The following is a 55993-nucleotide window of genomic DNA, read 5'->3' on the forward strand; positions in this document are numbered from 1 at the left end:
GGATCAAACAAGAACCGAGGGAAGTTTTGCCTCAAAAGGCCGCAAAAATATTGTCCGGATGGTCAAATTTTGCTCGAGCAGCAGAATCCGACCGGCTTCCCCTTCATATGTGTCCTGCTCATCCATCTGAACATCCCTTCCAGGCTGCCGGGCGGCTTGTTGGGTTCGCGGCCAAACCCACTGGCCGCAAGCATCAGAAAAACCAAGATTTTCCATAAGGTTTCTGCTATGGTTTGAGGCAGATAAAAAGGGAAGGGAGGAAACAATGCATACAACAAGACCGGAAAGCATCATCGAAGTCAGCTTCGACAGCGCCAATGGCCGCCGCGCGCTCGGTATCATGAGCATGCGCCAGGCATTGGATCTGCCCGACCTGCCAAGTTTTACCTATACGCATCCTGATCCGCAGAAAGCAGCTGCTGGCATCGTATTGAGCCGGCAGGAGCTGCAAAGATTCCTGACCTGCCATTGAGCAGGCGGCCTTGCACAACGCGCCTATCGCGCCCGGGCGCGATAGGCGGTTAGCCATGTCTATTTTCAGGCCGCTCTTCTTTCCATTATCGCCAATGGCAGCAGGACAACGGCATTCAGGCCGCCGCCTTCACGGTCTTCCAGACAGAGTGCGCCACCATGCGCATCGAGAATCTGGCGGACGATCGCCAAGCCGAGGCCGCTGCCACCGAGATCGCGATTGCGCGATTCCTCCAGCCGCACGAAGGGTTCAAGAACCTCTTTGCGTCGCTCCGCAGGAATGCCCGGTCCGCGATCACCAACGACGATGGCACCATGATCACCGCGCCGCTCGACGACGATATCGGCCTGACCGCCGTAGCGCAGCGCGTTGTCCATAAGATTGTCGAGTATCCGCACCAGAGCGGTCTCGGTCATCGTCACGGCGATCGGCTGCCCGATCGGCGCGAAGGCGACGAGACCCTGCCCGTCCTGCCGCTCGGCGAGGTGACTTCGAACAGCCGCATCGAGATCGACAATGGTCTTGCCGTCCGAGACGACGGTGCTGCGGGCGAAGCCGAGCGCATCCTCCACCAGCCGCTGCATGGCCTCGACATCAGCGATCGCCCGCTCGCGATGCGGCGTTTCCGGCATCATTTCCATGCGCAGGCGGAAGCGGGTGAGATAGGTTCTCAGATCGTGCGAAATCGCCCCGAGAATAAGAGTGCGGTTGCTGACGAGCGCAGCGATGCGCAATTGCATAGCGTTGATCGCCTTGATCAGCAGGCGCAGCTCGCAAGCGCCTCTTTCGGGAATACGAACCGGCTGCAAGTCATTGCCGATCGAGTTGACCGTTCGCGACAGGCGCGTCAGGGGCCGGGTTTCCCGCGCCACGGCGGCAATAGCGATGACGGCGACCAACATGCCGAGGATGCCGGCAATGAGGCCGACGGGAACGCCGTTCAATCGCACCGTCGGCGTGTCAGGCAGGTTGAAGACGGCGATCTTGCCGCCCGCAACGCCGATCGACACTTCCATGATCCTGTCCGGCGCACCAACGGAGAACCAGCCCTGTGGCTTTTCGGAGAGCGAGCGCATGTTGAAATAGCGATTGCCCAAGGCGATTGTCGCAAATTCGCGGGCCAGCTTGTCTGTAAGCGTCAGATTGGACGCCTCCTCTTTTCGGCCCGGAGCCGGCAGATCGGCCAGACGGATCGCCAGGCCATTGGCATTCAGCGCCCGAACGGCAATCGGCTGTGCTTCCGGGGGAACGGCATCGAGAAGACGGATCGCCGTCTTGACCTGCATGGCCGGCGATAGCTCCGGATTGAACGGGGTATTCGGCCTCAACTGTGCGGCGACGAAAGCCGCAAGCTGGATGATGAACAATGCCACGGCGACGATCATGATGATGCGGGCGACGAGACCGAGTTTCAGCATGGCTCAGACATCCTTCACGTCCATTGTGAGGAGATAGCCGGCATTGCGCACTGTGGTGATGATATGGGCGCCATCCGGCAGGCAGTGCCCGAGCTTGGTGCGCAGGCGGGAGACCGTGACATCGATGGTGCGATCGAAAGGATCGGCGCCACGGCCGCGCGTCCAGTCGAGCAATTGCTCACGCGAAAGCACGCGACGCGGCCTTTCGAGAAAGCAGACGAGCAGATCGAATTCGGCCGTTGTCAGGTGCACGACGCGCTCTCCGTCCATCTCGATCACCCGGCCATCAAGATCGACCGTCAGCCCCGCGAAGCTCTTGCGCCTTGACGGGGGACTGACATCTTCCGACCGTTCCGGCCCGGAGCGGCGAAGGATGGCGCGGATGCGCGCCAGGAGTTCGCGTGGATTGAAAGGCTTGCCGAGATAATCATCGGCTCCCATTTCGAGGCCGAGGATGCGATCTATATCTTCCGTTTTCGCCGTCAGCATGAGGATCGGCACCTTGCTGCGGGCGCGGATGCGGCGGCATGCCGACAGGCCATCCTCGCCCGGCAACATCAGATCGAGAATGATCAGATCCGGAAAACCCTTGGAGAGAATGCGATCCATCGCAGCGGCGCTATCGGCCGCCTGCACGGAGAAACCCTCACGGCTCAGGAACTCCTCCAGGAGCGCCCTAATCTCGCGGTCGTCCTCGACCAGAAGCAGCGATGCGGAAACCATGGCTCTTCCATGCGGGGCGAGAGGCGGTTTTGGCAACAGGGAAACGGCCGGCGTTACAAACTGTAACAAATTTCCCCTCTTTTGAAAAATCCCAGCAAAAGAAGCAGTGCAGTTTCCCTGCAACCGCGATCCCTCCGGAGCGAATGGCGGCAACCTCGTTGCCGTCTACCCGACCCCATCGCCCGCTCCGGTCCGCGACAGGGCTCGCACCACGAATGCGAGCCCTGTTTGCCTCTCCTTCCCTTCAACAAAGCGATTTGCGTCCGGTTCGTCGCCGTGCGAAAGGATTGTGCTCCACCGGCTGCCATGCCGGGCCACGACAACAGGCACATGAGGCAAGACGGGTGAGCCAACGGCAATCACCGCAAAGATCCGGCAAGGCGGCGAAAGGCAGGCAGGAGCCCGAAGGCAAGCGCGTGACCTTGCCGCGCGCGCTTTCCAAGCTCGGCTATTGCTCCCGCACCCAGGCGGAGGCGCTGATTGCGGCCGGCCGCGTGAGCGTCGACGGCCGCAAAGTGTCCGATCCCGCCACCTGGGTCGATCTGGAGCATTCGAAATTCGCGGTCGACGGCACGGAGATCGCTGCCGAGAAGAAGCTCTATTTCATGCTGAACAAGCCGCGCGGGCTGGTAACCACCCGCGACGACCCCGAGGGACGTCCGACGGTCTATGACTGCCTGAAGGAGATCGATGCCCGCCACCTTGCTCCCGTCGGGCGGCTGGACAAGGCGAGCGAGGGGTTGCTGCTCTTTACCAATGATACGGTGCTGGCGCAGGCCTTGCTCGATCCGGTCAGCCATGTCGGCAAGACCTATCATGTCCAGGTCGACCAGATCATGGATCACGAGCAGCTCGCGCGCATGGAGCGCGGCATCATCGACGACGGCGAACTGCTGACCGCCAGTTCCGTCCGCCTCCTGCGCAGCGGCGATCGCAACGGCTGGATCGAGGTGGAGCTCAAGGAGGGTCGCAACCGTCAGATCCGACGCATGCTGGAGGCGCTTGGTATCGAATGCCTGCGACTGGTGCGCGTCGCTTTCGGCGATATCGCGCTTGGAGATCTGCCCAAGGGGGCGGTTCGCGCCTTGAGCGAAGCCGAAATCCTCGAGCTGAACCGGCGCGCGGGAATGAAGATCAACAGATAGGGCAGACCGCCATGCAACCCCATGACTTCTGGCAGGAGCTGCATGCGCCTGACACTTTCGATCCTATAGAGGAACGCGCGGATTTCCATGTGGCCGAACTGCCGGATAGGCGCCAACTGCGCCTGCCGATCCGTGCGTTAGCTGACGGCGACCATGCGCTGGCATCGCTGATCGTCAATCAGGCAAGCTTTGCCGTGCAGGACGCGCTGGCGGAGGCGCTGGCCACACAGATCGCAGCTTATGATATCGATGTCGTCGCCGGCTTGCCGACCCTCGGCCTGACGTTGGCGGCAGCGGTGGCCCGCGCGCTCGGCCATGCGCGCTATGTGCCGCTCGGAACATCGCGCAAGTTCTGGTATCGTGACGAGCTGTCAGTCGCGCTTTCCTCCATCACAACGCCGAACCAGCAGAAGCGTCTTTATATAGACCCGCGCATGCTGCCCCTGCTGGAAGGAAAACGCGTGGCGCTCATCGATGACGTGATTTCCAGTGGCGCCTCGATCGCTGCCGGACTTTCGCTTTTGACGTCTTGCGACATCGAGCCTGTCGTGATCGGCGCGGCCATGCTGCAATCCGATCGCTGGCGGGATCGTGTCGACCAAAACGGCAAGCGATGGAGCGAGAGGATCGTCGGGGTGTTTTCGACACCGATCCTCGAACGGGGTGAAAACGGCTGCTGGCGCCGACCCGAATGACGCAGCCGAGGAACCGTGGAAACCAGAATACATATTATTGTATTTGAAAACCGTTCCGATTCCGGCTGCAATGCGTTAAGGGTCCGCTCAAGAAGCATCCGCCGGGCGGATGCACGAGCCTGTTGGTGGACGCGTTGCGAATTCTTTCCGAAGCCCATTTTCCGGAACTGCCCAATTACTATCGCGGCAAGGTGCGCGAGAACTACGACCTGCCCGATGGCAGCCGCATCATCATCAGCACCGACCGATTGAGCGCCTTCGACCGCATCCTCACCTGCATTCCTTATAAGGGCCAGGTGTTGACGCAGACGGCGCGCTACTGGTTCGAACAGACGCGCGACATCTGCCCGAACCATGTCATCGACTATCCGGATCCGAACGTCGTCGTCGGCAAGCGGCTGGATATCCTGCCTGTCGAAGTCGTCGTCCGCGGTTATCTCGCCGGCACGACGGGTACCTCGATCCTGACTCTCTACAAGAAGGGTCAGCGGGAGATGTACGGAATTACCTTGCCGGACGGTATGCGCGACAACCAGATCCTGCCCGAGCCGATCATCACCCCGACCAGCAAGGAATTCGACGGCGGTCATGACGAACCGCTGACGCCGACGCAGATCGTCGAGGGCAGACTTCTGACGCAAGCGCAATGGCAAACGCTGTCGAGCTATGCTCTGACTCTCTTTGCGCGCGGACAGGAGATCGCCCGCAAACGTGGACTGATCCTCGTCGATACCAAATATGAATTCGGCACCGACGAAAACGGCACCATCATCCTTGCCGACGAGATCCACACGCCCGACAGCAGCCGCTACTGGCTGGCCGACAGCTATCAGGAGAGATTCGAGAAGGGCTTACGCCCGGAAAGCTTTGACAAGGATTTTGTCCGCGCCTGGGTCACGGAGCGCTGCGATCCCTACAAGGATAAGATTCCGGAGATTCCGGGCGACCTCATCGAACAGACGTCCAAGGTCTATATCCGCGCTTACGAAGCGATTACAGGCACTGCTTTCGTGCCCGACGATCGCGGCGCGACACCGCGTGACCGGGTTCGCGCAAGCCTCGCCCGCTATTTCCCGCAATAGACCGTCTGAACGGTCGTTTAGCTGAATCGATACGCCGAAACTTCCCGGAAGTTGCGGCGGCGGTGAAGTTTTGCGCCATTCACATCCCTTGATTGCGGATGCGAGGGTATGTTTTTTGCAACACTTCAGATTTTTTTTACCGATAAGCTGATATTTCGCCCGATCCTACATATGTTCGCTGCCGAGAATTCGTAAAAGCCACTGTGCTATTGCTAAACTCGTTGCTAGATTGACGCCGACCGCTTCGGGTCATTGTTTGTATCGTGTAAGACTGGAGCGCCGGCATATGGGGTCATTCTGATCCCGACAAAAACACTGATCAGTAAATTGAATTGTGGGACAATGTGATGGTTTCCATTCGTACTGCCGCCCCCGCCCTGCTGCTTGTTTTGGCAGGTTGCGTCAGCGGCCCAGACCATAAGCCACCGGAAATGCCTCTCCCGGCCAAATTCTCGGAGGGTGGTACGAAGGCAAACGGCGATGTCGCCGGCTCGCAATGGTGGACCGCTTTCGGTGACACCAAGCTGAACGCCTTCGCCGCACAGGGACTTGCCCAGAACCTTACCATCCAGCAGGCGCTGGAACGCATCAACCAGGCGGAAGCTGCTGTCGTCACGGCAGGTGCAGGCGGTCTCCCGAGCCTCACCGTCACCGGCGACAACACGACGAGCGGCCAGAAGGGCGGCTCGAGGGTTTCCTCTTCGGGTGGACGGCGCAATACCACGACGGGCACCGCTTCGGCTTCCTGGCTGCTCGACCTCTGGGGTCAGTATCGCCGTGCAACGGAAAGCGCCAACGCCTCGCTCGATGCCGCCTATTCCACCGTCGACGTCCAACGCCTGACCTATCTGCAGGATCTCGCCAACAGCTACGTCAACGCCCGTTACTACCAGGCGCTCATTTCGATCGCTCAGGAAAACCTGAAATCCCGGCGCGACACGCTCTCGCTGACGAAGTTCCAGCTCGAAGCCGGTGCCGCATCGCGCCTCGACGTGGTTCAGGCCGAAGGCCTCGTCAACCAGACGCTGGCGTTGGTACCTGGTTATGAAATCAGCTATCGCCAGCAGGTGCATCATATCGCGACGTTGCTCAACGTGCCTTCGTCGACGATCATCGCACAGATGCAGGGCGGCGGCAGGCAGCCGGTGTTCCGCGGCAGCGTTCGCACCGGTGTTCCGGCTGACCTCATCCGCAACCGTCCGGACGTTCGCGTTGCAGAGCGCACCCTCGCAGCCTCGACGGCCCAGATCGGCGTGGCAGAAGCCAAGCTCTTCCCGTCGATCACGCTCAGCGGCTCGATTTCGCCGACCTATATCCATACGTCTTCGGCGAGCGGCGGCCTGACCACCTGGTCGTTCGGCCCGTCGCTGAACCTGCCGATCTTCGACGGCGGTGCCCTGCGCGCCGGCGTCAAGAGCGCGGAATCGACGAGCCGCGAGAACTATCTCGCCTGGCAGTCGACGGTGCGTTCGGCGATCGAAGATGTCGAAAACGCGCTGTCCGCCGTCACCCGCGATGCTCAGACGGTCTCTGCACTGCAGGCTCAGGTCAAGTCCTATCAGGAAGCCCTGCAGCTCTCGACCGCGAGCTATAAGGATGGTGCATCCTCGCTGCTCGACGTTCTCGATGCGCAACGCAACGTGACCAGCGCTCAGCAGAGCCTGGCGCAGGCCGTTCAGCAGAGCGCCATCGACTACATCTCGCTGAACGTCAACATCGGCGCCGGCTATGTGCCGGCCGGCAAGGCAACCGTGGCGCAGGCTCCGGCCAAGGTCGTCAAGGTTTCGGCCAAGAAGGCGAACTAACGATATCGCCTGTTTGGCAGGCGCACCGCTTAAATTGAAAAACCGCCGCAGGCACCTGCGGCGGTTTTTCTTTTGCCGCTTGAGCAATGCAGAAAATAAAAATGGCGCGCTCCACTTTCGCCAAGAGCACGCCATCGCCAAAAAAACAAAAAGGCCGGAATGATCCGGCCTTTCGCCATCCGCCTTCACATCAGTGCCAGTACATCCGTGGTCAAAGGCAAGGGCGGAACTGCAGCCAGATTGATCATGAAAGGTCAACGAAGAGTTAACGCTGCTTCCATGATATCGACGGACCAAACGGCTCGCTTTCCAGCGCGCCAGCGCCCATCGGCTGCATGACTGAACCGTATATCGGCGTCCAAGGTGGCAATTTCAAGGCCACTTTTTTAGTTTCTTCCGAAAAGCTTTTGAAACAGCCGGTAATGCCACATCGGTAACGTCGATGAAGGTAGGCAAGCCTTGTCAAAAGTCTCGCGGCTTTTCAGTTTCGAATTGAGGCCGTTCAAGCTGCATTCATGCAATTACGTCTACAACACATGCAAAGATTGAAGAGGCACCATGGAATCCTATCAGATTCCGTGCAGCGCCGGGCCTTTATCTTGCCGAAATTGGAAAGTCTTACCGAAGAGCGCCGGGGTAGGCGCACGACAGCGGAACAGGCACCAGGCAGCGTTTTCGCAGCGTGGGTGCGCAAAGGGAGAATAATCTATGAGGTTCAAGGTTCTTGCGGCGGGCATACTGGCAGCGCTCGTGGCGCTGCCAGCCATCGCGGAAGCGGCAGAAGGCTTTGCCACTGCAAACGTCAACATGCGGTCCGGTCCGAGCACCGCCTATCCGGCCGTGACGATGATCCCCGTCGGCGTGCCGCTCCAGATTAACGGCTGCCTCAATGAGACACCCTGGTGTGATGTCTCCTTCTATGGCGGCCGCGGCTGGGTAGCCGGCCGTTATATCCAGGCGACCTACCAGTCTCGCCGCATCTATGTCGGCCCGCAATATTATCGTCCGCTCGGCATCCCCACCGTAGTCTTCAACTTCGACGACTACTGGGGTCGCTATTATCGTGGCCGCGACTTCTATCGTGACCGCGACCGCTGGCGCCGCGGCCCGGGCTGGGTCGACCGCCGCCCCGACAGCGGCTGGGACCGCAATTCTCCGGGTTGGGATAACGGGCCGGATCGCAATTGGGACCGTCGTCCCGATCGCAACCGCGATTGGGATCGGGGTTCGGACTGGAACAACAGACCGGACCGCAACTGGGACAGGCAGCGAGACGACAATCGCGACTGGGGCAGACAGCGCCCGGACAACAACCAGGACTGGGGTAACCGGCCAGACCGCCAGCGCGACAACAACCGCCCGGACAATAATCGTCCGGACAACCGCCAGCGCCCAGAGCCACAGCAGGCTCAACCACAGCCGCAGCCGCAGCCGCAGCCGCAGCCGCAGAACAATCCGCGGCCGAATGCCGGTCAACCGGGACTCTACAGCCCCGATCACCGCGATCCATGCCCGGCGTCGGAGCCGAATTGCCGGATGTCCGTAAGAGGCTCGAACCGCTGACGGCCGTGCAACACTCCTAAAGCGCGTCGCGATCTTTCATATTTGCTTTTCGCGCTTTAGGTCTCTGATGTTGCGCATGTCGTTATCGCAAGAACGCTGCACAGTTCTGTGCGGCAAGCTACAAAAAGCCAAAAGGCCGGCGACTTTCAAAGTTGCCGGCCTTTTTTGTGAGATGCACCGCCTCCGAGAGGAATGCGCTCACCGCCTTGCGCGGGAGCTGCATCACCGGGGCGCCTTCATGGAACTACGCACGTCCAAAACTCTCAACTCCCGCCGCGCTTTCGCCGGCTCGCAAGACTTGGACGGTTAATCGGCCCGAATGGCGCCGACGCGCCTCAGTGCATCTTGAGATGCGCTTCCCGCGTCGCCGAGATGAACATTTCCCTTGCCTCTTCGGCGGACTTGCGGCCGTCAATGGCAGCCCGGCAAAGGCTTCTTGCCGCCACATAGAGCGGACCGCGCCGGTCGGGCCACAGATTGGCCATGCAATTGAGGGCCTCGGACGGGCCTGTGACGACCTGGAACGTATCCTGAGCAAAACCGATCTCGATTGGATTGCTCCATTTGATGTGTCGCATGAACACTCCTCCTCACGCGCTACCAATTGCTTGGAACCGCCCTGCAAGACGGCCACATGACAATACTATAACCTTGATCAGACCATTCGAAAATATGGAAGATTGCGTGCGCTGCGCGAAGTATCGACGCATCCGGCATCGCAGCCTCGCTACGCATGGAGGCGAGCGAGGCACTATCCTGAGATTTTCGAAGGACGGACATGGCTGCGGATAATCTAAGCCGAATGGACGATCTATTTTTCACGGGCGATCCGCCTCGCCTCATCTGGAGAGAAACCGGCACGGCGCGCAAGCCGTTCGAGGCCGAACATCCGGTCAATCTGGTCGACCAGCCATAATTCGAAACGTTTCCACATCGGCGTAGCCTCCTCCGCTGCGAACCCCGAGGTTGCAGCAGCCCACGATGAACATCGCGTCCGGCCCGCCAATTTCCTTCAACGAAACTGTGGCGGCCGCTGCGCGTTAGAGAGCAACTCCTGCTTGGTCGCAAAGTCACCAAACAGCTTTTTCAGCCGGGCTTCCTCGTCCTTGCAAATCCGGTGGCGCCGGGCAAAATCCTCGACACTCCAGACCTCGCGTAACTTGCTCTCGTCAACTTCCTCTATCTTCAGCAATGAACTCATGTGTTCGCCCTCTTTGTTTTTATGAGAGGATAATGCTCAGAGTAGCGAAAAGTTCCCTATGCACGCCTGCCGCCGCAGGAACGAACTGACCGGCGTTGCCGACCGAAATGTTCTTAATCCCTCCTTAAATCGCCGCATTTACAGTTCAGGCGGGACTTGATGTCTTCACGAGGGGTTCGTGGACGAATAGCGGGTTGCGCCACCTTGAAAGCCAATGGCGGTTTTCGGGCCATGCACCGCCCCAGCGACCGAGCAGGCTCAAAGATTTCTACCGCTCCCCTAAACACCCTGATAGAAGACATGGAACACGAGGGCACCGAGGTACGACCGGCCGGCAATGGCAGATAAGAAGAAATCACGCCAGAGGATAGAACCATCCTTTTCCAGCGGCCGAGAACGCAGCGATGACGGATTCGATGCCGGCGAACGCATCGTCGGCAACAGGCGTTCGGCCAAGGCATATTCATCTTCTTCCAAGACATACTACGAGGAGCCGGAGCCCGACGAAGAAGAGGATGAAGACGACGAGGATGAACCCGTGGTCGCAAAGCCTCGTCGCACCCGTAGCCGCCGCAAGCCCGCACGACGTGCGCGTCCGCGGCGCGGTTTCTTCGGCTTCATCCGATCGACGATCTATTGGGGCCTGGTGCTTTGCCTCTGGGCCGGCATTGGCCTTGCGGGTCTCGTCGCCTATTACGGCTCGCGCATGCCGAGCGCCAGCACCTGGTCGATCCCCGAGCGGCCGCCGAACGTCAAGATCAACGATCTCGACGGCAGCCTGATCGCCAATCGCGGCACGACGGGCGGTGAGGCAGTGGCGCTCAGCGACATGTCGCCCTATATCCCGGAAGCCATCATCGCCATCGAGGATCGGCGCTTCTATTCGCATTTCGGCTTCGATCCGATCGGCCTTGCGCGCGCCATGGTGACAAACGTCGTGACGGGCCATGCCGTCCAGGGCGGCTCGACGTTGACGCAGCAGCTCGCCAAGAACCTCTTCCTGTCGCCGGACCGCACGCTGGAACGCAAGGTGCAGGAAGTGCTGCTGGCGCTGTGGCTCGAGCACAAGTACACCAAGGACCAGATCCTGACGATGTACCTGAACCGCGTCTATTTCGGCTCCAACGCCTATGGCGTCGAGGCCGCCTCGCGGCGCTACTTCAATAAATCCGCCAAGGACGTCAATCTCGGCGAGGCCGCCATGCTTGCCGGTCTCGTCAAGGCGCCATCGCGACTGTCGCCGGCCCGTGATCCCGCCGCCGCAGAGGCGCGCGCCCAGCTGGTGCTGCAGGCCATGCACGACCAGGGCTTCATCAGCGAATCCGACATCAAGACCGCGATGTCGCAACCGCCGACCCGATCGAAGAGCTATTGGAGCGGCGCGGAGAACTACGTTGCCGACATGGTCATGGACCAGCTGCCGAAGCTGATTGGCGGCGACGTCAAGGAAGACCTGATCGTCGACACTACGCTCGACATGTCCTTGGAGGAAAAGGCCGAGAAGGCGCTGAGCGACGTCCTCGAGAAGGACGGCAAGAAGCTGAATGCCTCGCAGGCCTCGCTCGTTTCCGTCGACGCGACGGGCGCCATCCGCGCGCTTGTCGGCGGCCGCGACTATGCGCAGAGCCAGTTCAACCGTGCCGTGACGGCCAAGCGTCAGCCGGGCTCCGCCTTCAAGCCCTTCGTCTATACCGCAGCGCTGGAAGCCGGCCTGACGCCCAACTCGATCCGCAACGACATGCCGGTCAAGATCGGCAACTGGGCGCCAGAAAATTACGAGCAGCGCTATAGCGGCCCCGTGACGCTCGCGACCGCGGTGGCGAAATCGCTGAACACGGTTGCCGCTCAACTCGTTGCGGAAGTTGGCCCGGATCAGGTCATCAAGGTGGCACACAGGCTCGGCATCGAATCGGACCTGCAGGCCAATGCCTCGATTGCGCTCGGCACCTCCGAAGTATCGCTGCTGGAGCTCACCTCCGCCTATGCCACCTTCATGAACGGCGGCTTCAAGGTGGCGCCGCATGTCATCACCAAGGTGACGACCGCTTCCGGCAAGGTGCTCTACCAGGCCAATACCGACAATCCCGAGCGCGTGCTGAACCCGGATATCGTCACCAACATGAACGCCATGATGGCCGGCGTCATCGCCAACGGCACCGGCAAGACGGCGCGCATTCCCGGCTGGCAGGCAGCCGGCAAGTCGGGCACGACGCAATCCTTCCGCGATGCGTTGTTCGTCGGCTTCACCAGCCATCTGACGACGGGCGTCTGGTTCGGCAATGACGACGGCAAGTCGATGCGCAAGGTGACCGGCGGCGGACTGCCGGCGAAAGCCTGGAAGGAATTCATGGTCGCCGCCCACAAGGGCATCACGCCGACGCCGATCTTCGGCGGCGGTCAGATCATCGACAACGGCCTGCCGATGGCACAGACGGCGCCGAACGGCGACCAGCCGACGACGATCGGCAACATCATCTCAGGCGTCGCCGATGGCGGACAACCGGTGCAGCAGCCGACCTTGCAGCAGCGGCCGTCGCAGCAGCCGATCCAACCGCAGATCGTCAATCAGGCCTCCGTCAACGAAGATCCACAGGATCTGCCGCCGGCAAACCTTGCCGACGACACCAATCCCTACAGCTCCAACCCCTATGACAGCGATATACCGCCTGCCGATGTCGGCGATAGCGGCGCTCCGGTCGCCACCGCACGGCCGCACCGTTCCTCGCTGCTCGACGTAATCCTTGGCCGATAAAATCGCAATTTTTCACCTTGCCGCTTGCATGGCCGCGGCAAGGCTGCTCTGATACGCGGTCGCGTCAAATCCGCTGGTCCCCGGCGCATATGGGACCATGTGGAATTTGGGCGACAAACCATTTGTTTTGCTGGATTTCAGGCCATTTCCTGCCTTGCAGTCAGTAAAACCGCTACTTATATACGCGGCATCACCGCAGTCATGGCTGCGCAATCCTCAAGACCATCCCGTAAGGGGCTGTCAATGGAATGCCTGGCAGGGGTTCCGACAGCTTGCTTCAAGGAGAGAATGACATGGCAAAAGTAATTGGTATCGACCTTGGAACGACAAATTCCTGCGTCGCCGTCATGGACGGCAAGGACGCGAAAGTGATCGAGAATGCCGAAGGCGCCCGGACCACCCCCTCCATGGTAGCCTTCACCGACGATGGTGAACGTCTCGTCGGCCAGCCGGCCAAGCGTCAGGCTGTCACCAACCCCACCAATACCCTCTTCGCTGTCAAGCGCCTGATCGGCCGCCGCTACGAAGATCCGACCGTCGAGAAGGACAAGCACCTTGTTCCTTTCACGATCGTCAAGGGCGATAATGGCGATGCCTGGGTCGAGGCGCAGGGCAAGGGCTATTCGCCCGCACAAGTTTCCGCAATGATCCTTCAGAAGATGAAGGAAACCGCCGAATCCTATCTTGGCGAAAAGGTCGAAAAGGCCGTCATCACCGTTCCCGCCTACTTCAACGACGCGCAGCGCCAGGCAACCAAGGATGCCGGCAAGATCGCCGGCCTTGAAGTTCTGCGCATCATCAACGAGCCGACGGCAGCAGCCCTTGCTTACGGCCTCGACAAGAAGGACGGCAAGACCATCGCCGTTTACGACCTTGGTGGCGGCACCTTCGATATCTCGATCCTCGAAATCGGCGACGGCGTCTTCGAAGTGAAGTCGACCAACGGCGACACCTTCCTTGGCGGTGAAGACTTCGACATGCGTCTCGTCGAATATCTCGTTGCCGAGTTCAAGAAGGACAACGGCATCGACCTCAAGGGCGACAAGCTTGCCCTGCAGCGCCTGAAGGAAGCTGCCGAAAAGGCCAAGATCGAACTTTCGTCCGCACAGCAGACCGAAATCAACCTGCCCTTCATCACGGCAGACGCCACCGGCCCGAAGCACCTGACGCTGAAGCTGACCCGCGCCAAGCTGGAAAGCCTGGTCGACGATCTCGTGCAGCGCACCATCGCTCCGTGCAAGGCAGCCCTCAAAGATGCCGGTGTCACCGCCGCTGAAATCGACGAAGTCGTTCTCGTCGGCGGCATGAGCCGCATGCCGAAGGTGCAGGAAGTCGTCAAGCAGCTGTTCGGCAAGGAGCCGCACAAGGGCGTCAACCCGGATGAAGTCGTCGCTCTCGGCGCTGCCATCCAGGCCGGTGTCCTGCAGGGCGACGTCAAGGACGTTCTGCTCCTCGACGTAACGCCGCTGTCTCTCGGCATCGAAACGCTGGGCGGCGTCTTCACCCGCCTGATCGAACGCAACACGACGATCCCGACGAAGAAGTCGCAGACCTTCTCGACCGCCGACGACAACCAGTCGGCCGTGACCATCCGCGTTTCGCAAGGCGAGCGCGAAATGGCTGCAGACAACAAGCTGCTCGGCCAGTTCGACCTCGTCGGCCTGCCGCCGGCACCGCGCGGCGTTCCGCAGATCGAAGTCACCTTCGATATCGACGCCAACGGCATCGTCCAGGTTTCGGCCAAGGACAAGGGTACCGGCAAGGAACAGCAGATCCGCATCCAGGCTTCCGGCGGTCTTTCCGACGCCGACATCGAAAAGATGGTCAAGGATGCAGAAGCGCACGCAGCCGAAGACAAGAAGCGTCGCGAAGGCGTTGAAGCCAAGAACCAGGCTGAAAGCCTGATCCACTCCAGCGAGAAGTCGCTGAAGGATTATGGCGACAAGGTCACGGAAGCCGATCGCACCGCGATTTCCGACGCGATCGCAGCCTTGAAGACGGCAACCGAAGCTTCCGAGCCGGATGCAGAAGACATCAAGGCCAAGACCCAGACGCTCATGGAAGTTTCCATGAAGCTCGGCCAGGCGATCTATGAATCGCAGCAGGCGGAAGCTGGTTCGGGTGATGCCTCGGCAGCAGCTGGCAAGGACGATGTCGTCGATGCCGACTACGAGGAAATCAAGGACGAAGACGACCGCAAGCGGTCTGCATAAGCGCGAACCGAAAGGTTCTCGCGGAAACTTAGATCCGGCTGCCTTCGGGCAGCCGGAAATCCATTTCCGGGGTTCTAATCCTTAATATGGCAAAAGCGGATTTTTACGAGACGTTGGGCGTCTCCAAGACGGCGGACGAGAAAGAGCTGAAAAGCGCCTTTCGCAAGCTGGCAATGCAATATCATCCGGACAAGAATCCGGACGACAGCAACGCCGAGCGGAAGTTCAAGGAAATCAACGAGGCCTACGAAACGCTCAAGGATCCGCAGAAGCGCGCAGCCTATGACCGCTACGGCCACGCCGCTTTCGAGCATGGCGGCATGGGTGGCGGTGGCGGCTTTGGCGCCGGTTTCGGCGGTGGCGGCTTCTCCGACATTTTCGAGGATATTTTCGGCGAGATGATGGGTGGCGGACGCTCGCGCGGACGCTCTTCCGGCGGTCGCGAACGCGGCGCCGATCTTCGCTACAATATGGAAATCTCGCTGGAGGAAGCCTTCAGCGGCAAGACCGCGCAGATCCGGGTTCCGACTTCGATCACCTGCGACGTCTGTTCCGGCTCGGGCGCCAAGCCCGGCACGCAGCCGAAGACCTGCGGCACCTGCCAGGGTTCCGGCCGTGTCCGCGCTGCCCAGGGCTTCTTCTCCGTCGAACGCACCTGCCCGACCTGTCATGGCCGCGGCCAGATCATTCCCGACCCCTGCACGAAATGTCACGGCCAGGGTCGCGTGACCGAGGAGCGTTCGCTCTCCGTCAACATTCCCTCAGGCATCGAGGATGGTACGCGCATCCGCCTGCAAGGCGAAGGCGAAGCCGGCCTGCGCGGTGGTCCTTCAGGCGACCTTTACATCTTCCTGTCCGTCAAGCCGCATGAATTCTTCCAGCGGGATGGCGCCGATCTCTACTGCGCCGTGCCGATCTCGATGACGACGGCGGCACTCGGCGGCACCTTCGATGTCGCAACACTCGACGGCACCAAGTCACGCGTCAGCGTTCCCGAGGGAACGCAGGTCGGCAAGCAGTTCCGCCTGAAGGGCAAGGGCATGCCGGTGCTGCGCTCCAGCCAGGTCGGCGATCTCTACATCCAGATTCAGATCGAGACGCCGCAGAAGCTGACCAAGCGCCAGCGTGAATTGCTGCAGGAATTCGAGCAGATCTCTTCGAAGGACAACAATCCCGAATCGACGGGCTTCTTCGCCCGCATGAAGGATTTCTTCGACACGTTCAGCGACTGATTCGCGAATCAAAAGTGTTTCACATGAATCCGGCCGATGATTCGGCCGGATTTTTTGTTTGGGCAGACGAATCAATCGTCCCCTTGCGAATCAGCCCCAGGTCAGCGGATCGAGCCTGAGATAGAAGGCAAGGCGCTCGCGATCCGGCTGTTCGATCTCAAGGGTCTCGAACAGGATCGAAAATGCCCTTTGCCCCTGCTCTGATGTCGACCAGCTCTCCTCGGCATTGGCAATCATCAGCGAGAGATCGACATAGCGATCCGCCTTGCCGACACGGCCGAGATCGATCAGACCGGCACATTGCAGGCTATGCGGATCGACCATGAAGTTCGGCATGCAGGCATCGCCATGGCAGAGAACTCCATCGACCACTTCTTGAGCGAGGCGCAGAGGCAAATCGCGCTCAACGCGATCAAACAGTTCGCGGGCCGATCTACCCCGATCCTCTGGCGGCAGGAAATCCGGGTTCACCGCATCCCGCGAGACCACGTCCGATGCTTTTGCGAACATGAGCGACAGGCTGCGATCGAAAGGGCATTGACCTGAAGGCAGGTCGTGAAGAGATTTGAGTTGCCGCGCCATCGATGGCCAGGCCTTCAGCAAGGCATCTCGATCCAGATCCGCAGCCGGCACGCCGGGGATAGCGGTCGTGACGAGGCACGCGCCCTCCTCGACTTCACGCCAATCGATCACCTCAGGAGTGGCAATGCCCCTGCCTTGCAACCAAAGCAGCCGGTTGCGTTCGCCGGCGAGATCCGCCGATCGGGCTGAAGAGGCGATTTTAGCATAGGCCAAGCCGTCCTCACGCCGATAGACGAGATCGCCCGATTCGCCTGTCTTCACACGCGTCCAATCGCGGCTGGTATGCGCGAGCAGTGCTTTTACAGATTCCAATGGATGGCCCCCTGCCCCAAAATCTCTCCGAGCATGGCGATATAGGTAGCGCCATGCGCCAATACCAACCGTTGCGGGAATTCAAATCCCGAGATGGCGAATCAGATTGATTCGCATAGATCCTGGCGATGATTCGCCCGGACTTTTGTTTGGAGAGCGAATCACCCACGCTCGTGGTTCGAGACGGCCCTGCGGGCCTCCCCACCATGAGGGCTATTCCTCTCGCCTTGTCTTAGCTTCCCCGGACCCGCGGCTCGCTCCACCCTCATCCTGAGCCCGTCGAAGGAAGAGGGTGGCCCCGACAGCGCTTCCTTCCGTTGTCCTCTCGAAATACCGGTAAAATCCTTGCACTTGGGCGATGTTCGGCATACCCCTCGCCCCATCGACGACGAATCCTAAGGACCGATGCCGAACAAGGTTTTCATCTCGCGCCTGAAGCTGACCGACTTCCGCAACTATGCGGCGGCGGCGCTGACGCTTGACGAGCGGCATGTAGTGCTGACCGGCGACAATGGTGCGGGCAAGACCAACCTCATGGAAGCGGTCTCGCTGCTGTCGCCAGGCCGCGGCTTGCGTCGCGCCGCCTATGCCGACGTCCCACGCGTCAATGCGCCAGGCGGATTTTCGATCTTCGCCGAACTTGAGGGCATGGAGGGCACGGTCGAAATCGGCACCGGCATCGACACCACCGATGAATCTGCCGCCCGTAGGCTCCGAATCAACGGCACGCCGGCCAAGACAGTCGATGAGCTGACCGACCATATGCGCGTTCTCTGGTTGACGCCGGCGATGGATGGCCTCTTCACAGGCGGCTCTTCCGAGCGTCGTCGCTTCCTCGACCGGCTGGTGCTGTCGCTCGATCCTGCCCACGGCCGCCGCGCCAGCGATTTCGAGCGCGCCATGCGCAGCCGCAACAAGCTTCTGTCCGAAAACCGGTTCGATCCATCCTGGCTCGGCGGTATCGAGGAGCAGATGGCAAGCCTCGGCATCGCCATGGCGATCGCGCGGCAGGAAATGCTCGGCCTTCTCTCGCGGCTGATCGCCGAAACGCGCGAGGCGACGCCGTTCCCCTCGGCAGCCCTTGAGCTTTCCGGTTTCCTCGACGGGCAATTCGACCGGCCGGCCGTCGATCTGGAAGATGCCTATGCCGACATGCTGCGCGAGGGGCGCTACCGTGATGCCGCGGCCGGCCGCACGCTGGATGGACCACACCGGGCCGATCTTCTCGTCCGCCACCGCGAAAAGGACATGGAGGCGGAGCGCTGCTCGACAGGCGAGCAGAAAGCGCTTCTCGTCGGCCTCATCCTTGCCCATGCGCGCCTGGTCGGCAACCTCACGGGCTATGCGCCGATCCTGCTGCTCGACGAGATCGCCGCCCATCTCGACGAGGGGCGTCGCGCAGCCCTCTTCGACCTTATCGACGGGCTCGGCGGCCAAGCCTTCATGACCGGCACGGACAAATCCATGTTTTCGGCGCTTGGCGAGCGCGCGCAATTCTTTACCGTGGCGCATGGCGGCATTACGAAAACCTAGCGCCTCCTCCCTAGCGATTGTGATAGACTCTCGCGCATGGATCCTTTGAGCTCAGACGAAATCAGCCGCTATCACCGCCATATCCTCCTGCCGGAGGTCGGCGGCGCCGGCCAGCAAAAGTTGAAAGCTGCCCGCGTCCTTGTCATCGGCGCCGGCGGTCTTGGTGCGCCGGTGCTGCAATATCTCGCTGCCGCCGGTGTCGGCACGCTCGGCATTGCCGATGACGACCGCGTTTCGCTGTCCAACCTGCAGCGGCAGGTCATTCACGATACCGGCACGATCGGCGAGATGAAGACGCAGAGCGCGGCCGATGCCATCGCGCGGCTGAACCCGCATGTGCGGGTCATCCGTTTCGAGGAGCGCTTCAGCCCAGATACTGCCGTGCAACACCTCGCCGGCTTCGATCTTGTCATCGATGGCTCCGACAATTTCGACACGCGCTATGCGGCTGCCGATGCGACGGAAGCAGCGCACCTGCCGCTGGTGACCGGCGCTGTCGGTCGTTTCGACGGCTCCGTTACGACGTTGAAGCCTTACGAGAGCGACGCGGACGGCAATCCCAATCCACGCTATCGCGATCTCTTTCCGGCACCACCACCGGAAGGTCTCATCCCCAGCTGCGCGGAAGCCGGGATCATCGGCGCGCTGACAGGTGTCATCGGCACGCTGATGGCGATGGAGGCCATCAAGCTCATCACCGGTATCGGCGAGCCGCTGATCGGCCGCCTGCTCCTCTATGACGGGCTTTCCACCCGCTTCGAAACCGTGCGCTATCGCCGCAAGCGCCCTCGGGTCGCGGCCGAATGAGCGACATCACGATTCGTCGCCTGGATGACGGCTTCGACCCCTGGGACGAATTGCTCGACCTTATTCTCACATCCTTCGCATACATGAATGGACGCATCGATCCACCCTCCTCCGCGCTTGCGCTGACGCCTGCAAACCTGAAGGCGAAGGCTCTCAACGAGATTGCTTATGCGGCACTGGATGGCGAGCAGTTGGTCGGCTGCATTTTCTGCCGGCCGGAGGCGGAGAGCCTATATGTCGGCAAGCTCGCCGTGCTGCCGGCGGCGCAGGGCAAGGGTATCGGCAAGCGCCTGCTCGCCCTGGCCGAGGCGACGGCGCGAGATCTCGGCCTCAAGGACCTGCGGCTGGAGACGCGGATCGAGCTGATCGACAATCACGTCACCTTCACCGCCTGGGGTTTCCGGAAGACGGCCGAAAATCGCCATGCCGGCTTCGATCGCACGACATCGATCGAGATGCGCAAGGCGATCGCCTAGCGCATCTTCATCCGTTGAACCGGGCTCTCACGCCTCGCGCGGCGGAATGCGGGTGATGCGGGCGCCCATGGCATTCAGCCGTTCCTCGATGCGCTCGTAACCGCGCTCGATCTGCTGGGCATTGTTGATGACGCTCGTGCCCTCGGCGCACATCGCCGCGATCAGCATTGCCATGCCGGCGCGAATGTCAGGGCTTTCAAGCTGGGCGGCCCGTAGCTTGGAGGGGCCGGCGACGATGGCGCGATGCGGGTCGCACAGCACGATGCGGGCGCCCATGGCGATCAGCTTGTCGACAAAGAACATGCGGCTTTCGAACATTTTCTCGAACATCAGCACGACGCCATCGCATTGCGAGGCGGTGACGATGGCGATCGACATGGTGTCAGCCGGAAAGGCCGGCCATGGCTGATCCTCGATCTTCGGAATATGGCCGCCGAAATCGGGCTGGATCTTCATCTCCTGGCCGGAGCGGATGATGAGATCATCGCCGTCGATCTGGCAGCGTATGCCCAAACGCTCGAAGGTCATGAGGGTGGAGCGCAGATGCTCGACGCCGGCGCGGCGAATGGTGATTTCCGAACCGGTAACGGCGGCAAGGCCGATCAGCGAACCAACCTCGTTATGGTCGGGGCCGATGCGATGCGACGCACCGCCGAGCCGCCGGCCACCATGGATGGTCATCATGTTGGTGCCGACGCCCTGGATCCGTGCGCCCATGGCAATCAGGAACCGTGCAAGATCCTGGACATGCGGTTCGGAGGCGCAGTTGCGCAGGATCGTCGTTCCCTCAGCGAAAACGGCAGCGCAAAGCGCGTTTTCCGTTGCCGTCACGGAGGGTTCGTCGAGGAAGACATCGGCGCCACGCAACCCTTCGGTGCGGAAGCTGTAGACGCTATTGACTTCGATCCTGGTGCCGAGCTGTTCCAGCGCCAGGAAATGCGTATCGACACGCCGGCGGCCGATGACGTCGCCGCCGGGCGGCGGCAAGGTGATTTCGCCACAGCGCGCCAGCATCGGTCCGGCCAGCAGGATGGAGGCACGGATGCGAGCGCAGAGATCGGGATCGAGATTGGCGGGACGAAGTTCGCGCGCTTCGATTTCGAGCTCGTTGCGGCCGAGCCAGCGCACCTTGGCGCCGACAGACTGGATCAGCTCCACCAGCGCCTCGACATCGCGAATGCGCGGCACGTTGCTGAGCTCGACGCGTTGATCGGTCAGAAGCGATGCGGCGATGATCGGCAGCGCGGCATTCTTGTTGCCACTCGGCTCGATCTCGCCCGACAGCTTGAAGCCGCCCTCGACCACATATTGAATCCGCTCATGCGGCAGCGCACGCGCCATCGTTTCCGCCCTTCCTGATTTGTGTTTGACGTCACCTCTGGGCCGGCTTTGTGACATACGCATGACCGGCCTAAGGCAAGAAAGATCAAATTTGAAGCCGACACTATCCGCTTCGTTTCGGCAGGAGCTTGAGGGCGATTCGCTTATCGGAACGGCAGCACGCGATTGGGCGGACGATGGCCGTCGATGAAAGTGCGGATGTTGATGATGACCTTGTCGCCCATGTCGATGCGGCCTTCGAGCGTCGCCGAACTCATATGCGGCAGGATCACCACCTTGCCCTCATTGGCGAGCTTCACCAGCTTCGGATTGACGGCAGGTTCGTTCTCGAACACGTCGAGGCCGGCACCGGCGATCTTGCCTTCGCGCAGGATCTTGATCAGCGCCGTTTCGTCGATGACGTCGCCGCGCGCGGTGTTGACGATGTAGCTCGTCGGTTGCAACAGTGCGAGGCGGCGCGCCGAGATCAGGTGGTAAGTGGCCGGCGTCGACGGGCAATTGACCGACACGATATCGACGCGGGCGAGCATCTGGTCAAGGCTGTCCCAATAGGTCGCCTCCAGCTCGTCCTCGGTCGCCGGATTGACGCGCTTGCGATTGTGATAATGGATGGAAAGACCGAACGCCTTGGCGCGGCGGGCGACAGCGGTGCCGATTCGCCCCATGCCGACGATGCCGATGCGCTTGCCGTGGATACGGCGGCCAAGCATCCAGGTGGGCGACCAGCCTGCCCATTCGCCGGGATTGTCGGTCAGCACGCGCGCACCTTCCGCCAGGCGTCGGGGCACGGCGAGGATGAGCGCCATGGTCATGTCGGCGGTGTCTTCGGTCAGCACATTCGGCGTGTTTGTCACGGTAATGCCGCGGCGGGCGGCGGCCTCGACATCGATATGATCCGTGCCGTTGGAGAAGCTCGCAATCAGCTTCATCTGCGGTCCGGCCTCGTCGATCACCTCCGCGTCGATGCGGTCGGTGACGGTCGGCACCAGCACGTCGACGGAACGGACAGCCTCTATCAATTCGTCCTTGGTGCGCGGGCGGTCATCGATATTGAGTTCGGCATCGAAGAGTTCGCGCATCCGCGTCTCCACCGCATCAGGCAGTTTGCGCGTGACGTAGACCTTCGGTTTTTTCTTCGTCGTCATGGCGAGCGGCGATGCCTTGTTCAGATGTTCTTAACCAAGAAGCGGGATAATTTTCCCGTTCCGGGCATTTCTACCAGACCCGCAGGCGAAGACAAATAAAACTCGCTGACGCGATCCGAGGATTTGCCGCTCACCGGAGCGAAAGGTCGCCGGAACGGCGCCTTTGTCATGACGAACGAACGGAAATCCCATGCGTGGCAAAGCATTGAAGTCCTGCGCCATTGTCGCAATCGGCCTGATGATGGCTGCTGCGTCAGCCGATCTTGCCGCCGCCCAGGCCGCCAAGGGGCCAAGCGGCCTGCCGCTGCCGCGCTTCGTCACGCTGAAGTCGAAGCGGGTCAATCTGCGCATCGGTCCGAGCGCCGATTACGCCGTGTCGTGGCTCTATCTCAAGCAGGGCCTGCCGGTCGAAATCATCCAGGAATATGATAACTGGCGGCGCGTGCGCGATGCCGACGGCACCGAGGGCTGGGTCAACCAATCGCTGCTGTCGGGCCAGCGCTCGGCGATTGCCGCGCCCTGGATGAAGGGCAAGGGCAAAGCCGTCTTCGTCAACATGCGCCGCGAATCCCAGCCATCCGCGGCCGTCATCGCCAAGCTTCAGCCTGGCGTGATGATGACCATCAAGGAATGCACCGGCGACTGGTGCCTCGCCACCGCCGACGGCACCGAGGGTTGGGTCGCGCAATCCGAGATCTGGGGCGCCTACCCCGGCGAAGCCTTCAAGTAACGAAACCTCACCGTTTACAGACGGCAAGCGAGCGTGCGACTTTTCCGGAGCGATGCTATATCCGGGATCGGATAGGGAGACCGGCGATCTTGGGTTATATGTTAGGCGTTTTCGGCGTTGCCATCGTCATGTTCGCATCAACGAACATAGACGACATATTCGTCCTTCTCGGCTTTTTCGCCGACCGGAAATTCCGCCTGAGGCAGATCGTCATCGGCCAGTATCTCGGCATTGGCGCACTCTATGGCTTCAGCGCCCTCGCCTCCTTTCTGGTTCTCGTCATTCCCGCCACCTATATCGGCCTGCTTGGCCTTGCGCCGATCTATTTCGGCGTCAGGCGATTGTGGGAACTCTGGAACGGCATCGAGACCGGCGACGATCCGGAAGATCATACGAAAGCTTCGGCCGGACACGGAAATATCGTGGCCGTCACGCTGGTGACGATCGCCAATGGCGGCGACAATATCAGCATCTATACGCCGATCTTCGCGACGCGCTCCGCCTACGAGATCCTCACCATCGGCTGCATCTTCGCGGTGCTGACGGCAATCTGGCTCGCTGCCGCGCACTCCCTCGTCAATCATCCGACCTTGGGCGCACCGATCCGCCGTCACGGCCACAGGATCGTGCCGTTCGTTCTGATCGCGCTCGGCATCCTCATCTTCTACGAAGCCGGGACTGCGACGCTCTTCTGGCGCTAGAACGATTCAGCTCTTCGCGGAAGCTCTGAACCGCTCTATCTCTTTGTTGTCTAGCAATTCCGGACGGAAAACCGCTCCGCACTTTTCCCGGAATTGCTGTAGCGACCGCATAAAAACAAAAGCCGCCCGGCGTCCGTGGCGGGCGGCTTTTGCGACCATGCGCGAGGGATTTCCGTCAGAGAAGCCCGAATTCCTTGCCGGCTTCCGACAGCGACCGCATCGGCCGCGGGCCGATCTGTTCGATGACGATGGCTGCAGCGAGATTGCCGAGCTTGGCGCAATCTTCCAGGCCGCGGCCCTGCGTATAGCCGAAAAGGAAGCCGGCAGCGAAAAGATCGCCGGCGCCGGTGGTATCGACGCGCTCCTCGATCGGATGGGCGTCGACGACATAGCGCTCGTTGCCGCGCACGATGACAGCGCCGTCCTTGCCTGTGGTCACGGCGGCGATCTTGCAATCGGCCGAGATCAGCTTCAGCGCTTTCTCGAAATCGTCGGTCTCGTAGAGCGACAAGGCTTCGTCACGATTGGCAAAGACGATATCGACGGTGCCGGAGCGCATGAGATCGAGGAACTCTTCGCGGTAGCGGCCGACGCAGAAGCTGTCGGAGAGCGTCATCGACATTTCCCGGCCATGGGCATGGGCGATGCGGGCGCATTCGCGGATAGCTTCCTTGGCGCGCGGCGGATCCCAGAGATAGCCTTCGAAATAGGTCACCTTGGCATCGGCAACGACCTGTTCCTCGACGTCTTCCGGACCGAGCTCGACGCAGGCGCCGAGATAGGTATTCATGGAGCGCTCGCCATCCTCGGTCACGAAGATCATCGAACGGGCGGTCGGCGGGAAGGTGCCCTTCGCCCTTGTCTCGTAATGCACGCCCTGGGCGCGGATATCGTGGGCGAAGATCTCTCCGAGCTGGTCTTCGGCGACCTTGCCGAAATAGGCAGCTCTACCGCCGAAATTCGCGACACCCGCAGCCGTATTGCCGGCACTGCCGCCAGAAGCTTCCAAGGCCGGTCCCATGCGCGAATAGAGAAGTTCGGCGCGCTCGGCGTCGATGAGGTTCATCGCGGCTTTGGTGATCTTGTTGTCGATCAGGAACTGATCATTGCAACGGGCGATAATGTCGACGATGGCATTGCCAACGGTCAGTACATCGAAGCGAGTCATCTATAGGAAGGTCCCGGATACTGGTGATAGCCGGTATCCGGTATTATCGGTTTTTCCGAAGTTTGGAAGAAAAATCCGCGCAAAGGCGGCCAACTTAATTCCAATCAGTCATTTGCCTGTCACTTTCTATCTTTAAATGCTTATCAAGCGGCTGGGATGGGAAGTTCGAAAGACTTCCAAGCCAGTCTGGGAAGGAATGATGCCTTCCGCCTCACCGGTACGCGGGCCGACCACGGATGAACTGGCGGCATGTGCACCGGGGGGACTTGTCTGGCGAGACTGGACACACAAGCGGGCGTTGCCCGCTTTTTTGTTTTTACGGGTTTCCACGCGTAGGCAAGCTGCTACAACGTCCGGATCGCCCTTCCCGAGCCACGATCTTCACGGCCCCTGTCCGGCATGTCCGAAATTCTCACCGACGTTCTTCCGGTCTTCCTGCTCATTCTCGTCGGCTGGGTGATCGTTCGCACCGGCCTGCTGAAGGCCGAGGTCGGCGAGGCCATGAGCGAGTTCGTCTTCAAAATCGCCGTGCCGCTCCTGCTGTTTCAGACCATCGCCGAGGCGAATTTTCGCGGCGCATCGCCGTTTCGCTTGTGGATCGCCTATTTCTCCGGCGTTGCCATCACCTGGACCGCCGGCCATATCGTCGCGACACGCATGTTCGGCCGGGACGCGCGGATCGGCGTGCTCGCCGGCGTTTCATCCGCTTTCGCCAATACGATCTTCATCGGCCTGCCGCTGGTCGGGCGCACCGTCGGGCCTGACGGCGTCATGGCGATGTCGATCCTGATTGCCGTGCATCTGCCAACGATGATGATCGCCGGTACGCTGCTGATGGAGCAGGCTGAGCGCAAGGAGAATCCCGGCGCCGGCCGCAGCATCGGCGAACTGCTGCAGCAGGTCGGCAAGAACCTCGTGCGCAATCCGCTCGTCATCGGGCTTTTCTGCGGCCTGATCGTGCATCTGACCAGCCTTCCGATCCCTGCGACGCTTGGCACCGCTATCGACAGCATTGCCAATATCGCCGGCCCGGCAGCGCTGATCTCGCTCGGCATGGCGCTGCGCCAATACGGGATGTCAGGCAATCTCGGCATTACCAGCGTGATTGCCGCCTTCAAGCTTTTTCTGCTGCCGGCCTGTGTGCTGGCGGCCGGTCTTCTCCTCGGCCTCAGCCCGGAATGGCGGGCCGCGCTGGTGCTCACGGCCGCCGTTCCTACAGGTGTGAACGCCTGGCTGATTGCCAATCGCTTCGGCGTGGGCCACAGTCTAGCCGCCTCGACGATTACCTTGACGACGGCGCTCGGGGCATTCTCGGTGTCGCTTTGGGCCTATCTGCTCGGATAGCCGAGGCTCGAATCCGCCGATCGCAACAGCATCTCTCCGCTTTCGGAGACGCAGGCGTAAAAATGGTCATAGTTTTGCGCATCCCGGCCTTCCCACCCGGAGCGCAGCAAAGGATGGCACATGAATATTGCAGCTCCAGTCACCAATCCCGCGTCAGCCTATTCGCAGAAGGTCTTCGTGCTCCAGGGCGGCGGCGCCCTTGGCTCTTATCAAGCCGGCGCCTTCCAGGCGCTCAGAGAACAGAATATCGAGCCGGACTGGATCGCCGGCATCTCGATCGGCGCGATCAATGCCTCGATCATGGCCGGCAATGTGCCCGGCGAGCGGCTTGAGAAATTGCGCTCCTTCTGGAACAAGGTGACGGTTCATCTTCCCGTCGACATGCTGATGGAAGATCGGCGCGAGACCAACCCCTTCTATCGCTCGGTCAGCAGCTGGTGGGTTTCGACTTTCGGCGTGCCCGGCTTCTTTTCCCCCTGGCAGATCCCCGCCTGGTTCCAGGCGCGTGGTTCGGCGGGCGCGACCAGCATCTATGATACCGAGCAGTTGCGCCAGACGCTGCTCGATCACGTCGATTTCGATCGTATCAACCACGGCCCGGTGCGCTTGAGCCTCGGTGCGGTCAATGTCCGCACCGGCAATTTCGCCTTCTTCGACAACAAGGATATCAAGATCGGGCCTGAGCACGTGATGGCGAGCGGCGCCTTGCCGCCCGGTTTTCCCGCGGTCAAGATCGGCAACGAGCACTACTGGGATGGCGGACTGGTCTCGAACACGCCCTTGACCTACGTGCTGCGCAATGGCGCCGCAATCGACACGGTCGTCTTCCAGGTCGACCTTTTCAGCGCCGTCGGGCCGCTGCCGCAGGATCTGGAAGAGGTTGAGGAGCGGCGCAAGGACATTACCTATTCGAGCCGCACCCGGCTCAACACTGATCTCTTTCTCGAGCGTCATCGCCTGCGGCGCGCCATATCCGAGCTTTACGCGCGGCTTCCCGAGGAGGCCAAGGCCGATCCGGAAATCAAGAAGCTGGAACAACATTGCTCGGATTACGGCGTGACGATCATCCATCTGATCTACCGCAACAAGCAGTTCCGCTCGCATTCGAAGGATTACGAGTTTTCGGCGCTGTCCATGCACGAGCATTGGGATGCCGGATTGCGCGATGCCCGCAAGGCGCTGGTCGCAGAAGACTGGCGCATGCCTCCAAGCGCCGAGGACGGATTGAAGGTCTTCGACCTCGATCAGCGGACGCGCTCCCGCCGGCATTCAATCTGAATAACAACGCGAAAAGCCCGGCCCTGACGGCCGGGTTTTTCAATCACGCTTGTGACTTGTCTTAGTTCGTGGCGGCCGGTGCGTTCGGATCCGGCAGCGGCACCTGCGTATCGGCGAGCGTGCGCAGATAAGCGATTACGTTGGCGCGATCTTCTTCCTTCGGCAGGCCAGCAAAGCCCATCGCCGTGCCGGCGACGAATTTCTTCGGAGCGGCCAGGAAGTGATAAAGGTGGTCATAGGTCCACTTTTCCGCGCCACCCTTGGAGAAGTCCTTCATGCCGGACGAATAGGCGAAGCCCTCGTGCTCGGCGACCGGGCGGTCGACAATACCCCAGAGATCGGGGCCGACCTTGTTCGGCCCGCCCTTCTCTCCGGAATGACAGGCCTGACACTTCTTGAAGATCGTCTCGCCGACCTTGGCGTCAGCCTTCTGCAGCAGCTGAGCGATCGGCGTATCCGGCTTGGCGGCGGCGGCCTTGTCGCCTGCAGCCGGTTCCTCGGTTGCGACGATCGCGAAACCGGGCTTTTCCGGCGTCTCTGAATGGAAAATAAATCCTGACGCGAGCGACACGGACTTCAACACGAACAGCGTGGCCAAAAGCGCCCCGACTCCCATGTTCACGTAGGATGAATTCATCTGCTATGCTCCCCTCGCCGCCAGCATCCTCCGCTGGCCCATCTTGAATTCGCGCGAAACCTATGTCTTTTGGCTGTTTCTTGCAACTCTGTAAACGGTCTCCACCATGAGACGTTTTGACACTTTTCCCTCGGGAATAGAAGGCCCAACAATGACTGATTCAAATTTAGACAAGACGCTGGTCCTCATTCCCGCCCGCATGGCCTCCACGCGCCTGCCGGGCAAGCCGCTCGCTGATATTTGCGGCCTTCCCATGATCGTACAGGTTGCCAAGCGTGCGCGCGAGGCGGCGATCGGTCGCATCGTCGTCGCCGTCGACCATGAGGATACCTATGCCGCCGTTGCCAATGCCGGCTTCGACGTCGTCATGACGGGCAAGGATCATCAGTCCGGTTCGGACCGCATCTATGAGGCGCTGCAGGCCGTTGATCCGCAGGGCCGCGCCGAAATCGTCGTCAACGTGCAGGGCGACCTTCCCACAATCGATCCCGACACCATCCGCGCGTCGCTGCGCCCGCTCGAAAACCCGGCTGTCGACATCGCCACACTGACGGTCGAGATCAAGGACGAGGAAGAGAAGACCCTGCCGAGCGTCGTCAAGGTCATCGGCTCGCCGATCTCGGATAACCGCCTGCGCGCGCTCTACTTCACTCGCGCCACCGCACCCTACGGCAATGGGCCGCTCTACCACCACATCGGCCTCTACACCTATCGTCGTGCCGCACTCGAGAAATTCGTGAGCCTCGGCCCATCGACGCTGGAACGGCGCGAATCACTGGAGCAGTTGAGGGCTCTGGAGGCCGGCATGCGCATTGATGTCGAGATCGTTGACACGGTCCCGCTCGGTGTCGATACTCCCGCCGACCTCGAAAAGGCCAGACGTATCCTCTCAGCCGCCTCCCTCTGATGCGGCATTCCCCCAAGGGCAGCTCCATGATTACCAAGACCAACAAGATCTCCTTCCAGGGCGACTACGGTGCCAATTCAGACATGGCCAGCCGTGACATGTTCCCGACCATGGAGCCGCTGCCCTGCCAGACCTTCGAGGATGCGCTGACCGCCATCGACAATGGCGACGCAGATCTCGGCATGATTCCGATCGAGAATACGATCGCCGGCCGTGTCGCGGACATTCACCATCTGCTGCCGGAATCGCGCCTGCATATCGTCGGCGAATATTTCATGCCGATCCGTTTCCAGCTGATGGTCCTGCCCGGCGTCAAGAAGGAAGAGATCCGCACGGTGCACAGCCACATCCATGCGCTCGGACAGTGCCGCAACATCGTGCGCGCCAACGGCTGGAAGCCTGTTATCGCCGGCGATACCGCGGGTGCCGCCAAGCTGGTGAAGGAAACCGGCGATCGCAGCATGGCGGCACTGGCGCCGCGCCTCGCTGCCGATCTCTACGGGCTGGAAATCATCGCCGAGAATGTCGAAGACACCGAAAACAACATGACGCGCTTCGTCGTCCTGTCCCGCGACGAGAATTGGGCGGAGCGCAGCTCGCCCGACGAAAAGATCGTCACGACCTTTGTCTTCAACGTCCGCAACATTCCAGCCGCGCTCTACAAGGCGCTCGGCGGCTTTGCCACCAACGGCATCAACATGACCAAGCTCGAAAGCTATCAGCTCGGCGGCCGTTTTGTCGCAACGCAGTTTTATGCCGATATCGAGGGCCACCCTTCAGATCCGCATGTGCGCCGCGCACTGGAGGAACTGCGCTTCTTCTCCGAAAAGGTCCGCATCCTGGGCGTCTACAAGGGCCATCCGACGCGGGGCGATCTCTAACATTCGGCGCGAACCCGGGCCATCTCGTGGTTCGAGGCATCGCCGCTTTCGCTCCGCTTAACGGCGCTGCACCTCACCATGAGGTGGAGCGCGCCCTATGGCGAGGCACAAAAGACCAGTCCTCATGGTGAGGTGCGGAGCTCAAAGAGCGAAGCCTCGAACCACGAGGGCGGGTGACGGTATCGTTTGATTTCCAACCGCTAGCTATTCCTCAGCCTTGGTCACGACCTCGATGCGATGGCCATCCGGATCGATGACGAAGGCGGCAAAATAATTCGGACCGTAATGCGGCCTGAGACCTGGCGGCCCATTGTCCGTGCCGCCATGAGCCAATGCGGCCCTATGGAAGAGGGCGACAGCCTCGCGGCCCGGTGCGGCGAAGGCGAGATGAAAGCCCGGGCCTGGCGCATGAGCCTCTTTGCCGCGCAATTTGATGGCGAACTTATCGCCCCCACCGGGCACACCATATCCTATGGCCTGATTGGGATCGCCGGGACTCAAGTCGTCCCAGACCCTGACATAGCCGAGCGGGGCGAAGACTGCGTCGTAGAACGCAGCAGCTTTCTCGATATCGGAAACACCGAACGAAATATGATGGAGCAATTGGTCCTCGCATGGCTCTGGATTTAGCGATCAGTTTCTTCCGTGAAAACCGGAAGTCAACTCGAATGAAGGACGCGAGTCCTTTGTGAGAGCTGCCGGTTTTACATGGATGCAGGAGATAGCACAGGCCTAGCCCACCCGGGCAGAACTTCAACATCTGGCACAAATCCGGGCCACCTCGTGGTTCGAGGCATCACCGTTTTCGCTGCGCTTAATGGTGCTGCACCTCGCCATGAGGTGAATCATGCCCTGTGGCGGACACAAAGGATCAGCCCTCATGGTGAGGTGCGAAAGCCCGAAGGGCTGCAGCCTCGAACCACGAGGGCGGGTGGTTAGGCCACATTCACTTATCCGGCTCACAGACCCGAAGGCGGTGACCGTCCGGATCGAGCACGACGAAGGTCGGGCCGAAATCCATCGTCGTCAGCTCCTGCGCGATGGGCAAGCCACGTGCCTTCCAATCCCTATAGTGCTGCTCGACGGCGCCGGCGCCTTCGACCATGAAGCCCAGCTCGCCGCGATTGCCGATCGCGGAGGGTTGCGGCTCGACGCTGCTGCGACGCCAGAGACCGAGGCTCAGGCCGTTATCGAGCGAGAAAGCCACGAAGTTCGGCGACGCAAAGGCCGGCTCGCGGCCGAACAGGTCGCGGTAGAACGGCGTGCTTTCGCCAGGGTCTTTGACATAGAAGATGATGAGATTCGGGCTGGTCATCTGGATAGTCCTCTTGTTTTGATGGATTTAAGGGCATGCGGGTGCATTTCGGCGAGCGAGGCCCGCCGGAGATGGTTTTGTCGGTGCACGTTGAGCGCTTGCGAAGATGCGTTTCCAAAGCGCACTGCGCTGTTCGGATCAGCGTCTTGCGCTCCGTTTTTTGATTGTGTGCATGTTATCGTAGAGGTCGCGACGAGCTTCTGTGGCTCGCCTCAACGCATCCGGTCTTCCTCGCGGTAAGGTGCGCAGCCATCCAGGAAGCCCAGATCCCGCTTCACGGAATTCGGCGCTTCCTCGATATCGAGACGGTTCCACCGGCGGGTGAAATAGCCAAACGCAATCTGCGAGAGGCGAGCCAGCCATGCCGGCGTTGGAGGACCTTTGCCTTCGTGCGCCTTGATACCACCGCGATGCGTTTGTTGCGTGAAAACATTGCTTGCCATGATCGGTCCTCCTTCCTGCTTGGATGGAACCGATAATAGCCAAGCCTACTGACAGTTTCTGGCAGTAGCGTTATGCCGACAGGTCAATTGTGGACCATGCCCTCCCGCGCCTGCCATTCTCTGGCGAGGGCGACACGGCGGCGCGGGTAGCGCGCCTCCAGCACCGCGAAGTCGACGATACGGTCGGCGCGGAAATGGCGATAATCCTGGCGCAGTTCGCACCAGGCCATGATGATGCGCGCATTGTCGAAATAGCCGAGCGCGAAAGGCCAGATACGCCGGGTCGAGATGGCGCCGTTTACATCGCCATAGGTCAGCTGCACCATGCGTTCCGTCTGGATCGCCTTGCGCATCAGGGAAAGATCGGCCTTGTCTTCGGTGATGCGACGCGTACCGACGACCACCGCCGCCTGATCGACCGCATCGCGAAGATCCGCAGGCAGCACCGCGGCGATCTTGGCGAGCGCATCGGCGCCGGCGGCTGCCAGACGGGCGTCAGTTGCGCGCGCCACCCATCGCGACCCCAGCACCAGGGCTTCAATCTCGTCCTGCGAAAACATCATCGGCGGCAGCATGAAGCCGGGTTTCAGCACATAGCCAATGCCCGGCTCGCCCTCGATCATGGCGCCCTGCGATTGCAGGCTGGCGATATCGCGATAGAGCGTGCGCAGGCTGACGCCGGTTTCCTCCGCCAGAACGGCGCCGCTGACCGGACGGCGATAGCGCCGCAGCGTCTGCAACAGCGTCAGCAAGCGTTCCGAGCGGGCCATGGCGGAATGAGACCTAGCGTTTCCATTCCACCCAATCGCGCATCAGGCGATGGGCGATGGCGCCCTTGGGTGGAGATGTATTTCCGGAGGCAGAGACGCGATCCAGCATGGCAAGCGTCTCTTCCGGGGTGAACCAGCGGCAATCCTCAAGCTCGGCTTCGTCCATATGGATCTCCGTCGACTTCGCCTCGGCGTAGCAGCCGATCATCAGCGAATGCGGCATGGGCCATGGCTGGGAGGCATGATAACGCACGCGGCCAATGTGGATGCCGGATTCCTCATGCGTCTCGCGACGCACCGCATTCTCGATGGTTTCGCCCGGCTCGACGAAACCGGCGAGACAGGAATACATGCCCGGCGCGAAATGATGGCTGCGGCCGAGCAGGCAGAGATTCTTTTCCTCATCGATTGTGAGCATGATGACGACCGGATCGGTGCGCGGAAAGATCATGTGTTCGCAGGCCGTACAGACCCGCTTGTAGCCGCCGATGCGGCTTTCCATGACCGAACCACAGCGACCGCAGAAGCGGTTGTCGCTGTTCCAGCGGATGAGGCTCATGCCCTGCGCCGCTTCGCCGAGGATTTCGCCCTCCAGCAGCAGATCGCGCCAAAGCGAGCGCATGTCGGCCGGTTTGTACTGGCAGGCAAGCTCGTCGGCATTGACGCGCACGGGCACGGCAAGCCTGGGTTCGCCGGTCTTACGATAGCCGAGAAGCACGGCCTCGTCCCAATTCGGATCGAGATCCTTCAGCTCGTAGCGGGCAAACAGCGGGTCGAGCACCTGGCCGTCGTGCTTCAGCACAAGCCGATCCTGGGCGAAGGCCAGAATATGCGTGCCTTCCTTGGCGAGCGCGTGTTTTATCGATTCCTCGTCGCGATGCTCGGCATCCCGGTTGAGCTGGTTTTCCGCAAAGGCGGTGAGACTGCTTGGTTCCGGATGCGGGGCATCCGAGGAAAAGATGGAATGGCTCATTGTGAAAGCGTTTCCCGCAACTTGGCTATGAGGCTGTTCATGTCTTCGTCCGAATAGGGTTCCGCCTTGCCGTAGCCCCAGACCGGGCCTGGCCAGTTGGCATCACCTTCGAACCGCGCGATGACATGAACATGCAGCTGACGGACGATATTTCCAAGTGCCCCGACATTGATTTTTGTCGCCCCCGTCACCGTCTTCAGCGCGCTTGCGACCTTATCCGTTTCGAAGGTCAGCAGGATCCGGTCGAGCGGGGTCAGCTCGAAAACCTCCGATTTGTCGGGCCTGCGGGGGATCAGCACGAGCCATGGCCAGCGGCGATCCTTCATCAGCCGCACGTCGCAAAGGCCTGTGATCGCCACGGAAACGCTGTCATTCGCAAGACGATCGTCGAGCGTAAACTCCTTCAAGGGGGCATCCTCCATTGTTTTATCAAATGTTTAGCAGTTTTTTTTGACCTTGGCTTGCTTTTGATGGCGATATTGCCGATATGTGCATCCGGGAGGTTGGTGGTGGACGAGCCACTCGCCAACCGGGTCAGGTCCGGAAGGAAGCAGCCCTAACGAGCCCGGCACGGGTCATTCGTGCCAGCCTCCCACCCTTTCCGAAAGCAAGACCCGGCTTTCGCCGTGCAATAAGCTGGGCACCGGGCAAAAAGCAGGGCGATGAGCGACACCGAGCGACAAGCAAAAGATGCCGCTTCGACCGGCACCGGTTACCGGGTGCTGGCCCGCAAATACAGACCCAAGGACTTCACGGACCTGATGGTCGGCCAGGAGCCGATGGTTCGCACGCTGACCAACGCGTTCGAGACCGGCCGTATCGCCCAGGCCTATATGCTGACCGGCGTGCGCGGTGTCGGCAAGACCACGACCGCACGCATCCTTGCCCGCGCCCTCAACTACAAGACCGCTGCGGTCGATCGTCCGACGATCGATCTGCGCGAACCCGGTGATCATTGCCAGGCGATCATGGAAGGCCGGCATGTCGACGTCATCGAGATGGACGCCGCCTCGCACACGGGTATCGACGATATCAGAGAGATCATCGAGCAGGTGCGCTACCGTCCGGTCTCCGCCCGCTACAAAGTCTACATCATCGACGAAGTGCACATGCTGTCGACGGCGGCCTTCAACGGCTTGCTGAAGACGCTCGAAGAGCCGCCCGAGCATGTGAAGTTCATCTTCGCGACGACCGAAATCCGCAAGGTGCCCATCACGGTGCTGTCGCGCTGTCAGCGCTTCGACCTGCGTCGCATCAGCGCCTCCGATCTCGTCGGGCTGTTCACTACCATTGCCGGCAAGGAAGGCATCGAGGTGGAGCCGGAAGCGCTCGCCATGATCGCCCGTGCTGCCGAAGGCTCGGCGCGCGACGGCCTGTCGCTGCTCGACCAGGCGATTGCCCACGGCAGCGGCTTCGTTGCCGCGGACGCCGTGCGCGCGATGCTCGGGCTTGCCGACCGCGCCCGCATCGTCGATCTCTTCGGCCATGTCGTCAAAGGCGATGTTTCGGCAGCGCTTGCCGAATTCAACAGCCAGTACGAGGCCGGCGCCAATCCCGTCGTCGTGCTGACCGATCTTGCCGATTTCACCCATCTCGTGACCCGCCTCAAATATGTGCCCGATGCCGCCGACGATCCGTCGCTCAGCGAAATCGAGCGCACGAAAGCGGCGGAATTCGCGCAAGGTGTCGCGGTGACGGCACTTTCCCGCATCTGGCAGATGCTTCTCAAAGGCATTACCGAGACGGAGAACGCCGCACGCACAGCCGGAGCCGCCGAAATGGTGCTCATCCGGCTCGCGCATGCCGCTCATCTGCCGGCGCCAGAAGATGCCGCACGTAGGCTTGCCGAATTTTCGGACAGCAATGGCGGTTCGCGCCCCATATCCTCGCCCAATGGCGGCAACGGCGGCGGGGCTGTTTCCTATCAGGGCAGCGCCATGGCCCGTGCCGTCGAGACGCCGGCGCCGCGCCCCACGCCTTCCGCACCGGTCGCCATGCTGCGTGCCGTGCCGAATACACAACCGGATTCGCAACCTCTGGGACGCATCGAGCCGAAGCCCGTCGAAGCGCCGAAGCCGCTCGTGCCGATCAATTCGATGGCCGATATCGCCGAACTTGCCAGCCAGAAGCGCGATCCGAAGCTGAAGGCGCTGGTGCGGACCTTCGTGCGCCCGGTCAAGCTTGAGCCGGGCCGGCTCGATGTCAGCCTGACCTCAGGCGCTCCCGGCACGCTTTTGAACGAGCTTGCCGTCAAGCTGAAGGAATGGACCGGCATCCACTGGATCGTCAGTCTCAGCCGCGAGGAAGGCCAGCCGACGCTGGTCGAGGCCGAGGCGAACGCCCAGAAGCAGCGCGTCGCCGATGCGCGGCAGGACCCCGATGTCGCGGCGATCCTCGCGCAGTTTCCGGGCGCAAAGATCATCGACGTTCGGGTGCGCGCACCTGAGACGGAAGACGAAGAGGAAGCCGCCGCTCCGCCGGCTGCGGCCGAATCCGTCGATGGCGATATCCTGCCGGGCGACGATATAGAATTCTAAGGCTAGGATGGATGCCAATGGAACCGCATCGGCTTGAGGCCGTTGGCGAGACATCCTGGCTGATCAAAGAGACACTTGCAGAAGAAGGACCAAAGACGATGCGCGACATCATGGGCATGATGGGCAAAGTGAAGGAAATGCAGGCGAAGATGGAGAAGATGCAGTCGGAGATCGCCGACATTCGCGTCGAAGGCAAGGCCGGTGGTGGCCTCGTCACCGTCACCGTCAACGGCAAGGGCCTGATGCTGGGCATCAAGATCGATCCGTCGCTTTTCAAGGAAGACGATGTCGAAATCCTCGAAGACCTGATCGTCGCCGCCAACAAGGATGCCCAGGAGAAGGCCGAAGCGATCGCCGCCGAAAAGACCCGCGAACTGACGGCCGGCCTGCCGATCCCGCCCGGCTTCAAGCTGCCGTTCTGAGACCGGCAGATCATTCCAAAAATATTGCTGCCGCAGACCGCAACCCTGAAGCGTCGGCGCCCTTGAATTCTCCCTGATTGATACAAACGTTTTACATGAATGGGGATTTAAGGAGCGGCAGACGCTGCACGGCATGTCTTATTCGGAAAAGCCCAAAGTTTCCTTTTGGCTGCGTCTTTCCCAGGTGGAACTGGACTTCATCACATATGCGGTCATGGCCATCATAATCGTCAGTACGCTGTGGGGAGTGCGCGAAGCCAACCTATGGCGCATCAACCACTTTCCGCACGCTCAAGCGACCATTACGCGTATGTGGCCTGCAACTGTGAACCTAAGCCATGGCCGGACGAAAGCCGTGACACTGGCCGAAATCGCTTTTGTCAGAACGCATCTTGGAAAATCCTACGACTGCAAGAACACGATCGAGGTCGGCGAGCCAGATACCACCTTTCGGGTGGGCGATCATCTCGATGTCGTTCCACGAACGGGCAGCTGCTATAATGCGCTTATAGCGCAGCAGCTTACGACATCGCGCTGAACGGGGAGGCATTCCGACCGAGCCGGTCGCGACGGGCCATCATGCATTACCCTGAGAGATAACCCCCAGGGTCCCCAATCAACGGGCGGCCGCCTTGCGGATCAATTCGCGGCCGATCGCCTTTGCCGGTTCGTTTCGCAGCACCAGCGATGTCGTGACGGCTCCATGGCGAGCAATGGAATCGACGATGGTTTCAAGGTCGGCCGGAGTCGGCACGAGAACCTTGAGCAGGAAGCAATCCTCGCCTGTCAGCCTCAGCACCTCGATAATTTCAGGCATTTCCGAAAACTGCTTCAGATAGGGCCGAATGTGCTCATGCGTGGTCCTGAGACGAATGACCGCCATCATGCCGAGGCCGACGGCTGAGGGATCGATGACCGCGCGATATCCGGCGATCACACCGCGCTCCTCCAGCCGCTTCAACCTCTCCGAGGCCGCCGGCTGCGACAGGCCGACCCGGCGACCGAGCTCCGATACCGAAATCCGTCCGTCCTGCTGCAAAATCTCGATGATCGACAGATCCGTCGGATCCAAGCCTCTTTCGATGATGTCCATTGCCCACCTTCAATTCATCGGTTCGCCAAAGTTTTATCCGATGGATTGCAATGTCAATCGGCAACCCGGCATGTCAGTTTTTCTCCATCCGAGACTATGGAGAAAGAATAGAGATGAGCGATATCATCACGCTACCGGGGCTTGGCGGCTCGGGTGAAGATCACTGGCAAACGCTTTGGGAACGGGATGATCCGACCATGCGCCGTTTCCAGCCGTCGAGCTGGGATCGACCGATCCTCTCGGATTGGATTGCAGCGCTGGAGAGGGAAATCTTGCGCTGCAAAACGCCGCCGGTCCTGATCGCGCATAGTCTTGCCTGCCAGCTGATCGCCCATTGGGCTCCGTCAACGACAAGTGCGATCCTTGGCGCATTCATGGTGGCCGCGCCCGACCCTACAGGCGAAGTCTACCTCGCCGAGGCCGGCAGCTTCGCCAACCCGCCGCGGCAACGACTGCCGTTTCCGTCCCTGCTTGTCGCGAGCACCAACGATCCTTACGGCCCCCACGAATACGCGCAGGCCAGCGCCGAAATCTGGGGCAGCACGCTGGTCGATGTCGGGTCGCGCGGCCATATCAATGCGGCATCCGGCCTGGGCGACTGGCCGGAGGGCAAGGCGATCTTTCAACGCTTTCGCGCGCAGCTCGGCTGAATGCAAATCAGGCGTTTGGAAAAGCCGGGCCGGAATGCTATCTCTCAATATCATCTTCCAGATATCATCTCGCCTGCCTGATCGGAGGGAATGCGATGAGCCTGTCGACGCTGCTTGTTTTTGCCGGTGCCCTGTTCATTGCGGCGGGATCGCCGGGGCCGAACATTGCCGCGCTGGTGGCGCGCGTGCTGACGAAGGGGGCGCGCAACGTATTGCCGTTCCTGTCCGGCATGTGGCTCGGCGAGGCGATCTGGTTGACCTGCGCCGTTGCCGGCCTTGCGACCATTGCCGAAACCTTTCACCTCGCCTTCGTGGCGATCAAATGGCTCGGCGTCGCCTATCTGCTCTATCTCGCCTGGAAGATGTGGTTTGCCTCTTCCGATACGACGGAAGAGGAGCTGCCGGACGAGCAATCGGCCACACGGCTCTTCCTTGCCGGCTTTACGGTCACCATGGGCAATCCGAAGATCATGGTGTTCTACGTGGCGCTGCTGCCCTCGATCATCGATCTGCACGGTGTGACGATCTCCGGCTGGGCCGAGCTGGTGGCAACGATGTTTGCGGTTCTCATCGTCATCGATTTCTCCTGGGCGATGCTGGCCGCCAAGGCCAGGACCTTCCTCAAGAGCCGCCGCGCCGTGCGCATTGCCAATCGCGCCAGCGCGGGCACCATGGCAGGTGCGGCCGTCGCCATCGCCATGCGGTGAGGCTGGAGGCCGGCTTCGCCTTCCAGCACGACCCGGCTCGGCAATGATAGCTCGCTATGGGAAGCGACCAGAATTTTCATCGCTCAACCATGCCTTCCGTGATTCCGTTCTTGGAGCATATGGGCTAAAAGCCTCCCATGGCAAAGCGAGTCACCGGCCCCGAAATCGAAAAACTCATCCAGCTTCTGGCGAAGGTGCCGGGCCTCGGGCCGCGCTCGGCGCGGCGCGCGGCGCTGCATCTGATCAAGAAGAAGGACCAGCTGCTCGGGCCGCTGTCCCATGCCATGGGCGAGGCCTATGACAAGGTGAAGATCTGCTCTCGCTGCGGCAATGTCGATACGGTCGACCCCTGCACCGTCTGCACGGACGATCGGCGCGACCAATCCGTCATTATCGTCGTCGAAGACGTGTCCGACCTATGGGCGCTGGAGCGATCCGGCGCGATGAACGCCGCCTATCACGTTCTCGGCGGAGTTCTGTCGCCGCTCGATGGTGTCGGACCGGACGATCTGAATATTCGCGGGCTGATCGCGCGCGTCGGCGAAGGCGGTGTCCGCGAGATCATCATCGCCGTCAATGCGACGGTCGAGGGGCAAACTACAGCACACTATATAACCGACCAGCTCGATGGCCTCGAGGTCAAGATCACCCGTCTTGCCCATGGAGTGCCTGTTGGAGGCGAACTCGATTATCTCGACGAGGGCACGCTTGCGGCGGCGCTGAGAGCGCGGACGGCGATTTGATTTGAGAGCTGCAACAAAGGAAAGAGTATGAGGAGAGTTTTTACCCCTCTCTGTCAGCTTTCGCTGACATCTCCCCCACATGGGGGGAGATTGGTCGCCCGCAGCGGCGATCTGCCTCAAACCAATATCCTGCCTGCAGATTCCGAGAGAAATTTTACAGATAAGGGCCGCAGCGAACTCCCAACAATCTCCCCCCATGTGGGGGAGGTGTCGCAACAGCGACAGAGGAGGGTATCAGCGGCTCGGCATGCGCAAAGGCTGTTTTCCCTACTCTGTATCCTCCTCCTCACCCTCCTCCCCCTCCCCGCTCTCGCCGCCTCGAAAGCGGATGTCGAGGCACAGTTTCAGACCTGGATCCAGAAGGATCTCTGGCCGGACGCGCGGAAGGCCGGGATTTCGGAAAAGACCTTCCAGGCCGCCTTTACCGGCGTGACGCTGAACTGGGATCTGCCTGACCTTGAGCCGCCGGGTTTCCCGAAGCCGAAGCAACAGGCGCAGACCCAGGCCGAATTCTCTTCCCCCGCCCCCTATTTCAACGAGGCGCGGCTGCAGAAGCTCGCCGCAACAGGGCGGAGCCTTGCCTCGCAATATGGGCCGGTGCTGCGGCGGATCGAGAAGACCTATGGGGTGCCGGGGCCGATTCTGCTCGCCATCTGGGGCCGCGAAACCGGCTTCGGCGCCGCCAAACTGCCGAATTCCGCGATCCAGGTGCTGGCGACCAAGGCTTTCATGTCGACCCGCAAGGACATGTTCCGCAACGAGCTCATCGCTGGCTTACGCATTCTCGAGCATGGCGACGTGACGCCGGATCAGTTCAAGGGGTCCTGGGCCGGCGCGCTGGGCCAGCCGCAGTTCATGCCGACCAACTACCTGAAATATGCCGTCGATTTCGATGGCGACGGCCATCGCAACATCTGGACCTCTGTGCCGGACACGCTGGCCTCGATAGCCAACTATATGGTCCAGAAGGGCTGGCAACGCGGCCGTGGCTGGGGATATGAAGTGACTATCCCGCAGAATGTTTCCTGCGCGCAGGAAGGGCCTGATCTCGCCAAGCCGATTTCGCAATGGGCGTCACTTGGCATCAAGCGGCTTTCGGGCAAAACATTTCCGGCTGACGAAATGCGGGCGAGCGGCATGATGCTAGTGCCGGCCGGCCGCGACGGGCCGGAATTCATCGTCACGCCGAATTTCTACGTCATCAAGGAATACAATAATTCCGACCTCTACGGCCTCTATATCGGCAATCTCGCCGACCGCATTGCCTCCGGCAGCGGCGCGTTCGACGAAAAATGGGGCGATGTCGGCAAGATGCTGCGCTCGGATGTTGCCAACATGCAGAAGGTTCTGGAGCACAAAGGCTATGATGTCGGCGGTACCGACGGCCTGCCGGGCTACAAGACCAGGCGCTCGATCGGCCAGTGGCAGGAAAAGGGCGGCATGAAGCCCACCTGCTATCCGGACAGCTCCATGCTCGGCGTCCTGAAATAGCGGCGCGGACAGCTTTCGGCGCGAATGCCTTGCAATTTGCCGGAAAGAGGCTTATATCGGCTTCAAATTCTTGATCGCGTGATGAAGAGTGGGCCGCAAGGACCCGCTCTTTTTTATTAGCGCGATCTCCCAATGCATGAACAATGCAGGAGTGAATGCTTGTCGAACGTGACAAACGCAGACAATACCAACGAACCCAGGCTGATCGTCGAAACCGGCCTTGATCAGCGCGTCGCCGCCATCATCGAGCCCGTCCTTGTGGGCATGGGCTTTCGCCTGGTGCGCGTGCGCCTCCTGAACCTGAACGGCCTGACGCTGCAGATCATGACCGAGCGCAACGACGGCACCATGACCGTCGAGGACTGCGAAGAGGTCTCCACGGCCATTTCGCCGGTTCTGGATGTGGAAGATCCTATCGATAAGGCGTATCATCTCGAAGTATCTTCGCCGGGCATCGACCGCCCGATGGTGCGCAAGTCGGATTTCCAGCGCTGGATCGGCCATATCGTCAAGTGCGAAACCTCGATCCTCGTTGACAACCGCAAGCGTTTCCGCGGCAAGATCGCCGCCGTCGACAATGACGGCTTCACGATCGAGCGCGACCAGGTTGCCTATGGCGAGGAGCCGAAGGTGACCATTCCGTTCAGCACGTTGGCCGAAGCCAAGCTGATCCTGACGGACGATCTCATCCGCGACGCGCTGCGCGCCGACAAGCTGGCGAAGGCCGAGGCAGCGAACCAGAACGAAGCGGGCAACGAAGAAGAATAACCGATCAACGAACCGCCTGACGGAACGGGAACCCTGAAGGCTGGAAGACGGAGACTAAAGACAATGGCAGTCAGTGCGAACCGGCTAGAACTTCTGCAGATCGCAGATGCAGTGGCGCGCGAAAAGGTCATCGACCGCGAGATCGTGCTTGCCGCAATGGCGGATGCGATCCAGAAGGCCGCGCGCTCGCGTTACGGTACGGAATCGAACATCCGCGCCGACATCAACCCGAAGACGGGTGAGATTCGTCTGCAGCGTCTGCTCGAAGTGGTCGAAAAGGCCGAGGATTATTCCACGCAGATCCCGCTGGAGCTGGCCCGCGACCGCAATCCGGACGCAGCGCTTGGCGATTTCATCGCCGATCCGCTGCCGCCGATGGATTTCGGCCGCATCGCCGCCCAGTCGGCAAAGCAGGTCATCGTGCAGAAGGTGCGCGAAGCCGAGCGTGACCGCCAGTTCGACGAATTCAAGGATCGCGTCGGCGAAATCGTCAACGGCACCGTCAAGCGCGTCGAATACGGCAACGTCATCGTCGACCTCGGCCGTGGCGAAGGCATCATCCGCCGCGACGAAATGATCCCGCGCGAAAACTTCCGCTACGGCGACCGCGTCCGCGCCTATGTCTACGACGTCCGCCGCGAGCAGCGCGGCCCGCAGATTTTCCTGTCGCGCACGCATCCGCAGTTCATGGTCAAGCTCTTCACCATGGAAGTGCCCGAAATCTACGACGGCATCATCCAGGTGAAGTCGGTCGCCCGCGATCCGGGCTCGCGCGCCAAGATCGCCGTCATCTCGAACGACTCGTCGATCGATCCGGTCGGCGCCTGCGTCGGTATGCGCGGTTCGCGCGTCCAGGCCGTTGTCGGCGAGCTGCAGGGCGAAAAGATCGACATCATTCCCTGGTCCAGCGAGCCGGCGAACTTCGTCGTCAACGCGCTGCAGCCGGCCGAAGTCGCCAAGGTCGTTCTCGATGAAGACGCCGAGCGCATCGAAGTCGTGGTTCCGGACGAGCAGCTGTCGCTGGCCATCGGCCGCCGCGGTCAGAACGTCCGCCTCGCATCGCAGCTGACCGGCTGGGATATCGACATCATGACGGAGGCCGAGGAATCAGAGCGCCGTCAGAAGGAATTCAACGAGCGCACGAACCTGTTCATGGATGCGCTCGACGTGGACGAAATGGTCGGCCAGGTTCTGGCCTCGGAAGGCTTTGCCGCCGTCGAGGAACTGGCCTATGTCGATCTCGACGAAATCTCCTCGATCGATGGTTTCGACGAAGATACCGCCCAGGAAATCCAGACCCGCGCCCGCGAATATCTCGAGAAGCTCGAGGCCGAGATGGACGAGAAGCGCAAGGCTCTCGGCGTTTCCGACGAGCTGCGTCAGATCAACGGCATGACGGCGCAGATGATGGTCGCCCTCGGCGAGGACGGCATCAAGACGATCGAGGACTTCGCCGGCTGCGCCGCCGACGATCTCGTTGGCTGGAGCGAACGCAAGAACGGCGAGACGAAGAAATTCGAAGGCCTGTTCTCCAAGCTCGAAGTCTCGCGCGTCGAAGCCGAACAGATGGTCGTGCAGGCCCGCCTGCTGGCCGGCTGGATCACCGAAGCCGATCTCGCTACCGAAGCCGAAGAGGCATCGGAGGGTGAAGGCGAGGCCGAGCAGGAAGCATGATGAGCGCAGAGGGGCCGAAGGCCGCGCCCGAAGACGACGATCTTGCGGGTGACGGCGTGAATGGCCGTATGTGCATCGTAACACGCGAAAGCGGATCGCCGGATGAGCTGATCCGCTTCGTCGCCGCTCCGGACGGAACCGTCGTTCCGGATCTGAAGCGGCAGCTGCCGGGACGCGGATGCTGGGTCAAGGTCGACCGGGCGCTCGTGGACAAGGCAGTGGCAAAGAAGTTGTTCTCCCGCGCCCTGAAGGCGGAGGTGACCGCGCCGAGCGATCTCGGCGCTACCGTCGACCGCCTGCTTGCGGCGCAACTGGCCGGGATGATGAACATGGCACGCAAGGCGGGCCAGTTCGTATCCGGCTCGTCGAAGGTGGATGGCGCCGTTCGCAACGGCTCGGCACTTGCCGTGTTCCATGCGATGAACGCCGCCGCCGATGGCGTGCGCAAGATCGACCAGGCGCGCAAGGCCTGGCATCTCGGCATGGAGACCGAAGCGGAAATACCGTCCTTCCGTGTCTTTACGGAGGCGGAAATGGACGAACTGATGGGCCAGAATGCTTTTATCCATGCCGCAGCGCTTGCAGGGCAGGCGGGTGAGGGTGTAGTGAAGCGCGCAAACCTGCTCGAACGGTACCGCAACGGCGGTCAGTCCCGGGCAACGGGCGGCGCTGGCCGGCGAAAACAATGACGCGGTCACCGGCCTTTGCCGGACGCCTCATTAAGGTACATGCATTGAACGACAGGGTCTGACGGACGTTTCCGAGCCCTGTCCGAAGGAACAGGAACGGAATGACCGACAATCAAGACGACAAGACGCTGAGTGTTTCGGGTAAGAAGACCCTCACCTTGAAACCTTCAGGCGTAAACCAGGGCACCGTGCGCCAGGACATGGGCCGCGGTCGCACCAAGGCGGTCGTGGTTGAGACCCGTAAGCGCCGCCCGCTACGTCCTGAAGACGAAAAGCCAATCACGCCGACGACAACAGCCGCGCCATCGGTGACGCGCGTCGCCGAACCGACGCCGCAGCCGCCGCGCCCGCCGCAGCCGGCTCCGCGCATTCATCAGCCGGGCGGCCAGCAGCAGCGGCCAGCACAACCGAACCAGGGCTATCAGCAGCGCCCGCAGCAGGAGCGCTCGTCGCGTCCGGTGGTTCTGAACCACCTGTCGGCCGACGAGATGGACGCTCGTCGCCGCGCGCTTGCCGACGCCCAGGCTCGTGACGCCGCCGACGCCGTTCGTCGCGCCGAAGAAGAAGCGCGCCGCAGGCAGGAAGAAGAAGCACGCCGCGTTGCCGAACAGGCCGAAGCCGCTCGCCGTGCCGCCGAAGAGGCTGCTCAGGCCGCGGCAGCCGCCAAGGTTGCCGAACAGGCTCCGGCCGCTCCGGTTGAAGCCAAGGTTGAAGCTCCGAAGCCGGCTACCCAGCCTGCTCCGGCACCAGCCGTTGCACGCCGCCCGGATGCTTCCGCTCCACAGTCTGCCCGCCCCGGCACAGCCGCTGCGGAAGCGCCGGCCAATCGCCGTCGCCCGGGCAATGAGGAAGAGGAAAGCCGTGGCCCGTCACGCGGTGCTCCGATCCGTGGCAAGGTCACCCGGCCAGAGCCGGCGAAGCCCGTCACCACACGCCCGAAGACCGAGGATGAGCGCCGCCGCGGCAAGCTGACGGTCACGACCGCCGATGTCGACGAAGACGGCAATGCCCGCGGTCGCTCGCTTTCGGCCATGCGCCGCCGCCAGGAAAAGTTCCGCCGCAGCCAGATGCAGGAAACACGCGAAAAGATTTCGCGCGAAGTCATTCTGCCTGAGACCATCACCATTCAGGAGCTGTCGCAGCGCATGTCCGAACGCGCCGTCGACGTCATCAAGTACCTGATGAAGGAAGGTCAGATGATGAAGCCGGGCGACGTCATCGACGCCGATCTGGCCGAACTCATCGCCGGCGAATTCGGTCACACGGTCAAGCGCGTTTCGGAATCCGACGTCGAACAGGGCATCTTCAACGTTGCCGACGACGAAGGCGAACTGGTTTCCCGTCCGCCCGTCGTCACCATCATGGGCCACGTCGACCACGGCAAGACCTCGCTGCTCGACGCCATCCGCCATGCCAACGTGGTTGCCGGCGAAGCCGGTGGCATCACCCAGCATATCGGCGCCTATCAGGTCGAGCAGAACGGTCAGAAGATCACCTTCATCGACACGCCCGGCCACGCCGCCTTCACGGCGATGCGTGCTCGCGGCGCCCAGGCGACCGACATCGCGATCCTCGTGGTTGCGGCCGACGACAGCGTGATGCCGCAGACGATCGAATCGATCAACCACGCCAAGGCGGCGGGTGTTCCGATCATCGTGGCGATCAACAAAATCGACAAGCATGAAGCCAATCCGCAGAAGGTCCGCACGGAACTGCTGCAGCATGAAGTCTTCGTCGAATCCATGGGCGGTGAAGTGCTCGACGTGGAAGTCTCCGCGAAGAACCGCACCAACCTCGACAAGCTGCTGGAGGCCATCCTGCTGCAGGCGGAAATCCTTGACCTCAAGGCCAATCCGAACCGCACGGCGGAAGGCACCGTCATCGAAGCTCAGCTCGATCGCGGCCGTGGCTCCGTCGCCACCGTGCTCGTGCAGAAGGGCACGCTGCGTCCGGGTCAGATCGTCGTTGCCGGCGATCAGTGGGGCCGCGTTCGTGCGCTCGTCAACGACAAGGGTGAGCACGTGAAGGAAGCGGGGCCGGCCATGCCGGTCGAACTGCTCGGCCTTTCCGGCGCACCGCAGGCCGGCGACAAGTTTGCCGTCGTCGAAAGCGAAAGCCGTGCCCGCGAGATCTCGGAATACCGTCAGCGCCTCACCCGCGACAAGGCAGCTGCCCGCCTGTCGGGTCAGCGCGGCTCGCTCGAGCAGATGATGACCCAGCTGCAGGCTGTCGGCGTGAAGGAATTCCCGCTGGTCATCAAGGGCGACGTGCAGGGCTCGATCGAAGCCATTGCCGGCGCTCTCGAGAAGCTCGGCACCGACGAAGTCCGTGCTCGCATCGTTCATTCGGGCGCAGGCGGCATCACCGAGTCGGACGTCTCGCTGGCGGAGGCCTCCAATGCAGCGATCATCGGCTTCAACGTCCGCGCCAATGCGCAGGCACGTCAGTTCGCCGAGCGTCAGGGCATCGAAATCCGCTACTACAACATCATCTACGACCTGGTGGATGATGTGAAGGCAGCGATGTCCGGCCTGCTCTCTCCGGAGCGCCGCGAAACCTTCCTCGGCAATGCCGAGATCCTCGAGGTGTTCAACATCACGAAGGTCGGCAAGGTCGCGGGTTGCCGCGTCACCGAAGGCAAGGTCGAGCGTGGCGTGGGCGTCCGTCTGGTGCGCGACAACGTCGTTATCCACGAAGGCAAACTCAAGACGCTCAAGCGCTTCAAGGACGAAGTGTCTGAGGTCAACGTCGGTCAGGAATGCGGCATGGCCTTCGAAAACTACGAAGACATCCGCGTCGGCGACACGATCGAGTGCTTCCGCGTCGAGCATATCACCCGCACGCTGTAAGGCAGGATAGAACGAAACATTGGGACGGGCGCCGGAACATCCAGTCCGGCGCCCGAACCTTTTGGGACCAAGACAAATGGCAACAAGACCAACTTCTTCCGCGCCTTCGCAGCGCATGCTTCGCGTCGGCGAGCAGGTGCGCTCAGCGATCACGCAGGTTCTGCAGCGCGGCGAAGTGCGCGACGACCTGATCGAGCGCACCGTGATCTCCATTTCCGAGGTGCGCATGTCGCCGGATCTGAAGATCGCAACCGCCTTCGTGACCCCGCTCGGCGTTTCCGACCACAACGCCGTCATCGAGGCGCTGAACCGCCATGCGAAATACATCCGCGGCCGCCTCGGCCCGCAGCTTCGCCAGATGAAGTACATGCCGGAAGTTCGCTTCCGCGACGATACGAGCTTCGACAATTACAAGAAGATCGACGCGCTGCTGCGCTCGCCCGAGGTCAGCCGCGATCTCGAAGACGACAACGACCAAGATCAATAACAGAGACAGAGAATGTCCAAACCACGCAAGCCCAAGGGCCGCCCGATTTCGGGTTGGCTGATCCTCGACAAGCCGGTGGATTTCGGCTCGACCGAAGCCGTTTCCAAGATCAAGTGGCTGTTCAAGGCCCAGAAGGCCGGCCATGCCGGCACGCTCGATCCGCTCGCATCCGGCATGCTGCCGATCGCGCTCGGCGACGCCACCAAGACGGTCCCTTACGTCATGGACGGCCGCAAGATCTATGAGTTCACCGTGACCTGGGGCGAGGAACGCGCTTCCGACGATCTCGAAGGCGAAGTGACCGCCACCTCGGACAAGCGTCCGAGCGAAGAAGATATTCGCGCACTGCTGCCGAACTATACCGGCATCATCCAGCAGATCCCGCCGCAGTTCTCGGCGATCAAGATTGCCGGCGAGCGCGCCTATGACCTGGCCCGCGAGGGCGAGACGGTCGAGATCCCCTCGCGCGAAGTCGAGATTTTCCGCCTGACGCTGCTTGCCTGCCCCGACGCCAACACGGCGCATTTCGAAGTCGAATGCGGCAAGGGCACCTATGTGCGTGCGCTTGCCCGCGATTTCGGCCGCGATCTCGGCTGCTACGGCCATATTTCCGGCCTGCGCCGCAGCTTCGTCGCGCCCTTTGCCGAGGAAGCGATGGTGCCGCTTGCCGATCTCGTGGCACTGGAAAAGATCGAAGATGCCGACGAGCGGCTCGCAGCCCTCGACGCGCTGCTGATCGACACGGCCGAGGCTCTTTCATCGCTGCCGCATCTCGTCGTCAGCGACGACCAGGCGCATCGCCTGAAGATGGGCAACCCGATCCTGGTGCGCGGCCGCGATGCGCCGGTTGCCGAAACCGAGGCCTATGCCACGGCACGCGGCAAGCTGATCGCCATCGGCGAGATCGGCCAGGGCGAATTCCGCCCCAAGCGCGTGTTCGGCTGATACCCAATCAACCGGAAATGGCGGCTATTGCGAGGCATGGCGATGCGATATGCTCCCCGACGGGCCATGACGGCCCGTTCAAGGGGGAGAATATGCGCAGAGCTGCCATCGGCATACTGACATTCCTTTCGTTGTTCCTCACAGTCGCAAGCGCGCATTCCGCCGAGCGCTGGGCCGGGCTGCCGCCCTTTCCACCAATGCCGCAGCCGAAGACGAGCGGCATGGCCGATGTCAACGACATCAAGATGTATTACGCCGAGTATGGTCAGGGTGACCCCATTCTCTTCATCCACGGTGGCCTCGGAAATGCCGATGTCTGGGGCGCTCAGGTTACCGATTTCGCCAGGGATCACCTCGTGATCGTTGCCGACAGCCGCGGGCATGGCCGCTCGACACGCAGTGAGCAGCCCTTCGGCTACGATCTGATGACCTCGGACTACGTCGCGCTGCTCGACTATCTGAAGATCGGCAAGGTGACGCTGGTCGGTTGGTCGGATGGCGGCATCATCGGCATCGACATGGCGATGAAACATCCTGAAAAGCTGACCCGCGTGATCGCGCAAGCCGCCAATGTCACGACCGACGGCGTCAAGCCGGACGTCATGAGCAACAAGACCTTCAACGACTACATCAACGTCGCCGGCGAGTATTACAAGAAGCTGTCGCCGACGCCGAGCGAATATGATGCCTTCGTCAATCAGATCTCGCAGATGTGGGCGACGCAGCCGGCCTGGACGGCGGCTGACCTCGGCAAGATCACGGTGCCGGTGACGCTTGCCATCGGTGACCACGACGAGGCGGTCAAGCTCGACCATACGCAGATGATGGCAAAGGAGATACCAGGCGCCAAGCTCGTCATCCTGAAGGACGCCAGCCATTTCGCCATGCTGCAGGATCCAGAAGGTTACGACGCCCTGATCCGGGATGCCATGGCAGGGCGCTGAAACCGCCCAGGGAGAACCCTCTTTCCATTGGCGCTCATTTGGTTTATAGGCAGCGCCAGCATCAGGCATGCCTGATTGCATTCGCGGCCAATGCTGGACGACATCCCGGCGTTTGGCGACTTCAATCTCCTCTCATAGAAAGGACCATCCGATGTCGATCACTGCTGAGCGCAAGGCTGCGCTGATCAAGGAATACGCTACCGCCGAAGGCGACACCGGTTCTCCGGAAGTCCAGGTTGCGATCCTGACCGAGCGCATCAACAACCTCACGGACCATTTCAAGGACCACAAGAAGGACAACCACTCCCGTCGTGGCCTTCTGACGATGGTTTCCAGCCGGCGCTCGCTTCTTGACTACCTCAAGAAGAAGGACGAAGGCCGTTATACCAAGCTGATCACCAGCCTCGGTATCCGCCGCTAACAGAATCTCCGGCGGGCGTTCTGCTGAACGTCCGCCGGATGCTTATGAAGGGTATGAACCCTTAAAGACTGTTTCGCTTGCGCCTTACGTTGGCGCGACGCGAAACTGCCGGCAGGCCGGATGGGCCGGTGCTGCCAACAACAACCGTTGACCTGTCATGGGGCAGGATTGCCGGATGCTTTCAGCCGAAGCTTCGCGCTTCGGCCGACCTTCGAAAGCCTCTCGTTGTCTTGCCCGTGATGCGTCACATTTCGTGCGGTTGAAGATGCGCCCTGCCGAAATCGTCGGCCACGGCGCATTTTCCCGCATCGTGCAAGGATAAGATATGTTCGATATCCATACCGTAGAAATCGAGTGGGCAGGCCGCCCGCTGAAGCTGGAAACCGGCAAGATCGCCCGCCAGGCCGATGGCGCCGTCGTCGCGACCTATGGCGAGACCGTGGTTCTTGCGACCGTCGTTTCCGCCAAGTCGCCGAAGCCGGGCCAGGACTTCTTCCCGCTCACCGTCAACTACCAGGAAAAGACCTACGCAGCCGGCAAGATCCCCGGCGGCTACTTCAAGCGCGAGGGTCGTCCGAGCGAAAACGAAACGCTCGTTTCCCGCCTGATCGACCGCCCGATCCGCCCGCTCTTCCCGGAAGGCTACAAGAACGACACGCAGGTCGTCGTGACAGTCATCCAGCATGACCTCGAAAACGATCCGGACATCCTGTCCATGGTCGCGACGTCCGCAGCCCTGACGCTCTCGGGCATTCCGTTCATGGGTCCGATCGGCGGCGCCCGCGTCGGCTATATCAACGGCGAATACGTGCTGAACCCGCATCTCGACGAGATGGACGAGTCGACCCTCGACCTCGTCGTCGCCGGCACGCAGGACGCCGTTCTGATGGTCGAATCCGAAGCCAAGGAACTGCCTGAAGACGTCATGCTCGGCGCCGTCATGTTCGGCCATCGCGGCTTCCAGCCCGTCATCGACGCGATCATCAAGCTCGCCGAAGTCGCCGCCAAGGAGCCCCGCGATTTCACGCCTGAGGATTTCTCCGCGCTCGAAACCGAAATGCTCGGCCTTGCCGAAGCCGAACTGCGCGATGCCTACAAGATCACGCAGAAGGCCGATCGCTACGCTGCCGTCGACGCCGTCAAGGCGAAGGTCAAGGCACACTTCCTCCCCGAGGAAGGCGAAGCCAAGTACACGGCCGAGGAAGTCGGCGCCATCTTCAAGCACCTGCAGGCGAAGATCGTTCGTTGGAACATCCTCGACACGTCCAGCCGCATCGACGGCCGCGACCTGTCGACCGTTCGTCCGATCGTCTCGGAAGTCGGCCTGCTGCCGCGCACGCACGGCTCGGCGCTGTTTACCCGCGGTGAAACGCAGGCAATCGTCGTCGCCACGCTCGGCACCGGCGAAGACGAACAGTATGTCGACAGCCTGACGGGCATGTACAAGGAGCGCTTCCTGCTCCATTACAACTTCCCCCCTTACTCGGTTGGCGAAACCGGCCGCATGGGTTCCCCGGGTCGTCGCGAAATCGGTCACGGCAAGCTCGCATGGCGCGCTATCCGCCCGATGCTGCCGACGGCGGAACAGTTCCCCTACACGCTGCGCGTCGTTTCCGAGATCACCGAGTCCAACGGCTCGTCTTCGATGGCAACGGTTTGCGGCACCTCGCTCGCTCTGATGGACGCCGGCGTTCCGCTCGCTAAGCCGGTTGCCGGTATTGCTATGGGTCTGATCCTGGAAGGCGAGCGCTTCGCGGTTCTTTCCGACATTCTCGGCGACGAAGACCACCTCGGCGACATGGACTTCAAGGTCGCCGGCACTGCCGACGGCATCACCTCGCTGCAGATGGACATCAAGATCGCCGGCATCACCGAAGAGATCATGAAGGTCGCTCTCAGCCAGGCACAGGGCGGTCGTGCCCACATCCTCGGCGAAATGTCCAAGGCAATCACCGAAAGCCGCGGCCAGCTCGGCGAATTCGCTCCGCGCATCGAAGTGATGAACATCCCGGTCGACAAGATCCGCGAAGTCATCGGCTCCGGCGGCAAGGTCATCCGCGAAATCGTCGAAAAGACCGGCGCGAAGATCAACATCGAGGACGACGGCACCGTCAAGATCGCCTCCTCCTCTGGCAAGGAAATCGAAGCGGCCCGCAAGTGGATCCACTCGATCGTTGCCGAGCCGGAAGTCGGCCAGATCTACGAAGGCACTGTTGTCAAGACCGCCGACTTCGGCGCATTCGTCAACTTCTTCGGCGCTCGCGACGGCCTCGTCCACATCTCGCAGCTCGCTTCCGAGCGTGTTGCCAAGACGCAGGACGTCGTCAAGGAAGGCGACAAGGTCTGGGTCAAGCTGCTCGGCTTCGACGAGCGTGGCAAGGTTCGCCTGTCCATGAAGGTCGTCGATCAGGCAACCGGCCAGGAAATCGCTGCCGACAAGAAGAAGGACGACGCGGCCGAATAAGCCCGCGCCTTCATCCAGGTTCCGGGGCGCGGGATATTTTCCGCGCCCTTTTTATATTGATGCCGCCGGTCGCCGCCTTGCTAATATTGCGTGCCCGGCCCCTCACCCTAGCCCTCTCCCCGCACATGCGGGGAGAGGGGATCGCGACTGTGCTCGATAACGACCTCCTCACCAGGAGGCATGTTTTCTGGCTCTGTCGTCCCCTCTCCCCGTTCCAACGGGGAGAGGGCTAGGGTGAGGGGCAAGCACAGGATACGACGATGGCGCATATCCGACAGAGAAACCCATTCCCATGACGAGACCACGCCCATGAGCCGCGATGCCCTGAAGACTCTGTTCCACCCCTTTGCCTCCGGCACCGTCGAGGCGCCTAGCGAGGGTGAACGCATCCTGTTTCTCGGCGCCGAGGCGGGCTTCGCGCTGCCGGAGGGTTTTGCCGCCGAGCTTTCCGCCGTCCAGGGCTTCCGTCCCTTCTATCGCCAACTACAGGCGCAGCGCATCAACGTGACGCCTGACATCGAAGGCGAAGGTTATGACGGCGCGCTGGTGCTTTGCGCCAAGCACAAGGGCGAGAACGAGGATCATATCGCCGAAGCGCTTGTTCGCGTTAGGGAAGGCGGCCTCATCGTCGTTGCCGGCGGCAAGGAAGACGGCATCCAGCCGCTGCGCAAGCGCATCGAAGGCTTCGGCCTCTCAGTCGAGCATATGCCGAAGTATCACGGCGTTGCCTTCTGGTTTGCCCGCCCTGCCGAGATCAAGGCATTGACGGCCCAGCTCGCAAAGCCGGCGACTGAGGTCGAGGGCCGCTTCACAACGGCGCCCGGCATGTTCTCCCACGACCGTATCGACGCCGGCTCTGAACTGCTCGCCTCGCGTCTGCCGACCGATTTTGCCGGTGACGCCGCCGACTTCGGTGCCGGTTGGGGCTATCTCTCGGTCGAGCTCGCAACCAAGTCGCCGAGGATCGAGCGTATCGACCTCTACGAGGCCCATTATGGCGCCCTGGAGGCCGCCCGCGCCAATCTCCTGGCAAACTGCCCGAAAGTCGCCCAGCGCTTCTTCTGGCACGATCTGGCGAGCGAGCCGGTCAAGGACAAGTACGATCTGATCATCATGAACCCGCCCTTCCACGAGGGCCATGCCGCCGAGCCTTCGCTCGGCCAGGCGATGATCAAGACCGCGGCTTCGGCGCTGCGCAGCGGCGGCCGCCTGATGCTGGTCGCCAATCGCGGCCTGCCCTACGAGCCGGTACTGGCAGAAAACTTCAAGGAATTCGGCGAGACCTGCCGCAATGCCCGCTACAAGGTGCTCTGGGCGAAGAAGTAAGAGCGGGATCGCAACGGCCCCGACCTCAATTAAGCCACCGTCATATCCTCCCCTTCGCTTCACCGCATATTCGAAGCCGTGGGGGGATCGTGACGCGAATGATGGGCATCACACGCAGGCGCGTGCTTCAATCCGGCCTTCTCGCGCTCGCCTCGGCATTTCCAGCCGTGTGCCGCGCTGAAGTGAAGCCCGGCTGGCAATCGGCCTTGGTCGCCGCCGCACGCAGCCAGATCGGCGTCACGACGCTTTATGATCCCGCCTATGTCCGTATCGCCTATCCGGGCGGTGATGTGCCGCCTGAGCGTGGCGTCTGCGCCGACGTCATCATCCGCGCCTATCGCAGTGCCTTCGGCCTCGACCTGCAGAAGCTGCTGCACCAGGACATGAGCACCCATTTCTCCGGCTATCCCCAGGCCTGGGGTCTGAAAAAGCCTGACAGCAACATCGATCATCGGCGCGTTCTCAATCTAGCCGCCTATTTCAGCCGCAGGGGAACGGCGCTACCGGTCAACGACGATGTCGGCCAATATCAGCCGGGTGATCTCGTCACGCAGCTCTTGCCGGGTAACCTGCCGCATATCCTCATCATCTCCTCCGGCATGTCGAGCGAGGCCGCGGGCCGTCCGCTGGTGATCCAGAACATAGGCGCTGGCGCAAAGGAGGACGACACGCTGTTTGCCTATCAGCGCACTGGGCATTTCCGCGTCGCGCCAGAGGCGGCAGCTCTTTGAGGGACCATCCTCGCAAGACAGAACAAGGCGGCTGAACTTTCGTCAGACCTTATCGAGTGGGGATCAATGCGCCCGATCCGGCGCTCTTGCAGCCCATTCGCGGCTCAGCACGGCATAGACATACTCGTCGCCCCAGACGCAGTTGAAGCGATCGTTCTCGATGAGGTGCGCTTCGCGGCGCATGCCGAGCCGTTCGACGACGCCGACGGAGCCCGCATTCTTCGCATCCAGCCGTGCGAAGATCCGGTGAAAGCCGAATTTTTCGAAGCCGAGGGTGATGATGGCGGCAGCCGCCTCGGTGGCGTAACCCTTGCCGGCATAGGCTGGATTGAACATATAGCCGACCTCGGCCTGCAGAGCCGCCTTGTTTGCAATCTTCAAGCTGACCTGACCGACCAGGGCATTATCCTGACGGCGCACCGCCGCGCAGCGGAGAATATCGCCATCATCGGACAAGCGCGTATTGAAACTCGCATCGAAACGCTCCCGCATCTCCTCTTCCGATGGAGGATCGCTGTAGAGATAACGATAGATCTCCGGCAGCGAGCGATAAGCGCAGTAAGCTTCGAAATCCTCGGGTACAAAGCGACGGAGGATGAGGCGGTCGGTCGATGCAAAAGGTTCCGCGTCGTTTGATATCATCGCGAATCCTCTGGAAGGATACCCGGAAATTCGATCCTCCCGGCCAAAGACCGGAAGGATAATTCAAATCGCAACGCTTATTCGGCGTCGGCGCTCGACAGCGTTTCCAGCGTCGGCATCGAGGTGATGTTGTAGCCGGCATCGACGAAATGGATTTCGCCGGTCACGCCTGCCGACAGGTCGGACAGGAGATAGAGCGACGACGAGCCGACCTGATCGATAGTGACGGACTTGCGAAGCGGCGCGTTGCGCTGGTTCCACGAGAGGATGGCGCGGGCATCGGAAATGCCGGCGCCGGCCAGCGTGCGGATCGGGCCGGCGGAAACCGCGTTGACGCGGATGCCGCGCGGGCCGTAGTCGGCGGCGAGATAGCGGACGGAAGCCTCGAGAGCGGCCTTGGCGACGCCCATGACGTTGTAGTTCGGGATCACGCGCGTCGAGCCGTTATAGGTCAGCGTCAGCATGCTGCCGCCCTCGGTCATCAGATCGGCGGCGCGCTTGGCGATTTCGGTGAAGGAGAAGCAGGAAATCACCATCGTACGGGTGAAATTCTCCCGCGTGGTATTGGCATAGAGCCCTTTAAGCTCGTTCTTGTCGGAAAAGCCGATGGCGTGGACGATGAAGTCCAGCTTGCCCCAGCGCTGCTTGATCGCGTCGAAGACGGAATCGACCGAAGCCAGATCCTCGACATCGCAAGGCAGCAGGAAGTCGGAACCGACTTCGGCTGCGAGCGGCTTCACGCGCTTGCCGAGCGCCTCGCCCTGAA

General features: G+C 61.4%; 55 protein-coding genes and 1 other RNA gene (1 of these 56 cut by a window edge). 38 read left to right on the forward strand and 18 right to left on the reverse strand.

All coding sequences use genetic code 11. The features are described from left to right. Both AC13Q5_RS33475 and AC13Q5_RS33480 read left to right on the forward strand, forming a co-directional pair. A partial coding sequence (locus AC13Q5_RS33475) for a hypothetical protein (protein WP_488504722.1) occupies window positions 1-237 on the forward strand: 237 nt, incomplete at its 5' end. A 28-nt stretch (window positions 238-265) separates the two neighbouring features. Beyond that, window positions 266-472, forward strand: coding sequence for a hypothetical protein (locus tag AC13Q5_RS33480; RefSeq protein WP_075856804.1), 207 nt, complete (start codon window positions 266-268; stop codon window positions 470-472). Between the two features lie 65 nt (window positions 473-537). Here the strand turns inward: AC13Q5_RS33480 and AC13Q5_RS33485 are convergent, their stop codons facing one another. Beyond that, a complete protein-coding gene (locus AC13Q5_RS33485; RefSeq protein ID WP_488504723.1) occupies window positions 538-1890 on the reverse strand; it encodes an ATP-binding protein in 1353 nt (450 codons plus the stop codon). A gap of 3 nt (window positions 1891-1893) precedes the next feature. Beyond that, window positions 1894-2613 (reverse strand): response regulator, encoded by a 720-nt coding sequence (locus AC13Q5_RS33490; RefSeq protein ID WP_457877554.1) that lies wholly within the window; start codon window positions 2611-2613, stop codon window positions 1894-1896. Window positions 2614-2957: 344 nt separating this feature from the next. Between AC13Q5_RS33490 and AC13Q5_RS33495 the strand changes: the two genes are divergently transcribed. The 5 genes from AC13Q5_RS33495 (at window position 2958) to AC13Q5_RS33515 (ending at window position 8903) form a co-directional block, all read left to right on the forward strand. After that, the gene (locus tag AC13Q5_RS33495) at window positions 2958-3758 is read left to right on the forward strand and encodes a pseudouridine synthase (RefSeq protein WP_488504724.1); all 801 of its coding nucleotides are present in this window, start codon (window positions 2958-2960) and stop codon (window positions 3756-3758) included. Window positions 3759-3769: 11 nt separating this feature from the next. Next, complete coding sequence (locus AC13Q5_RS33500; RefSeq protein ID WP_488504725.1) at window positions 3770-4453, forward strand: phosphoribosyltransferase; 684 nt, start codon at window positions 3770-3772, stop codon at window positions 4451-4453. Between the two features lie 134 nt (window positions 4454-4587). Further along, window positions 4588-5535, forward strand: a complete 948-nt coding sequence (locus AC13Q5_RS33505; RefSeq protein ID WP_488504787.1) for a phosphoribosylaminoimidazolesuccinocarboxamide synthase — start codon at window positions 4588-4590, stop codon at window positions 5533-5535. 347 nt (window positions 5536-5882) lie between these two features. Then, on the forward strand, window positions 5883-7340 hold the full coding sequence (locus tag AC13Q5_RS33510) for an efflux transporter outer membrane subunit (protein WP_457877532.1): 1458 nt from the start codon (window positions 5883-5885) through the stop codon (window positions 7338-7340). 708 nt (window positions 7341-8048) lie between these two features. Continuing rightward, window positions 8049-8903, forward strand: a complete 855-nt coding sequence (locus tag AC13Q5_RS33515; protein WP_488504726.1) for an SH3 domain-containing protein — start codon at window positions 8049-8051, stop codon at window positions 8901-8903. Between the two features lie 335 nt (window positions 8904-9238). Here the strand turns inward: AC13Q5_RS33515 and AC13Q5_RS33520 are convergent, their stop codons facing one another. Both AC13Q5_RS33520 and AC13Q5_RS33525 read right to left on the reverse strand, forming a co-directional pair. Continuing rightward, window positions 9239-9481, reverse strand: a complete 243-nt coding sequence (locus AC13Q5_RS33520) for a DUF982 domain-containing protein (RefSeq protein ID WP_075856797.1) — start codon at window positions 9479-9481, stop codon at window positions 9239-9241. 434 nt (window positions 9482-9915) lie between these two features. Further along, window positions 9916-10104, reverse strand: a complete 189-nt coding sequence (locus tag AC13Q5_RS33525) for a hypothetical protein (protein WP_075856796.1) — start codon at window positions 10102-10104, stop codon at window positions 9916-9918. Window positions 10105-10441: 337 nt separating this feature from the next. Between AC13Q5_RS33525 and AC13Q5_RS33530 the strand changes: the two genes are divergently transcribed. The 3 genes from AC13Q5_RS33530 to dnaJ all read left to right on the forward strand — a co-directional run bounded on the left by AC13Q5_RS33530 (window position 10442) and on the right by dnaJ (window position 16301). Next, the gene (locus AC13Q5_RS33530) at window positions 10442-12856 is read left to right on the forward strand and encodes a transglycosylase domain-containing protein (protein WP_457878088.1); all 2415 of its coding nucleotides are present in this window, start codon (window positions 10442-10444) and stop codon (window positions 12854-12856) included. 293 nt (window positions 12857-13149) lie between these two features. Then, entirely contained in the window at window positions 13150-15069 is a 1920-nt protein-coding gene (dnaK, locus tag AC13Q5_RS33535) for a molecular chaperone DnaK (RefSeq protein WP_075856794.1), read from the forward strand. An 86-nt stretch (window positions 15070-15155) separates the two neighbouring features. After that, on the forward strand, window positions 15156-16301 hold the full coding sequence (gene dnaJ / locus AC13Q5_RS33540) for a molecular chaperone DnaJ (protein ID WP_075856793.1): 1146 nt from the start codon (window positions 15156-15158) through the stop codon (window positions 16299-16301). Window positions 16302-16391: 90 nt separating this feature from the next. Here dnaJ and AC13Q5_RS33545 read toward each other — a convergent pair whose 3' ends face one another. After that, the gene (locus AC13Q5_RS33545) at window positions 16392-17195 is read right to left on the reverse strand and encodes an APH(3'') family aminoglycoside O-phosphotransferase (protein WP_488504727.1); all 804 of its coding nucleotides are present in this window, start codon (window positions 17193-17195) and stop codon (window positions 16392-16394) included. A gap of 405 nt (window positions 17196-17600) precedes the next feature. Between AC13Q5_RS33545 and recF the strand changes: the two genes are divergently transcribed. The 3 genes from recF to AC13Q5_RS33560 are packed head-to-tail and all read left to right on the forward strand — an operon-like array spanning window position 17601 to window position 20011. After that, window positions 17601-18728: a DNA replication/repair protein RecF gene (gene recF / locus AC13Q5_RS33550; RefSeq protein ID WP_488504728.1), complete on the forward strand. Its 1128-nt coding sequence runs from the start codon at window positions 17601-17603 to the stop codon at window positions 18726-18728. A gap of 36 nt (window positions 18729-18764) precedes the next feature. Beyond that, entirely contained in the window at window positions 18765-19535 is a 771-nt protein-coding gene (locus tag AC13Q5_RS33555; RefSeq protein WP_488504729.1) for a molybdopterin-synthase adenylyltransferase MoeB, read from the forward strand. 5 nt (window positions 19536-19540) lie between these two features. After that, on the forward strand, window positions 19541-20011 hold the full coding sequence (locus AC13Q5_RS33560) for a GNAT family N-acetyltransferase (RefSeq protein WP_488504788.1): 471 nt from the start codon (window positions 19541-19543) through the stop codon (window positions 20009-20011). 27 nt (window positions 20012-20038) lie between these two features. On the opposite strand, the gene murA is transcribed toward AC13Q5_RS33560, so the two are convergent. Continuing rightward, on the reverse strand, window positions 20039-21352 hold the full coding sequence (murA, locus tag AC13Q5_RS33565; protein ID WP_488504730.1) for a UDP-N-acetylglucosamine 1-carboxyvinyltransferase: 1314 nt from the start codon (window positions 21350-21352) through the stop codon (window positions 20039-20041). Between the two features lie 143 nt (window positions 21353-21495). Continuing rightward, window positions 21496-22497, reverse strand: coding sequence for a 2-hydroxyacid dehydrogenase (locus AC13Q5_RS33570; protein ID WP_075856787.1), 1002 nt, complete (start codon window positions 22495-22497; stop codon window positions 21496-21498). A 190-nt stretch (window positions 22498-22687) separates the two neighbouring features. Here AC13Q5_RS33570 and AC13Q5_RS33575 point away from each other — a divergent pair, with 190 nt between their 5' ends. Both AC13Q5_RS33575 and AC13Q5_RS33580 read left to right on the forward strand, forming a co-directional pair. Beyond that, a complete protein-coding gene (locus AC13Q5_RS33575; protein ID WP_075856786.1) occupies window positions 22688-23227 on the forward strand; it encodes an SH3 domain-containing protein in 540 nt (179 codons plus the stop codon). Between the two features lie 98 nt (window positions 23228-23325). Then, window positions 23326-23928: a cadmium resistance transporter gene (locus AC13Q5_RS33580; protein WP_488504789.1), complete on the forward strand. Its 603-nt coding sequence runs from the start codon at window positions 23326-23328 to the stop codon at window positions 23926-23928. Window positions 23929-24103: 175 nt separating this feature from the next. Here AC13Q5_RS33580 and AC13Q5_RS33585 read toward each other — a convergent pair whose 3' ends face one another. Next, window positions 24104-25096 (reverse strand): adenosine kinase, encoded by a 993-nt coding sequence (locus tag AC13Q5_RS33585; RefSeq protein ID WP_075856784.1) that lies wholly within the window; start codon window positions 25094-25096, stop codon window positions 24104-24106. Window positions 25097-25495: 399 nt separating this feature from the next. On the opposite strand from AC13Q5_RS33585, the gene AC13Q5_RS33590 reads away from it, so the two are divergent. Further along, complete coding sequence (locus tag AC13Q5_RS33590; protein WP_075856783.1) at window positions 25496-26440, forward strand: AEC family transporter; 945 nt, start codon at window positions 25496-25498, stop codon at window positions 26438-26440. A gap of 120 nt (window positions 26441-26560) precedes the next feature. Then, a complete protein-coding gene (locus tag AC13Q5_RS33595) occupies window positions 26561-27718 on the forward strand; it encodes a patatin-like phospholipase family protein (protein WP_457878093.1) in 1158 nt (385 codons plus the stop codon). A 61-nt stretch (window positions 27719-27779) separates the two neighbouring features. Here AC13Q5_RS33595 and AC13Q5_RS33600 read toward each other — a convergent pair whose 3' ends face one another. Continuing rightward, the gene (locus AC13Q5_RS33600; protein ID WP_075856781.1) at window positions 27780-28355 is read right to left on the reverse strand and encodes a c-type cytochrome; all 576 of its coding nucleotides are present in this window, start codon (window positions 28353-28355) and stop codon (window positions 27780-27782) included. 151 nt (window positions 28356-28506) lie between these two features. On the opposite strand from AC13Q5_RS33600, the gene AC13Q5_RS33605 reads away from it, so the two are divergent. Next, window positions 28507-29262 carry a 3-deoxy-manno-octulosonate cytidylyltransferase gene (locus tag AC13Q5_RS33605; RefSeq protein ID WP_488504731.1) on the forward strand — a complete coding sequence of 252 codons (756 nt, stop codon included), beginning with the start codon at window positions 28507-28509 and terminating at the stop codon, window positions 29260-29262. 26 nt (window positions 29263-29288) lie between these two features. Continuing rightward, complete coding sequence (locus AC13Q5_RS33610; RefSeq protein WP_075856810.1) at window positions 29289-30143, forward strand: prephenate dehydratase; 855 nt, start codon at window positions 29289-29291, stop codon at window positions 30141-30143. 204 nt (window positions 30144-30347) lie between these two features. Here the strand turns inward: AC13Q5_RS33610 and AC13Q5_RS33615 are convergent, their stop codons facing one another. The 6 genes from AC13Q5_RS33615 to AC13Q5_RS33640 all read right to left on the reverse strand — a co-directional run bounded on the left by AC13Q5_RS33615 (window position 30348) and on the right by AC13Q5_RS33640 (window position 34051). Next, window positions 30348-30746 (reverse strand): VOC family protein, encoded by a 399-nt coding sequence (locus AC13Q5_RS33615; RefSeq protein ID WP_075856779.1) that lies wholly within the window; start codon window positions 30744-30746, stop codon window positions 30348-30350. A gap of 343 nt (window positions 30747-31089) precedes the next feature. After that, complete coding sequence (locus AC13Q5_RS33620) at window positions 31090-31458, reverse strand: VOC family protein (protein WP_457878094.1); 369 nt, start codon at window positions 31456-31458, stop codon at window positions 31090-31092. A gap of 212 nt (window positions 31459-31670) precedes the next feature. Then, entirely contained in the window at window positions 31671-31901 is a 231-nt protein-coding gene (locus AC13Q5_RS33625; RefSeq protein ID WP_488504733.1) for a hypothetical protein, read from the reverse strand. A gap of 83 nt (window positions 31902-31984) precedes the next feature. After that, window positions 31985-32671 carry a helix-turn-helix transcriptional regulator gene (locus AC13Q5_RS33630; RefSeq protein ID WP_075856776.1) on the reverse strand — a complete coding sequence of 229 codons (687 nt, stop codon included), beginning with the start codon at window positions 32669-32671 and terminating at the stop codon, window positions 31985-31987. 13 nt (window positions 32672-32684) lie between these two features. After that, on the reverse strand, window positions 32685-33644 hold the full coding sequence (gene nudC, locus AC13Q5_RS33635; protein WP_075856775.1) for an NAD(+) diphosphatase: 960 nt from the start codon (window positions 33642-33644) through the stop codon (window positions 32685-32687). After that, window positions 33641-34051 carry an HIT family protein gene (locus tag AC13Q5_RS33640; RefSeq protein WP_083961492.1) on the reverse strand — a complete coding sequence of 137 codons (411 nt, stop codon included), beginning with the start codon at window positions 34049-34051 and terminating at the stop codon, window positions 33641-33643. Before AC13Q5_RS33640 ends, nudC begins: the two co-directional genes overlap by 4 nt. A gap of 91 nt (window positions 34052-34142) precedes the next feature. Between AC13Q5_RS33640 and ffs the strand changes: the two genes are divergently transcribed. The 4 genes from ffs to AC13Q5_RS33660 all read left to right on the forward strand — a co-directional run bounded on the left by ffs (window position 34143) and on the right by AC13Q5_RS33660 (window position 37141). After that, window positions 34143-34240: signal recognition particle sRNA small type (gene ffs, locus AC13Q5_RS33645), an RNA gene on the forward strand. A gap of 66 nt (window positions 34241-34306) precedes the next feature. Continuing rightward, window positions 34307-36181, forward strand: a complete 1875-nt coding sequence (locus AC13Q5_RS33650; protein WP_488504734.1) for a DNA polymerase III subunit gamma/tau — start codon at window positions 34307-34309, stop codon at window positions 36179-36181. Window positions 36182-36279: 98 nt separating this feature from the next. Then, complete coding sequence (locus tag AC13Q5_RS33655) at window positions 36280-36603, forward strand: YbaB/EbfC family nucleoid-associated protein (RefSeq protein WP_075856809.1); 324 nt, start codon at window positions 36280-36282, stop codon at window positions 36601-36603. 133 nt (window positions 36604-36736) lie between these two features. Next, a complete protein-coding gene (locus AC13Q5_RS33660; protein ID WP_075856772.1) occupies window positions 36737-37141 on the forward strand; it encodes a hypothetical protein in 405 nt (134 codons plus the stop codon). Between the two features lie 78 nt (window positions 37142-37219). Here AC13Q5_RS33660 and AC13Q5_RS33665 read toward each other — a convergent pair whose 3' ends face one another. Further along, complete coding sequence (locus tag AC13Q5_RS33665) at window positions 37220-37696, reverse strand: Lrp/AsnC family transcriptional regulator (RefSeq protein ID WP_457878098.1); 477 nt, start codon at window positions 37694-37696, stop codon at window positions 37220-37222. Between the two features lie 113 nt (window positions 37697-37809). Here AC13Q5_RS33665 and AC13Q5_RS33670 point away from each other — a divergent pair, with 113 nt between their 5' ends. The 15 genes from AC13Q5_RS33670 to AC13Q5_RS33740 all read left to right on the forward strand — a co-directional run bounded on the left by AC13Q5_RS33670 (window position 37810) and on the right by AC13Q5_RS33740 (window position 54585). Then, window positions 37810-38346: an RBBP9/YdeN family alpha/beta hydrolase gene (locus AC13Q5_RS33670; protein WP_457878099.1), complete on the forward strand. Its 537-nt coding sequence runs from the start codon at window positions 37810-37812 to the stop codon at window positions 38344-38346. Window positions 38347-38441: 95 nt separating this feature from the next. Further along, window positions 38442-39053: a LysE family translocator gene (locus AC13Q5_RS33675; RefSeq protein ID WP_457878100.1), complete on the forward strand. Its 612-nt coding sequence runs from the start codon at window positions 38442-38444 to the stop codon at window positions 39051-39053. Window positions 39054-39190: 137 nt separating this feature from the next. After that, window positions 39191-39796 carry a recombination mediator RecR gene (gene recR, locus AC13Q5_RS33680; RefSeq protein ID WP_457878101.1) on the forward strand — a complete coding sequence of 202 codons (606 nt, stop codon included), beginning with the start codon at window positions 39191-39193 and terminating at the stop codon, window positions 39794-39796. A 27-nt stretch (window positions 39797-39823) separates the two neighbouring features. Next, window positions 39824-41287 (forward strand): lytic murein transglycosylase, encoded by a 1464-nt coding sequence (locus AC13Q5_RS33685; protein WP_488504736.1) that lies wholly within the window; start codon window positions 39824-39826, stop codon window positions 41285-41287. Window positions 41288-41446: 159 nt separating this feature from the next. After that, the gene (gene rimP / locus AC13Q5_RS33690) at window positions 41447-42055 is read left to right on the forward strand and encodes a ribosome maturation factor RimP (RefSeq protein WP_488504737.1); all 609 of its coding nucleotides are present in this window, start codon (window positions 41447-41449) and stop codon (window positions 42053-42055) included. Between the two features lie 63 nt (window positions 42056-42118). Beyond that, window positions 42119-43729, forward strand: coding sequence for a transcription termination factor NusA (gene nusA / locus AC13Q5_RS33695; RefSeq protein ID WP_488504738.1), 1611 nt, complete (start codon window positions 42119-42121; stop codon window positions 43727-43729). After that, the gene (locus AC13Q5_RS33700; protein WP_075856765.1) at window positions 43726-44418 is read left to right on the forward strand and encodes an RNA-binding protein; all 693 of its coding nucleotides are present in this window, start codon (window positions 43726-43728) and stop codon (window positions 44416-44418) included. The genes nusA and AC13Q5_RS33700 overlap by 4 nt, the downstream gene beginning before the upstream one ends. Before the next feature lie 101 nt (window positions 44419-44519). Then, window positions 44520-47267: a translation initiation factor IF-2 gene (infB, locus tag AC13Q5_RS33705; RefSeq protein WP_075856764.1), complete on the forward strand. Its 2748-nt coding sequence runs from the start codon at window positions 44520-44522 to the stop codon at window positions 47265-47267. Window positions 47268-47343: 76 nt separating this feature from the next. Then, window positions 47344-47754 (forward strand): 30S ribosome-binding factor RbfA, encoded by a 411-nt coding sequence (gene rbfA / locus AC13Q5_RS33710; RefSeq protein WP_488504739.1) that lies wholly within the window; start codon window positions 47344-47346, stop codon window positions 47752-47754. Between the two features lie 12 nt (window positions 47755-47766). After that, window positions 47767-48699, forward strand: coding sequence for a tRNA pseudouridine(55) synthase TruB (gene truB, locus AC13Q5_RS33715; protein ID WP_488504741.1), 933 nt, complete (start codon window positions 47767-47769; stop codon window positions 48697-48699). A gap of 92 nt (window positions 48700-48791) precedes the next feature. Continuing rightward, window positions 48792-49643, forward strand: coding sequence for an alpha/beta fold hydrolase (locus tag AC13Q5_RS33720; RefSeq protein WP_488504742.1), 852 nt, complete (start codon window positions 48792-48794; stop codon window positions 49641-49643). A 151-nt stretch (window positions 49644-49794) separates the two neighbouring features. Next, complete coding sequence (gene rpsO / locus AC13Q5_RS33725) at window positions 49795-50064, forward strand: 30S ribosomal protein S15 (RefSeq protein WP_004127740.1); 270 nt, start codon at window positions 49795-49797, stop codon at window positions 50062-50064. 325 nt (window positions 50065-50389) lie between these two features. After that, window positions 50390-52528 (forward strand): polyribonucleotide nucleotidyltransferase, encoded by a 2139-nt coding sequence (pnp, locus tag AC13Q5_RS33730; RefSeq protein WP_488504743.1) that lies wholly within the window; start codon window positions 50390-50392, stop codon window positions 52526-52528. A 309-nt stretch (window positions 52529-52837) separates the two neighbouring features. Beyond that, complete coding sequence (locus tag AC13Q5_RS33735) at window positions 52838-53854, forward strand: class I SAM-dependent methyltransferase (RefSeq protein ID WP_488504744.1); 1017 nt, start codon at window positions 52838-52840, stop codon at window positions 53852-53854. Between the two features lie 98 nt (window positions 53855-53952). After that, window positions 53953-54585 (forward strand): DUF1287 domain-containing protein, encoded by a 633-nt coding sequence (locus tag AC13Q5_RS33740; protein ID WP_488504745.1) that lies wholly within the window; start codon window positions 53953-53955, stop codon window positions 54583-54585. 63 nt (window positions 54586-54648) lie between these two features. On the opposite strand, the gene AC13Q5_RS33745 is transcribed toward AC13Q5_RS33740, so the two are convergent. Both AC13Q5_RS33745 and fabI read right to left on the reverse strand, forming a co-directional pair. Continuing rightward, window positions 54649-55227 carry a GNAT family N-acetyltransferase gene (locus tag AC13Q5_RS33745; protein WP_488504747.1) on the reverse strand — a complete coding sequence of 193 codons (579 nt, stop codon included), beginning with the start codon at window positions 55225-55227 and terminating at the stop codon, window positions 54649-54651. A 77-nt stretch (window positions 55228-55304) separates the two neighbouring features. Next, window positions 55305-55993, reverse strand: partial view of an enoyl-ACP reductase FabI gene (fabI, locus tag AC13Q5_RS33750; protein ID WP_488504748.1) — the 3' portion only. The gene runs 118 nt beyond the window's last position; the window shows 689 of its 807 coding nt (coding positions 119-807); the start codon falls outside the window, past its right edge; the stop codon is at window positions 55305-55307.

The organism is Martinezella sp. CNPSo 3964 (assembly GCF_057784375.1).

What these genes read in the sequence shown, in the direction of transcription:
- AC13Q5_RS33530 (WP_457878088.1), top strand. Translation starts at nt 10,442, where the DNA reads ATGGCAGATAAGAAGAAATCACGCCAGAGGATAGAACCATCCTTTTCC.
- AC13Q5_RS33630 (WP_075856776.1), bottom strand. Translation starts at nt 32,671, where the DNA reads ATGGCCCGCTCGGAACGCTTGCTGACGCTGTTGCAGACGCTGCGGCGC.
- recR (WP_457878101.1), top strand. Translation starts at nt 39,191, where the DNA reads ATGGCAAAGCGAGTCACCGGCCCCGAAATCGAAAAACTCATCCAGCTT.
- AC13Q5_RS33480 (WP_075856804.1), top strand. Translation starts at nt 266, where the DNA reads ATGCATACAACAAGACCGGAAAGCATCATCGAAGTCAGCTTCGACAGC.
- AC13Q5_RS33670 (WP_457878099.1), top strand. Translation starts at nt 37,810, where the DNA reads ATGAGCGATATCATCACGCTACCGGGGCTTGGCGGCTCGGGTGAAGAT.
- AC13Q5_RS33605 (WP_488504731.1), top strand. Translation starts at nt 28,507, where the DNA reads ATGACTGATTCAAATTTAGACAAGACGCTGGTCCTCATTCCCGCCCGC.
- AC13Q5_RS33740 (WP_488504745.1), top strand. Translation starts at nt 53,953, where the DNA reads ATGATGGGCATCACACGCAGGCGCGTGCTTCAATCCGGCCTTCTCGCG.
- AC13Q5_RS33745 (WP_488504747.1), bottom strand. Translation starts at nt 55,227, where the DNA reads ATGATATCAAACGACGCGGAACCTTTTGCATCGACCGACCGCCTCATC.
- rpsO (WP_004127740.1), top strand. Translation starts at nt 49,795, where the DNA reads ATGTCGATCACTGCTGAGCGCAAGGCTGCGCTGATCAAGGAATACGCT.
- dnaK (WP_075856794.1), top strand. Translation starts at nt 13,150, where the DNA reads ATGGCAAAAGTAATTGGTATCGACCTTGGAACGACAAATTCCTGCGTC.
- AC13Q5_RS33620 (WP_457878094.1), bottom strand. Translation starts at nt 31,458, where the DNA reads ATGACCAGCCCGAATCTCATCATCTTCTATGTCAAAGACCCTGGCGAA.
- AC13Q5_RS33675 (WP_457878100.1), top strand. Translation starts at nt 38,442, where the DNA reads ATGAGCCTGTCGACGCTGCTTGTTTTTGCCGGTGCCCTGTTCATTGCG.
- AC13Q5_RS33655 (WP_075856809.1), top strand. Translation starts at nt 36,280, where the DNA reads ATGCGCGACATCATGGGCATGATGGGCAAAGTGAAGGAAATGCAGGCG.
- dnaJ (WP_075856793.1), top strand. Translation starts at nt 15,156, where the DNA reads ATGGCAAAAGCGGATTTTTACGAGACGTTGGGCGTCTCCAAGACGGCG.
- AC13Q5_RS33720 (WP_488504742.1), top strand. Translation starts at nt 48,792, where the DNA reads ATGCGCAGAGCTGCCATCGGCATACTGACATTCCTTTCGTTGTTCCTC.
- AC13Q5_RS33520 (WP_075856797.1), bottom strand. Translation starts at nt 9,481, where the DNA reads ATGCGACACATCAAATGGAGCAATCCAATCGAGATCGGTTTTGCTCAG.
- recF (WP_488504728.1), top strand. Translation starts at nt 17,601, where the DNA reads ATGCCGAACAAGGTTTTCATCTCGCGCCTGAAGCTGACCGACTTCCGC.
- nusA (WP_488504738.1), top strand. Translation starts at nt 42,119, where the DNA reads ATGGCAGTCAGTGCGAACCGGCTAGAACTTCTGCAGATCGCAGATGCA.
- AC13Q5_RS33660 (WP_075856772.1), top strand. Translation starts at nt 36,737, where the DNA reads ATGTCTTATTCGGAAAAGCCCAAAGTTTCCTTTTGGCTGCGTCTTTCC.
- AC13Q5_RS33610 (WP_075856810.1), top strand. Translation starts at nt 29,289, where the DNA reads ATGATTACCAAGACCAACAAGATCTCCTTCCAGGGCGACTACGGTGCC.
- pnp (WP_488504743.1), top strand. Translation starts at nt 50,390, where the DNA reads ATGTTCGATATCCATACCGTAGAAATCGAGTGGGCAGGCCGCCCGCTG.
- AC13Q5_RS33590 (WP_075856783.1), top strand. Translation starts at nt 25,496, where the DNA reads ATGTCCGAAATTCTCACCGACGTTCTTCCGGTCTTCCTGCTCATTCTC.
- rbfA (WP_488504739.1), top strand. Translation starts at nt 47,344, where the DNA reads ATGGCAACAAGACCAACTTCTTCCGCGCCTTCGCAGCGCATGCTTCGC.
- AC13Q5_RS33625 (WP_488504733.1), bottom strand. Translation starts at nt 31,901, where the DNA reads ATGGCAAGCAATGTTTTCACGCAACAAACGCATCGCGGTGGTATCAAG.
- AC13Q5_RS33525 (WP_075856796.1), bottom strand. Translation starts at nt 10,104, where the DNA reads ATGAGTTCATTGCTGAAGATAGAGGAAGTTGACGAGAGCAAGTTACGC.
- AC13Q5_RS33685 (WP_488504736.1), top strand. Translation starts at nt 39,824, where the DNA reads ATGAGGAGAGTTTTTACCCCTCTCTGTCAGCTTTCGCTGACATCTCCC.
- AC13Q5_RS33515 (WP_488504726.1), top strand. Translation starts at nt 8,049, where the DNA reads ATGAGGTTCAAGGTTCTTGCGGCGGGCATACTGGCAGCGCTCGTGGCG.
- AC13Q5_RS33510 (WP_457877532.1), top strand. Translation starts at nt 5,883, where the DNA reads ATGGTTTCCATTCGTACTGCCGCCCCCGCCCTGCTGCTTGTTTTGGCA.
- AC13Q5_RS33575 (WP_075856786.1), top strand. Translation starts at nt 22,688, where the DNA reads ATGCGTGGCAAAGCATTGAAGTCCTGCGCCATTGTCGCAATCGGCCTG.
- AC13Q5_RS33595 (WP_457878093.1), top strand. Translation starts at nt 26,561, where the DNA reads ATGAATATTGCAGCTCCAGTCACCAATCCCGCGTCAGCCTATTCGCAG.
- AC13Q5_RS33570 (WP_075856787.1), bottom strand. Translation starts at nt 22,497, where the DNA reads ATGACGACGAAGAAAAAACCGAAGGTCTACGTCACGCGCAAACTGCCT.
- AC13Q5_RS33500 (WP_488504725.1), top strand. Translation starts at nt 3,770, where the DNA reads ATGCAACCCCATGACTTCTGGCAGGAGCTGCATGCGCCTGACACTTTC.
- AC13Q5_RS33735 (WP_488504744.1), top strand. Translation starts at nt 52,838, where the DNA reads ATGAGCCGCGATGCCCTGAAGACTCTGTTCCACCCCTTTGCCTCCGGC.
- infB (WP_075856764.1), top strand. Translation starts at nt 44,520, where the DNA reads ATGACCGACAATCAAGACGACAAGACGCTGAGTGTTTCGGGTAAGAAG.
- AC13Q5_RS33700 (WP_075856765.1), top strand. Translation starts at nt 43,726, where the DNA reads ATGATGAGCGCAGAGGGGCCGAAGGCCGCGCCCGAAGACGACGATCTT.
- murA (WP_488504730.1), bottom strand. Translation starts at nt 21,352, where the DNA reads ATGGCGCGTGCGCTGCCGCATGAGCGGATTCAATATGTGGTCGAGGGC.
- AC13Q5_RS33665 (WP_457878098.1), bottom strand. Translation starts at nt 37,696, where the DNA reads ATGGACATCATCGAAAGAGGCTTGGATCCGACGGATCTGTCGATCATC.
- AC13Q5_RS33600 (WP_075856781.1), bottom strand. Translation starts at nt 28,355, where the DNA reads ATGAATTCATCCTACGTGAACATGGGAGTCGGGGCGCTTTTGGCCACG.
- AC13Q5_RS33650 (WP_488504734.1), top strand. Translation starts at nt 34,307, where the DNA reads ATGAGCGACACCGAGCGACAAGCAAAAGATGCCGCTTCGACCGGCACC.
- truB (WP_488504741.1), top strand. Translation starts at nt 47,767, where the DNA reads ATGTCCAAACCACGCAAGCCCAAGGGCCGCCCGATTTCGGGTTGGCTG.
- AC13Q5_RS33490 (WP_457877554.1), bottom strand. Translation starts at nt 2,613, where the DNA reads ATGGTTTCCGCATCGCTGCTTCTGGTCGAGGACGACCGCGAGATTAGG.
- AC13Q5_RS33585 (WP_075856784.1), bottom strand. Translation starts at nt 25,096, where the DNA reads ATGACTCGCTTCGATGTACTGACCGTTGGCAATGCCATCGTCGACATT.
- AC13Q5_RS33555 (WP_488504729.1), top strand. Translation starts at nt 18,765, where the DNA reads ATGGATCCTTTGAGCTCAGACGAAATCAGCCGCTATCACCGCCATATC.
- AC13Q5_RS33485 (WP_488504723.1), bottom strand. Translation starts at nt 1,890, where the DNA reads ATGCTGAAACTCGGTCTCGTCGCCCGCATCATCATGATCGTCGCCGTG.
- AC13Q5_RS33580 (WP_488504789.1), top strand. Translation starts at nt 23,326, where the DNA reads ATGTTAGGCGTTTTCGGCGTTGCCATCGTCATGTTCGCATCAACGAAC.
- nudC (WP_075856775.1), bottom strand. Translation starts at nt 33,644, where the DNA reads ATGAGCCATTCCATCTTTTCCTCGGATGCCCCGCATCCGGAACCAAGC.